At 36.9% G+C, this 57671-nt stretch carries 56 protein-coding genes and 1 other annotated feature (2 of these 57 cut by a window edge); of the genes, 53 read left to right on the top strand and 3 right to left on the bottom strand.

The features are described from left to right. The 30 genes from murD to pyrE all read left to right on the top strand — a co-directional run. Positions 1–423: the final stretch of a UDP-N-acetylmuramoyl-L-alanine--D-glutamate ligase gene (gene murD, locus KHA93_RS04260; protein WP_213109588.1), read on the top strand. The gene continues 939 nt to the left of window position 1, outside the view; the window shows 423 of its 1362 coding nt (coding positions 940–1362); its start codon lies off the left edge, out of view; the stop codon is at positions 421–423. Between the two features lie 82 nt (positions 424–505). Further along, positions 506–1606, top strand: a complete 1101-nt coding sequence (gene spoVE / locus KHA93_RS04265; protein WP_213109589.1) for a stage V sporulation protein E — start codon at positions 506–508, stop codon at positions 1604–1606. A gap of 227 nt (positions 1607–1833) precedes the next feature. Further along, positions 1834–2937 carry an undecaprenyldiphospho-muramoylpentapeptide beta-N-acetylglucosaminyltransferase gene (murG, locus tag KHA93_RS04270; protein ID WP_213109590.1) on the top strand — a complete coding sequence of 368 codons (1104 nt, stop codon included), beginning with the start codon at positions 1834–1836 and terminating at the stop codon, positions 2935–2937. A 28-nt stretch (positions 2938–2965) separates the two neighbouring features. Beyond that, positions 2966–3739 (top strand): cell division protein FtsQ/DivIB, encoded by a 774-nt coding sequence (locus KHA93_RS04275; RefSeq protein WP_213109591.1) that lies wholly within the window; start codon positions 2966–2968, stop codon positions 3737–3739. Continuing rightward, positions 3717–4424 carry a DUF881 domain-containing protein gene (locus KHA93_RS04280; RefSeq protein ID WP_349772258.1) on the top strand — a complete coding sequence of 236 codons (708 nt, stop codon included), beginning with the start codon at positions 3717–3719 and terminating at the stop codon, positions 4422–4424. The genes KHA93_RS04275 and KHA93_RS04280 overlap by 23 nt, the downstream gene beginning before the upstream one ends. Continuing rightward, complete coding sequence (locus KHA93_RS04285) at positions 4424–5149, top strand: DUF881 domain-containing protein (protein ID WP_213109593.1); 726 nt, start codon at positions 4424–4426, stop codon at positions 5147–5149. The genes KHA93_RS04280 and KHA93_RS04285 overlap by 1 nt, the downstream gene beginning before the upstream one ends. A 1-nt stretch (position 5150) precedes the next feature. Continuing rightward, a complete protein-coding gene (locus tag KHA93_RS04290; RefSeq protein ID WP_213109594.1) occupies positions 5151–5507 on the top strand; it encodes a small basic family protein in 357 nt (118 codons plus the stop codon). A 129-nt stretch (positions 5508–5636) separates the two neighbouring features. Further along, positions 5637–6926 (top strand): cell division protein FtsA, encoded by a 1290-nt coding sequence (gene ftsA / locus KHA93_RS04295; RefSeq protein ID WP_213109595.1) that lies wholly within the window; start codon positions 5637–5639, stop codon positions 6924–6926. Between the two features lie 37 nt (positions 6927–6963). Continuing rightward, positions 6964–8097 (top strand): cell division protein FtsZ, encoded by a 1134-nt coding sequence (ftsZ, locus tag KHA93_RS04300; RefSeq protein WP_213109596.1) that lies wholly within the window; start codon positions 6964–6966, stop codon positions 8095–8097. 638 nt (positions 8098–8735) lie between these two features. Further along, positions 8736–9662, top strand: coding sequence for a sigma-E processing peptidase SpoIIGA (spoIIGA, locus tag KHA93_RS04305; RefSeq protein ID WP_213109597.1), 927 nt, complete (start codon positions 8736–8738; stop codon positions 9660–9662). A gap of 37 nt (positions 9663–9699) precedes the next feature. Further along, on the top strand, positions 9700–10419 hold the full coding sequence (gene sigE, locus KHA93_RS04310; protein WP_213109598.1) for an RNA polymerase sporulation sigma factor SigE: 720 nt from the start codon (positions 9700–9702) through the stop codon (positions 10417–10419). A gap of 241 nt (positions 10420–10660) precedes the next feature. Beyond that, on the top strand, positions 10661–11479 hold the full coding sequence (gene sigG, locus KHA93_RS04315) for an RNA polymerase sporulation sigma factor SigG (RefSeq protein ID WP_432806341.1): 819 nt from the start codon (positions 10661–10663) through the stop codon (positions 11477–11479). A 314-nt stretch (positions 11480–11793) separates the two neighbouring features. After that, the gene (locus tag KHA93_RS04320) at positions 11794–12069 is read left to right on the top strand and encodes a YlmC/YmxH family sporulation protein (protein ID WP_213109600.1); all 276 of its coding nucleotides are present in this window, start codon (positions 11794–11796) and stop codon (positions 12067–12069) included. Between the two features lie 116 nt (positions 12070–12185). Then, positions 12186–12857, top strand: coding sequence for a YggS family pyridoxal phosphate-dependent enzyme (locus tag KHA93_RS04325; protein ID WP_213109601.1), 672 nt, complete (start codon positions 12186–12188; stop codon positions 12855–12857). 18 nt (positions 12858–12875) lie between these two features. Next, positions 12876–13325 carry a cell division protein SepF gene (locus KHA93_RS04330; protein ID WP_213109602.1) on the top strand — a complete coding sequence of 150 codons (450 nt, stop codon included), beginning with the start codon at positions 12876–12878 and terminating at the stop codon, positions 13323–13325. Positions 13326–13328: 3 nt separating this feature from the next. Further along, on the top strand, positions 13329–13589 hold the full coding sequence (locus KHA93_RS04335; RefSeq protein WP_213109603.1) for a YggT family protein: 261 nt from the start codon (positions 13329–13331) through the stop codon (positions 13587–13589). A gap of 18 nt (positions 13590–13607) precedes the next feature. Further along, on the top strand, positions 13608–14384 hold the full coding sequence (locus KHA93_RS04340) for a YlmH family RNA-binding protein (protein WP_213109604.1): 777 nt from the start codon (positions 13608–13610) through the stop codon (positions 14382–14384). Between the two features lie 95 nt (positions 14385–14479). After that, positions 14480–14989: a DivIVA domain-containing protein gene (locus tag KHA93_RS04345; RefSeq protein ID WP_213109605.1), complete on the top strand. Its 510-nt coding sequence runs from the start codon at positions 14480–14482 to the stop codon at positions 14987–14989. A 53-nt stretch (positions 14990–15042) separates the two neighbouring features. Continuing rightward, positions 15043–15276, top strand: a binding site (T-box leader). Between the two features lie 41 nt (positions 15277–15317). Continuing rightward, positions 15318–18077, top strand: coding sequence for an isoleucine--tRNA ligase (ileS, locus tag KHA93_RS04350; protein ID WP_213109606.1), 2760 nt, complete (start codon positions 15318–15320; stop codon positions 18075–18077). A 301-nt stretch (positions 18078–18378) separates the two neighbouring features. Then, positions 18379–18855 carry a signal peptidase II gene (gene lspA / locus KHA93_RS04355; protein ID WP_213109607.1) on the top strand — a complete coding sequence of 159 codons (477 nt, stop codon included), beginning with the start codon at positions 18379–18381 and terminating at the stop codon, positions 18853–18855. Continuing rightward, positions 18842–19753, top strand: coding sequence for an RluA family pseudouridine synthase (locus KHA93_RS04360; protein ID WP_213109608.1), 912 nt, complete (start codon positions 18842–18844; stop codon positions 19751–19753). The genes lspA and KHA93_RS04360 overlap by 14 nt, the downstream gene beginning before the upstream one ends. A gap of 194 nt (positions 19754–19947) precedes the next feature. After that, positions 19948–20493 carry a bifunctional pyr operon transcriptional regulator/uracil phosphoribosyltransferase PyrR gene (gene pyrR / locus KHA93_RS04365; RefSeq protein ID WP_213112767.1) on the top strand — a complete coding sequence of 182 codons (546 nt, stop codon included), beginning with the start codon at positions 19948–19950 and terminating at the stop codon, positions 20491–20493. A gap of 139 nt (positions 20494–20632) precedes the next feature. Next, positions 20633–21514: an aspartate carbamoyltransferase catalytic subunit gene (locus KHA93_RS04370; protein WP_213109609.1), complete on the top strand. Its 882-nt coding sequence runs from the start codon at positions 20633–20635 to the stop codon at positions 21512–21514. Between the two features lie 11 nt (positions 21515–21525). Next, positions 21526–22806: a dihydroorotase gene (gene pyrC / locus KHA93_RS04375; protein WP_213109610.1), complete on the top strand. Its 1281-nt coding sequence runs from the start codon at positions 21526–21528 to the stop codon at positions 22804–22806. Then, on the top strand, positions 22803–23903 hold the full coding sequence (locus KHA93_RS04380; RefSeq protein ID WP_213109611.1) for a carbamoyl phosphate synthase small subunit: 1101 nt from the start codon (positions 22803–22805) through the stop codon (positions 23901–23903). The genes pyrC and KHA93_RS04380 overlap by 4 nt, the downstream gene beginning before the upstream one ends. After that, positions 23887–27102 carry a carbamoyl-phosphate synthase large subunit gene (gene carB / locus KHA93_RS04385; RefSeq protein WP_213109612.1) on the top strand — a complete coding sequence of 1072 codons (3216 nt, stop codon included), beginning with the start codon at positions 23887–23889 and terminating at the stop codon, positions 27100–27102. Before KHA93_RS04380 ends, carB begins: the two co-directional genes overlap by 17 nt. After that, positions 27099–27881 carry a dihydroorotate dehydrogenase electron transfer subunit gene (locus tag KHA93_RS04390; protein ID WP_213109613.1) on the top strand — a complete coding sequence of 261 codons (783 nt, stop codon included), beginning with the start codon at positions 27099–27101 and terminating at the stop codon, positions 27879–27881. The genes carB and KHA93_RS04390 overlap by 4 nt, the downstream gene beginning before the upstream one ends. Further along, positions 27878–28819 carry a dihydroorotate dehydrogenase gene (locus KHA93_RS04395; protein WP_213109614.1) on the top strand — a complete coding sequence of 314 codons (942 nt, stop codon included), beginning with the start codon at positions 27878–27880 and terminating at the stop codon, positions 28817–28819. The genes KHA93_RS04390 and KHA93_RS04395 overlap by 4 nt, the downstream gene beginning before the upstream one ends. Next, complete coding sequence (gene pyrF, locus KHA93_RS04400) at positions 28791–29501, top strand: orotidine-5'-phosphate decarboxylase (RefSeq protein WP_213109615.1); 711 nt, start codon at positions 28791–28793, stop codon at positions 29499–29501. Before KHA93_RS04395 ends, pyrF begins: the two co-directional genes overlap by 29 nt. Next, entirely contained in the window at positions 29502–30131 is a 630-nt protein-coding gene (gene pyrE, locus KHA93_RS04405; RefSeq protein ID WP_213109616.1) for an orotate phosphoribosyltransferase, read from the top strand. A 228-nt stretch (positions 30132–30359) separates the two neighbouring features. Here pyrE and KHA93_RS04410 read toward each other — a convergent pair whose 3' ends face one another. Beyond that, positions 30360–31442, bottom strand: a complete 1083-nt coding sequence (locus KHA93_RS04410; protein ID WP_213109617.1) for a nitric oxide synthase oxygenase — start codon at positions 31440–31442, stop codon at positions 30360–30362. 435 nt (positions 31443–31877) lie between these two features. Here KHA93_RS04410 and KHA93_RS04415 point away from each other — a divergent pair, with 435 nt between their 5' ends. The 4 genes from KHA93_RS04415 (at position 31878) to KHA93_RS23075 (ending at position 35145) form a co-directional block, all read left to right on the top strand. Then, positions 31878–32813, top strand: coding sequence for a carbohydrate ABC transporter permease (locus tag KHA93_RS04415; protein ID WP_213109618.1), 936 nt, complete (start codon positions 31878–31880; stop codon positions 32811–32813). A 106-nt stretch (positions 32814–32919) separates the two neighbouring features. Continuing rightward, positions 32920–33687: a carbohydrate ABC transporter permease gene (locus KHA93_RS04420; RefSeq protein ID WP_233711040.1), complete on the top strand. Its 768-nt coding sequence runs from the start codon at positions 32920–32922 to the stop codon at positions 33685–33687. 92 nt (positions 33688–33779) lie between these two features. After that, positions 33780–34769 (top strand): ABC transporter substrate-binding protein, encoded by a 990-nt coding sequence (locus tag KHA93_RS04425; protein ID WP_233711041.1) that lies wholly within the window; start codon positions 33780–33782, stop codon positions 34767–34769. 40 nt (positions 34770–34809) lie between these two features. After that, positions 34810–35145 (top strand): type 2 periplasmic-binding domain-containing protein, encoded by a 336-nt coding sequence (locus KHA93_RS23075; protein WP_349772341.1) that lies wholly within the window; start codon positions 34810–34812, stop codon positions 35143–35145. Positions 35146–35656: 511 nt separating this feature from the next. Here KHA93_RS23075 and KHA93_RS04430 read toward each other — a convergent pair. After that, positions 35657–37369 carry an Rqc2 family fibronectin-binding protein gene (locus KHA93_RS04430; RefSeq protein WP_213109619.1) on the bottom strand — a complete coding sequence of 571 codons (1713 nt, stop codon included), beginning with the start codon at positions 37367–37369 and terminating at the stop codon, positions 35657–35659. 143 nt (positions 37370–37512) lie between these two features. On the opposite strand from KHA93_RS04430, the gene KHA93_RS04435 reads away from it, so the two are divergent. From KHA93_RS04435 to spoVM, 15 genes are all read left to right on the top strand, one after another. After that, complete coding sequence (locus KHA93_RS04435) at positions 37513–40191, top strand: cation-translocating P-type ATPase (protein ID WP_213109620.1); 2679 nt, start codon at positions 37513–37515, stop codon at positions 40189–40191. A 124-nt stretch (positions 40192–40315) separates the two neighbouring features. Continuing rightward, positions 40316–40576: an extracellular matrix/biofilm regulator RemA gene (remA, locus tag KHA93_RS04440; protein ID WP_213109621.1), complete on the top strand. Its 261-nt coding sequence runs from the start codon at positions 40316–40318 to the stop codon at positions 40574–40576. A gap of 12 nt (positions 40577–40588) precedes the next feature. After that, positions 40589–41203 (top strand): guanylate kinase, encoded by a 615-nt coding sequence (gene gmk / locus KHA93_RS04445; RefSeq protein WP_213109622.1) that lies wholly within the window; start codon positions 40589–40591, stop codon positions 41201–41203. Continuing rightward, complete coding sequence (rpoZ, locus tag KHA93_RS04450; RefSeq protein ID WP_213109623.1) at positions 41204–41413, top strand: DNA-directed RNA polymerase subunit omega; 210 nt, start codon at positions 41204–41206, stop codon at positions 41411–41413. Positions 41414–41509: 96 nt separating this feature from the next. Next, entirely contained in the window at positions 41510–42709 is a 1200-nt protein-coding gene (gene coaBC / locus KHA93_RS04455; RefSeq protein WP_213109624.1) for a bifunctional phosphopantothenoylcysteine decarboxylase/phosphopantothenate--cysteine ligase CoaBC, read from the top strand. A gap of 2 nt (positions 42710–42711) precedes the next feature. After that, positions 42712–45117: a primosomal protein N' gene (gene priA / locus KHA93_RS04460; RefSeq protein WP_213109625.1), complete on the top strand. Its 2406-nt coding sequence runs from the start codon at positions 42712–42714 to the stop codon at positions 45115–45117. 29 nt (positions 45118–45146) lie between these two features. Continuing rightward, entirely contained in the window at positions 45147–45626 is a 480-nt protein-coding gene (gene def / locus KHA93_RS04465) for a peptide deformylase (RefSeq protein WP_213112769.1), read from the top strand. Next, complete coding sequence (gene fmt / locus KHA93_RS04470) at positions 45623–46576, top strand: methionyl-tRNA formyltransferase (RefSeq protein WP_213109626.1); 954 nt, start codon at positions 45623–45625, stop codon at positions 46574–46576. The genes def and fmt overlap by 4 nt, the downstream gene beginning before the upstream one ends. Beyond that, positions 46569–47906 (top strand): 16S rRNA (cytosine(967)-C(5))-methyltransferase RsmB, encoded by a 1338-nt coding sequence (gene rsmB, locus KHA93_RS04475; protein WP_213109627.1) that lies wholly within the window; start codon positions 46569–46571, stop codon positions 47904–47906. The genes fmt and rsmB overlap by 8 nt, the downstream gene beginning before the upstream one ends. Positions 47907–47926: 20 nt before the next feature. After that, the gene (locus KHA93_RS04480) at positions 47927–48676 is read left to right on the top strand and encodes a Stp1/IreP family PP2C-type Ser/Thr phosphatase (RefSeq protein ID WP_213109628.1); all 750 of its coding nucleotides are present in this window, start codon (positions 47927–47929) and stop codon (positions 48674–48676) included. After that, positions 48676–50634, top strand: coding sequence for a Stk1 family PASTA domain-containing Ser/Thr kinase (pknB, locus tag KHA93_RS04485; protein ID WP_213109629.1), 1959 nt, complete (start codon positions 48676–48678; stop codon positions 50632–50634). Before KHA93_RS04480 ends, pknB begins: the two co-directional genes overlap by 1 nt. A 97-nt stretch (positions 50635–50731) precedes the next feature. Continuing rightward, positions 50732–51613: a ribosome small subunit-dependent GTPase A gene (gene rsgA / locus KHA93_RS04490; RefSeq protein ID WP_213109630.1), complete on the top strand. Its 882-nt coding sequence runs from the start codon at positions 50732–50734 to the stop codon at positions 51611–51613. A 2-nt stretch (positions 51614–51615) separates the two neighbouring features. After that, on the top strand, positions 51616–52278 hold the full coding sequence (rpe, locus tag KHA93_RS04495; RefSeq protein ID WP_213109631.1) for a ribulose-phosphate 3-epimerase: 663 nt from the start codon (positions 51616–51618) through the stop codon (positions 52276–52278). Then, the gene (locus tag KHA93_RS04500) at positions 52271–52930 is read left to right on the top strand and encodes a thiamine diphosphokinase (RefSeq protein WP_213109632.1); all 660 of its coding nucleotides are present in this window, start codon (positions 52271–52273) and stop codon (positions 52928–52930) included. The genes rpe and KHA93_RS04500 overlap by 8 nt, the downstream gene beginning before the upstream one ends. A gap of 100 nt (positions 52931–53030) precedes the next feature. Continuing rightward, entirely contained in the window at positions 53031–53111 is an 81-nt protein-coding gene (gene spoVM / locus KHA93_RS04505; protein WP_144920313.1) for a stage V sporulation protein SpoVM, read from the top strand. Positions 53112–53169: 58 nt separating this feature from the next. Here the strand turns inward: spoVM and rpmB are convergent, their stop codons facing one another. After that, positions 53170–53358 (bottom strand): 50S ribosomal protein L28, encoded by a 189-nt coding sequence (gene rpmB, locus KHA93_RS04510; RefSeq protein ID WP_213109633.1) that lies wholly within the window; start codon positions 53356–53358, stop codon positions 53170–53172. 444 nt (positions 53359–53802) lie between these two features. Here rpmB and KHA93_RS04515 point away from each other — a divergent pair, with 444 nt between their 5' ends. The 4 genes from KHA93_RS04515 to sdaAA form a co-directional block, all read left to right on the top strand. Next, on the top strand, positions 53803–54165 hold the full coding sequence (locus KHA93_RS04515) for an Asp23/Gls24 family envelope stress response protein (RefSeq protein WP_213109634.1): 363 nt from the start codon (positions 53803–53805) through the stop codon (positions 54163–54165). A gap of 17 nt (positions 54166–54182) precedes the next feature. Next, positions 54183–55862, top strand: coding sequence for a DAK2 domain-containing protein (locus KHA93_RS04520; protein ID WP_213109635.1), 1680 nt, complete (start codon positions 54183–54185; stop codon positions 55860–55862). A 205-nt stretch (positions 55863–56067) separates the two neighbouring features. Beyond that, positions 56068–56730 (top strand): L-serine ammonia-lyase, iron-sulfur-dependent subunit beta, encoded by a 663-nt coding sequence (sdaAB, locus tag KHA93_RS04525; RefSeq protein ID WP_213109636.1) that lies wholly within the window; start codon positions 56068–56070, stop codon positions 56728–56730. A gap of 228 nt (positions 56731–56958) precedes the next feature. After that, a protein-coding gene (gene sdaAA / locus KHA93_RS04530) for an L-serine ammonia-lyase, iron-sulfur-dependent, subunit alpha (protein ID WP_213109637.1) crosses the window boundary here: on the top strand, positions 56959–57671 show its 5' portion. Its footprint extends 175 nt past the window's final position; only the first 713 of its 888 coding nucleotides appear in the window; its start codon is at positions 56959–56961; the stop codon falls past the right edge of the window.

The following is a 57671-nucleotide window of genomic DNA, read 5'->3' on the forward strand; positions in this document are numbered from 1 at the left end:
AGAACCCAATTTGTAGAAGAAATTAATGAAAGAAAATTTTATAATGATTCGAAGGCAACGAATATACTTGCGGCATCAAGCGCCTTAAAGGCATTTGACGATCCAGTCATTCTTTTGGCGGGTGGACTTGACCGCGGTAATTCGTTTGACGAATTAATTCCTTCATTAAAAGGAGTGAAAGCTCTCGTCTTATTTGGAGAAACAGCTAAAAAAATTGAACAAGCAGGTCTTGAGGCAGGAATAGAAACGATTCTACATGTCAACAATGTGGAGGATGCAGTACCTGCCGCTTATGAAATATCAAATGCAGGAGATGTTATTTTACTTTCCCCTGCATGTGCAAGTTGGGATCAATATAGAACATTTGAAGTTCGCGGTGATATTTTTATCGAGGCAGTGCATAAACTTAAAAAGAGCAGTTAATTTGGGGAACATGCAACTTGGACAAAACTTCTATAAATGCTCAAAATAACGCTCAAAAATTGAGTATGCAGAGGTGTTCAAATTGCCCGTAAAAAAAACAGCTCCTGATTTTATATTAATATTTGCGACTCTATTATTATTAGCGATCGGTCTTATCATGGTTTATAGTGCAAGTGCCATATGGGCTAATTATAAATTCGCCGATTCCTTTTTCTTCGCTAAACGCCAGCTGCTATTTGCTTGCCTTGGTTTTATGGCAATGTTTTTGGTTATGAATATCGATTATTGGGTTATTAAAAAGTGGGCCAAGCCTTTGCTCATCGTTTGTTTTGTTTTGTTAGTTGCTGTACTTATTCCAGGTATCGGAGTTGAACGGAATGGGTCTAGGAGCTGGATTGGTGTAGGGGCTTTTTCTATTCAGCCTTCTGAATTTATTAAACTGGCGATTATTGCTTTTTTAGCAAAGTTTTTATCTGAGCAACAGCGTTATATTACAACTTTAAAAAAAGGATTATTTCCTTCATTAGGATTGGTCTTCTTAGCATTTGGAATGATCATGCTACAGCCAGATTTAGGAACTGGAACAGTAATGGTTGGGACATGCATTATTATGATATTTATTGCAGGAGCCCGAATATTCCATTTTGTAATGCTTGGTTTTCTAGGACTTGCTGGATTTGTTGCACTTGTCATTTCAGCGCCATATAGAATAGCAAGAATCACTGCATTTCTAGATCCGTGGCAAGATCCGCAAAATACGGGCTTTCAAATCATTCAGTCTTTATATGCGATTGGTCCAGGTGGACTGTTTGGGCTAGGGCTCGGGGAAAGTAGACAGAAGTTTTTCTATCTGCCAGAGCCTCAAACAGATTTTATTTTCGCAATTTTAGCCGAGGAACTTGGATTTATTGGTGGAAGTCTTGTCCTATTTTTATTTTCACTTCTGCTTTGGAGGGGAATAAAAATAGCACTCGGTGCACCTGACCTTTTTGGTAGTTTTTTAGCAATAGGAATTATATCGATGATTGCTATACAAGTAATGATTAATATTGGTGTTGTTACAGGACTTATGCCTGTCACCGGAATTACTTTGCCTTTTCTTAGCTATGGAGGATCTTCACTGACATTAATGCTGATGGCAGTTGGCATTCTCCTGAATATAAGTCGATATTCAAAAATGTGATAATAAAGAACAGTAGCATCAAGGGGCCTTTCGAACTACTATTGATCATTTTTAACTAGTCTGAAAGTACTTAATTATAAAAATGTCTACAAACTGTAAGAACCTTAATGACAAGGTTCTTTTTTTTTCATTACAATTACGTTAAGAACACTTTTTTCTTGTGAAAAATATAGTAAGATAATAAATAGATTGATTGTAATTATGTAACTAGTGATAGAGGTGGCAAAATGAAGATCGTTGTGAGTGGCGGTGGAACTGGAGGACATATTTATCCTGCCCTAGCCTTAATTAAAACGATTCAACAACAAGATCCTAATGTTGAATTTTTATATATTGGAACAGAAAAAGGACTTGAAGCAAAAATAATTGGACGTGAAGATATTGCTTTTAAAGCAATAAATATAACTGGATTTCGGAGATCTTTATCATTTGATAATGTTAAAACTGTTTTCCGATTCATTAAAGGCGTTCTGGATAGTAAAAAAATATTAAAACAATTTAAACCCGATGTTGTCATAGGTACAGGAGGGTATGTTTGTGGACCCGTTGTTTATGCTGCGGCTAGAAGAAAAATTCCAACCGTCATACATGAGCAAAATAGTGTTCCGGGGTTGACCAATCGATTTTTAAGCCGATATGTAAATAGAGTAGCTATTTGTTTTGAAGAAGTTCGGCCTTTTTTCCCGTCCGACAAAGTAGTACTGACTGGGAATCCACGTGCTTCCGAAGTGTTAGATTCCAAATCTAATGGAATCTTACAATCTTTTGGGTTAAAGGAAAATATCAAAACTGCCCTTGTCGTAGGTGGAAGTAGAGGGGCCAGACCTATTAATGAGGCAGTTATTAAATCCCTTTCTCAACTATCTAATAAACCCTATCAAATTATTTATGTCACGGGTGAAGTGCATTTTGAGGAAGTTTCAAAGGAAGCAAATTTACTTGGGACAAATGATAATGTGGCAATTGTGCCATTTATCCACAATATGGAGGAGCTTCTTGCTTCCATAGATGTTGTCGTGGGGCGTGCAGGAGCAACATCACTTGCAGAAATAACAGCATTAGGGATTCCTTCAATATTAATACCAAGTCCTTATGTAACAAATAACCATCAAGTGAAAAATGCAACAGCGCTAGTAAATAAAGATGCCGCAGTCATGCTGGAAGAACGTGAATTATCCAGTCAAAGACTTATTGACGCTCTTGATGCCATCTTACTTGACGATTCTAGAAGAATTACAATGGGAGAAGCAGCAAAAAAACTTGGCATTCGGGACGCTTCAGAAAGATTGTTTTCCTTATTGCTAGACCTCGTAAGCAAAAGTCAAAAATAAATATAAAGTCGTAAAAGGGGTAGTGTTTATGCAAAAAGGGAAAGTTCTATCCCTTGAAGACAGGATTCCCAAAATTAAAGAACATCGTCGGCGAAAGGCGAATAGGCGTCTAATTTTTTTACTCACTCTTTTCTTTCTCCTAATCGCATGCGTTGTTTATATTCAATCGCCGCTTAGCCAAATTAATCAAATTGTTGTTTACGGTAATGATTTAGTTACAACAAAAGATATCTTGAGTGTCTCATCTCTGAAAAAAGGTGAAAACATTTGGAAAATAAATAAAGAACAGGCTAAGAAAAACCTTATGGCCATTCCAGAAGTGAAAAAAGCCGAAGTACGTATGGAATTTCCTAATAACATCGTCATTAATATAAAGGAATACTCTCCTATTGCACAAATTGTTTCCGAAAAAGAGTTCCTTCCTGTATTAGAAAATGGAACAATTCTTAATAAAAGTACATTACTAGCTGACGCACCTTTATTAATAAATTTTAAGACGGGAACTTATCTAGAGGAGCTAGTGGCGCAGTTAAAGGAGTTTCCTTCGGAAATATTAAACGCTGTATCGGAAATTCATTATGATCCGAAAGAAACGGACAAGTATCATATATATTTATTTATGAACGACGGCTTTGAAATAAGTGCTACCATTCCTACCCTTGCCGCTAAAATGATCCACTATCCTTCAATTGCCAGTCAATTAGATTCGAAGGTTAAAGGTGTCATCAATTTGGAAGTTGGTTCTTTTTTCAAAGCATACGATGAAGAGGAGGAGAAAAGTGAAGGGGAGGAAGAAAGGTAAGTATGTTGTCTTTTCCCTAGTCTTCTTAGTTTTTGGTTTCATCATCGCCTTCTCATACAGTCAAACAAGTAAAGAAGATGCCAACACGCTAAAAATTACGGATAGACAATACTTAATGGCAAATAATTTGCGAAAACAAATTATCCTTATACAGGATAAAAATAGAGAGCTGCAGAAAGACTTATATGATAAACAAGAAGAAGTTCGACAAAACGAAAAAGAATTATCCGAGGAAGCGGATATGTATTCTAGCTTGGCTGAAGAAACTGAAAAATACCGATTGTTTCTTGGAAAGGTGAAAGTTAAAGGTCCAGGAATTGAAGTCACTCTTGAAGACGGGGAATATAGACAGAGCGAAGATGCGAATAATTATATTGTTCATGAACATCATGTCTTTAAAGTAGTAAATGAATTGTATATTGCTGGTGCTACTTCCATTTCAATAAATGGTCAGAGACTGAACCATAATTCCTATATTGTATGTAATGGACCTGTCATCACTGTAGATGGTAATCCATATCCTGCACCATTTAAAATAACTGCTATAGGAGATACCAATACTCTTATTTCGGCTTTAAATATACCTGGTGGTGTTCGTGATCAAATTGTAAATGATAATATTATCTTTTCAATTGAAAAGAAAAAGCAAATTATTTTGGATCCTGTACTGGGAGAATCTTCATAATGGGGAATCATGCGAAATTATACATATCGATTATTACTTTTGTTATTGGTTTTATGATTGCAGTACAATTTCAGACGGTTCATGAACCTACTAAAAGAGATACAAGGGATATATGGGAGCTTAGAGAAACTCTATCAAATGAAATGAAGCTTCAATCTAAATTACTTGAAGAAATTAGAGTTAACGATAAGAGGATAAACGATTATGCATCTGAAATTGAGGGAAGTAAAGAGCAGGCATTAAAACAAACGTTGGATCAATTGAAAAAAGAATCCGGACTTACTGAAGTAGAGGGGCCGGGAATAGTCCTTACAATAGATTCTATTGATAAAGCGTTGCTTTTAGGACAAAGGGTTAATTCGGTTTCTCCAATGAATCTAAAACGTCTGATCAATGAATTGAATATGTATGGTGCGAAGGATATTTCAATAGATGGTGAGAGATTAATCAATACAACGGTCATAAGAGACATTAACGGAGAAACAAAAATCGGTACCCACTCACTTAAAACACTTCCCTTTTATATTCATATCATTACAGAAAATATGGAAGTAGCTGAAAAAATGTATAATAGAATGCAAGTTTCTTCAACGAAGGATGATTTTTTTATTGACAATTTAAAGGTTGAAATTTCAAAACCAAATAGAACGATCGTTGTTCCTGCCTATGTCGATCCGATAAAAATACATGGTATGACTCCAGTCGAAGAAAAAGGGGATGGCTAAAATGTGGCTTCCCATTGTTGGATTACTAATAGGGCTACTATTAGGTTTAATGACAGATGTAAAAATTCCAGAAGAATATGCAAACTATTTATCAATAGCCGTACTAGCTGCATTAGATACATTATTTGGGGGAATAAGAGCTTATTTGCAAAATATATATGATAACCGAGTATTTGTCTCTGGCTTTTTCTTTAATATAATACTTGCGGCAAGTTTAGCTTTTCTAGGAGTTCATCTTGGTGTAGACTTATATTTAGCTGCAGTTTTTGCATTCGGTGTTAGATTATTTCAAAATATAGCGGTAATTCGCAGAATTTTAATTAATAAATGGGCAAATACTAGAGAAAATTCTAAATAAATATTATTATTAAACAGGAAAATAAAATTAGATGACGAATAAATCTTAATAAGTATATTCAAGGATGGTCTGAATGAAAATTTTTTTCAATGAGATAAGGAAGAGCAAGGTAAAAGGAGGTGCCAGAGAATGAACAACAACGAAGTATATGTCAGCTTAGATATAGGTACGTCCACTGTTAAGGTTATTATTGGTGAAATGTCCAATCAATCGCTGAATATAATTGGAGTTGGTACTGCCAAATCGGAAGGGATTAGAAAAGGAGCGATCGTCGATATTGACGAAACCGTTCATTCTATTAAAAAGGCAGTGGAACAGGCTGAGAGAATGATTGGAATGCAAATTAGACAATGTATAGTTGGAATTGCGGGAAATCATATAGGACTTCAGCCATGTCATGGTGTAGTAGCTGTTTCTAGCGAAAATAGGGAAATAAGTGATGACGATGTTGCTAGAGTCATTGATGCATCAGAAGTAATGTCCATTCCACCAGATAGGGAAATTATTAACGTTATCCCATTACAATTTATTGTGGATGGCCTCGAAGAAATTACCGATCCAAGAGGAATGATCGGTGTTCGACTGGAAATGGAAGGCATCCTTATTACTGGTTCTAAAACCATCTTACATAATACCCTTCGCTGTGTTGAACGCGCTGGTCTTGAAATCGTTGATATTGTTCTCCAACCATTAGCCTCTGCTTCATGTGCCCTATCTAAAGATGAACAAAATTTAGGTACTGCTTTAATTGATATGGGCGGTGGTTCTACTACTTTAACTGTTTTCGAACAAGGACATATACTAGATACAGTTGTGATTCCTGTAGGTGGAGATCATATTACTAAGGACTTGTCGATTGGTCTTAGAACTGCAACTGAAGATGCTGAAAAAATCAAAATTAAATATGGACATGCTTTTTATGACCAAGCCTCTGAGGATGAGGTTTTCAGCGTACCGATTATTGGAAGTGACCAACATCAACAGTTTAATCAGGTCGAATTATCTGATATCATTGAAGCTAGAATGGAAGAAATATTCGAACTCATTCAAAAAGAATTGAGAAAAATGGGAGTTTCCGATTTACCGGGTGGTTTAGTTTTAACTGGTGGAGTTTCTAATATGCATGGAGTCATGGAATTAGCACAAGTTGTATTCCAAAATAGGGTCCGCGTCGCGATTCCAGATTACATCGGGGTTAGGGAGCCACAATATACAACAGCTATTGGACTAATAAAACATGCATATAAGAGTGCTAGATTGCAAGGAAGAAAAGTAAGTGCAGAACCGTATCAGTATTCTGATGAACTAAATGAGAAGCGCCTAGTTAAGGCGTCTTCACAAAATCAAAGAAGAGAGAAACATCCTGAAGAAAAAATCTCTACAAAAGTAAAAAAATTTTTTGGATCCTTTTTCGAGTAAGGCATCCCGGTAATTAAACAAAATAGGAGGACTTGCCATGTTGGATTTTGATACAAATTTAGATTCATTAGCAACCATTAAAGTTATTGGCGTTGGTGGTGGCGGTAATAATGCTGTGAATAGAATGATTGAACATGATGTTCAAGGTGTTGAATTTATTGCCGTTAACACAGATGCACAAGCTCTTAATTTATCTAAAGCAGAAATTAAAATGCAAATTGGAGCAAAACTTACAAGAGGACTTGGTGCCGGAGCAAACCCTGAGGTTGGAAAGAAGGCTGCCGAAGAAAGTAAAGAGCAAATTGAAGAAGCTTTAAGAGGCGCAGATATGGTATTTGTAACAGCAGGAATGGGCGGGGGAACAGGAACTGGTGCTGCTCCAGTTATTGCTCAAATTGCTAAAGATCTAGGCGCTTTAACGGTTGGAATCGTTACAAGACCATTCACATTTGAAGGACCGAAACGTGCTAAACAAGCTAGTGGTGGAATAGGGGCTATGAAGGAAGCGGTTGATACACTTATTGTCATTCCGAATGATCGATTGCTTGAAATTGTCGATAAGAGCACTCCGATGCTTGAAGCTTTCCGTGAGGCAGATAATGTACTACGACAAGGTGTTCAAGGTATCTCCGAATTGATCGCCGTACCTGGGCTAATCAACCTTGATTTTGCCGATGTTAAAACGATTATGTCGAATAAAGGATCAGCATTGATGGGTATTGGTGTTGCTACAGGAGAAAACCGTGCTGCTGAAGCGGCCAAAAAAGCCATATCTTCTCCGTTGCTAGAAACATCCATTGATGGAGCCCAAGGTGTCTTGATGAATATTTCTGGAGGTACAAATATTAGCTTGTATGAAGTACAAGAAGCTGCAGATATTGTATCATCTGCTTCCGACGAAGAAGTAAACATGATTTTCGGTTCTGTTATTAATGAAAACTTGAAAGATGAAATTATTGTAACAGTTATTGCAACTGGTTTTAATGAGGCTACCCCTCAACCAGTTCAACAAAGACCAAGTTTTGGACAAGCAAAACCGAGTTCGCATTTACAAAGCGTTACTCGTGAACCAAGAAGGGAAGAAGTTCAAGAGCCAGTCAGATCGAATCAGTCTGTCGAAGATACTTTAGACATCCCAACTTTCCTTCGTAATAGAAACAGAAAAAGATAATATTAAATAAATTTGTACAAATAGCCTGTAAGCCAAAAAGCTTACGGGTTATTTGTTTATAGTAAAGAAAGTATAAGATTATTTATAAGTCTACTTAGTTAGACTATTGTTATTGCAGTCTAGCACTAGCAGCCATTGACTAGTGAACTTCTTGTCTTTCTACTTGGTGCTAATAGTATCAATAAAAGTCATAGTGTGACTTTATTTGCTTCAGAACATTTGCACGTCGGAAGCTCGCGGGATGCGAGTCAAGAAGGCGTTGCCTCGTTAGCATTCCGCTTCAGGCGTCGTCCGCTTTTAGTGGCTCATCGTTATTCCTTTATTACAAGTCTCCGGTCGAAAAGGAACCTCAACTAAAATCTCCACGTTCTCTGGCCATTTACTTCGATGGGGAAGGATACTTGCGCTTTTCTTTAGAGCAGATGTGCGCTTTACTTAGACAATCTTCGAATGAAATGGTGAAAACTTCTATTTTTTCCAATACAGAAACTGACACATTCTAAAAGACAACTAATTTATACTTTTTATGAAAGCACTTATCCTAACTTTATTATAAAAGTAAAAAAATACTTAATGAAAATGGTATCTATAATGCTATCGAATATTTGTAAATAGGTATTTTTTTGGGGGAGGTATGATTGGTTGTTTATTTAGATATTATCTGGATATTAAATTTGCTTATCGATAGCCTTTTACTATGGATTACATCAATTTTTTTAAAAAGATCGGCACATCCTATACGAATCATATTAGGAGGAGTATTAGGATCTCTTTTAATTTTAATGGCAATCACTCCATTCTCGACTTTTGCGGCCCATCCCATAGTTAAATTAACAGTATCAATAGTGATGATGTTAACAGTATTTGGTTATAAAAAGTTTTCAAGTTTCATTTCTTGCTTATTAACGTTTTATTTTGCGACGTTCTTAATGGGCGGCATTTTGATAGGAGTTCATTATTTTCTTACATTTAATTTGGATCTAAAATCAACCGTAGTCATTCAAAATTTACGGGGGTATGGAGATCCTGTAAGTTGGCTTTTTTTGATCTTGGTATTTCCAATTGCGTGGCATTTCTCTAGAAGAAGGGTAAATGCTTTAACAATTACTAACATCCAATATGATGTCCTCATTAATGTCACCATTACAATTAATGGAATTATTTTACACTTAAAAGGGTTAATCGATAGTGGAAATCAATTATATGATCCAATTACAAAGACTCCGGTGATGATCGTTTCAATACAATCTATTAGAAATATGTTACCTCCAGAAGTTATCACTATCGCAGATGATACAAATCAGCTTTATGATACTGTTTCTTTACTTCCGAAAGAATGGAGCAGTATTATGCGATTAATCCCAGCAAAATCCCTTGGTAAAAACAATCAGCTTCTTTGTGCTTTTAAGCCAGATAAAATAGATTTCAATAAAGAAAATGGAAGTACTTCTGTTAATAAAGCACTTATTGTTTTCACATCTCAAACACTATCAAAGGATGAAAGTTTCCAATGTATTATCCATCCATATATGACAGCAAGTGCTGTTGAACATCCGGCATCGTAAATTCTTATACTTCTAAGAGTGAAAGGAGGACAATTTTTTGAAATCATTGCGAATACGTATTCAGTACTATTGGTATCGCCTATTAAACAAACTTGGGTTAAAATCAGATGAAATTTACTATATAGGTGGAAGTGAAGCATTGCCTCCTCCACTATCAAAAGATGAAGAAGAAATTCTTATAAATAAGCTGCCTAATGGGGATAAAACGGCACGGTCTTTACTAATCGAAAGAAATTTACGATTAGTCGTATATATAGCTAGGAAATTTGAAAATACGGGAATTAATATTGAGGATTTAATTAGTATTGGAACAATTGGCTTAATAAAAGCTGTTAACACCTTTAATCCCGAGAAAAAAATTAAACTTGCAACATATGCATCTAGATGTATTGAAAACGAAATTCTTATGTATTTACGTAGAAATAATAAAACTCGATCTGAGGTTTCTTTTGATGAACCATTAAATATTGATTGGGATGGAAATGAATTATTATTATCCGATGTTTTAGGTACAGATGATGATATCATTACAAGAAATTTAGAAGCGAATGTGGACAAAAAGCTACTATTTACCGCTCTCCATAAGTTATCGGATCGTGAGAAGCAAATAATGGAATTAAGATTTGGCCTTACAGGCGGTGAAGAAAAAACACAAAAAGACGTGGCAGATATGCTCGGAATTTCTCAGTCTTATATTTCACGTCTTGAAAAAAGAATCATTAAAAGACTTCGAAAAGAGTTTAATAAAATGGTCTAAGAAAAGGGTATCTGTCTCTTCATCGAAGTTCTCTATTTGCCCAAGAATTGTGATAAGGGAAACACGAGGAATCGATGTTGACTTATGAAAGAAAGGGACATGAATTTTTGGAAGTTAAAAAGCACTGGAGCTAGACTAGAAAAAAATATTTCTACATGGAAAAGCCAATATTTATATTGGTTTTTTCTTTTTTTTGCCCTTCTTCTAAAAAAGCTAGTGCATAGATTTTCCTCCTACGGAAATACTTAATTTTGTACATCAGCTCCTGCAAGGAGGGAAAAAGTTGAAGCGAAATAAAGTTGAAATATGCGGTGTGGATACTTCTAAGCTCCCTGTCCTAAAAAATGAAGAAATGCGGGAACTTTTAAGGCAAATGCATCAAGGAGATCGATCGGCAAGAGAAAAATTAGTAAATGGAAATTTGAGACTTGTTTTAAGTGTAATACAACGGTTTAATAATCGAGGTGAATATGTAGACGATCTCTTCCAGGTTGGCTGTATAGGGTTAATGAAATCCATTGACAATTTTGACCTTAGCCAAAATGTTCGATTTTCAACATATGCCGTCCCAATGATTATTGGAGAAATTCGGCGTTATTTAAGAGATAATAACCCAATTAGAGTTTCCCGGTCATTAAGAGACATTGCCTATAAAGCATTGCATGTTAGGGAGCGGTTAATGGCTAAAACATCAAGAGAGCCAACATCTGAAGAAATTGCGAAAGAATTGGATATTCCTCATGAGGAAGTGGTCTTTGCATTAGATGCCATACAAGATCCAGTGTCATTATTTGAACCAATATATAATGACGGTGGGGATCCGATATTTGTAATGGATCAATTAAGTGACGAACGGAGCCGCGATAGTCAATGGATTGAGGAAATTGCACTCCACGATGGGTTACAAAGACTAAATGAAAGAGAAAAAATGATTATCCGCAAACGATTTTTCCAAGGTAAAACACAAATGGAAGTTGCAGAAGAAATCGGAATTTCACAAGCACAAGTATCCCGTCTAGAAAAAGCGGCTATTAAACAAATGAATAAAAACATACAATAAATAAGAAAAGTGTAAGCGCCTTGCTGATCGACGTACAGGCCCACAGGATGTGGGTCAGTCAACGAAGACATAAGGACGTGGCGGTTTTAGTCGACGATCCTATCTTGGCTTAAGTAAGCCTTGACTTATCGTAGGAAGAAGACAAGAATTTTTTCAAATTGATAAGTCCTAGAGCTGAACAATATATTCCCCACCTTATCCGGATAATGGAGCATGATTCCCTATTTTAGGGAGGCATGCTCCAATTTATTTTATTGTAAAAAGGTCATCCATCGCATACATATAGAGTAAATGGAAGAAGGCGAGGAATCGGAATGGTTAGAATATCTGAATTTCAAACGAAAGATGTTGTAAATATTTCAGATGGACGCAAGCTTGGAAATATCGGGGATATTGAGATTAACCTTGAGACTGGGAAAATTGAAACCATTATTATCGGATATTCAGGGAAACTACTTGGCTTTTTTGGTAAGGATGAGGAGATCATCATTCCTTGGAATCATATTGTCAAAATTGGGGAGGATGTGATTCTTGTTAGACATCAGAACCAACAATATGTTCAACAGCAACTAGAAGTGCCTAAAAATTGATTTTTATTATCCGACAGACATCTTTTGTGGTACACTAAAGAAAAATATCTTTTCGTGTAATTTTGACAAAGATCAATTCAATCGATCTTGAAACGAAAAAGTAGGAGCTATTGTACATGAAAGTGGAAACGAAGTTCGCTCTTATTAAAGAAAATATAGAATTAGCGTGTAAAAGGGCGAATAGACAACCAAATGATGTAACTGTCATTGCTGTTACAAAGTATGTGTCAAATGAAAGGGCAATGGAAGCATTAAATGCAGGCATAGTGCATTTTGGAGAAAATAGAGACGATGGCCTGACTTCCAAATGGGAGGTTCTGGGAGACAGGCCAGTATGGCATTTTATTGGAACGCTTCAAACACGTAAAGTAAAAAATATTATTGATAAAGTTACATATATCCACTCGTTGGACAGGCTATCATTAGCTACAGAAATTCAAAAACGTGCTAAAACCCACATAAAGTGCTTTGTACAGGTCAATGTTTCTGGGGAAGATTCAAAACACGGAATTAATCCAGAAAACGTCATTCCTTTTATACATGAATTATCATCATATTCTAATATTCAAATTGTAGGGCTCATGACGATGGCCCCCAATACTAATGATGAAGCTATTTTACGAAACTGTTTTCGCCGTTTGCGAGAAAAAAAGGAAGAAATAAAAAGATTAAATCTTGAATATGCTCCATGCAATGAATTGTCTATGGGGATGTCGAATGATTATATGATTGCAATAGAAGAAGGAGCTACTTTCGTTCGTATTGGTACTGCTCTAGTAGGAGAATAAAGAAGGAGGTCTATAATCGTGGGAATAAAGTCAAAATTTAAAAATTTTTTTCTGCTTGAAGATGAATATGATTATGTTGAAGAAGAAAAAATTGTAAAGGAGACTCCAAAAATGCCTGAGCAGGAACTGAGTACTCCAAAAACACGTAAACAAAATGTAGTAAGCCTTCAAAGTGTGCAAAATTCTTCCAAAATGATTTTAATAGAGCCAAGGGTTTATGCGGAAGCACAAGAAGTAGCTGATCATTTAGTAAATCGTCGTGCTGTAGTTGTTAACTTGCAGCGAATTCAACGTGATCAAGCTATTAGGATTGTTGATTTTCTTAGTGGTGCGGTTTACTCCATTGGTGGAGATATCCAAAGAGTAGGTAAAGATATATTTTTATGTACACCAGATAATGTTGAGGTTTCAGGGAATATATCTGATTTGATCGAGGACAATGATTATAATGATACGAGGTGGACTTAAAAAATGAATATGATTTTGAATATCATTGGCTCAGCTATTGGTATTTACTCATGGATTTTAATTATTTATATATTGATGAGCTGGTTTCCAAACTCACGTGAAACTTCTATTGGACAGTTATTTGCAAAAGTATGCGAACCTTATCTTGAACCCTTTCGAAGAATCGTTCCTCCAATCGGAATGATTGATATTTCGCCACTCGCGGCATTTTTTGTTTTGAAACTTGCCTCTGCAGGGTTAATTGAAATAGGTAGATGGTTTTAAAAAGATGGAGTGTGCTCTATGTCTGTTATTTACCAGCATTTTAGGCCAGAGGAAAAAGAATTTATTGACCAAGTTACAAGCTGGCAGCAATATGTAGAAAATACTTATTCTGAGAAACTGACTGACTTTCTTAATCCGCGAGAGCAATATATTCTTAGATCAATCATTGGCGAGAACAATGAAATTAAGTATATCTTCTTCGGTGGTACGGAAAATTGTGAAAGAAAAAGAGCGTTGATCTTTCCAGAATATTTGCAGCCAAGTAATGAAGACTTTCAAATTACTTTATATGAAATCGAGTATCCAAAAAAGTTTTTAAATCTTGATCACCGTATGGTTTTAGGTTCTCTTATGTCTATTGGTTTAAAAAGAGAGAAATATGGCGATATTATCATTAATGGTGATCGCATCCAGTTTTTTTTGGCAACAGAAGTTGAACAGTTCGTCACCATACAGTTGAATCAAATCGGTAAGGCTAAAGTCAGCGTGTCAAAACTAGACTTAAAAAATGCAATTATTTCTGATGAGGACTGGAAAGAAAAAGAGACAACAGCTAGTTCTTTGCGTCTTGACGTTATATTAGCCGCTGCTTTTAATATTTCAAGACAAAAAGCGCAACTTTTAATTCAACAAGGTCACGCTAAAGTAAATTGGGAAACAGTTGAGCGTACTGCCTTTGAATGCGATGAAGGGGACGTCCTTTCTGCCAGAGGACATGGTAGATGCTGTTTACTATCAATCCAAGGCAAAACCAAAAAAGACAAATTACGGATTAAATTAGGATTACTAAAATAAATATTTAAAAAATGAAAAGATTCTAGCAGGTTTAGTCGGAATTCTGTATAATATGTATAAATACACATTTGAAGGTCCTTTGTGGAGGTGGCATAATGTCGTTAACGCCAGTCGATATACATAATAAAGAGTTTAGTAGAGGTTTTCGCGGATATGATGAAGACGAAGTAAATGAATTTTTAGATCAAGTTATTAAAGAATTCGAATTGCTAATTCGCGAAAAAAAAGAATTAGAAGATAAATTAGCATCCATGAACGAACGATTAGGACATTTTAATACAATTGAAGACACTTTGCATAAGTCAATTGTAGTAGCTCAAGAAGCTGCTGAAGAAGTAAAAGGAAATGCCCAAAAAGAAGCGAAGCTAATTATTCGGGAAGCGGAAAAGAATGCTGATAGGATTGTGAATGAATCTCTATCAAAAGCTCGTAAAATTGCTTTGGAAATTGAAGATTTGAAAAAACAATCAAAAGTGTTCAGAACTAGGTTTAAATTATTGATTGAGGCTCAACTAGATCTTCTTGGTAGTGATGATTGGGAACATTTAATGGAATATGAAATCGATTCCTCAGAATTAAAGTCTCTTCAAGAAATAGAAGATTAAACATTGACGAAAGATATTAAGCTCACATATAATAATGAATACTATTTATTATATTTTAAACGATGACAGGGACAGTACGTTTCTTATACCCCTAAAAAGCGATTCAGGGATAGTGCGAGCCTGAAATAGGAGAGAAATGGAAAATCACCCTTGAGTTCTTAATTCGAAAGCTTAAAGTTAGTAGATGAAAGCGGTCATTCCACGATACGGAAACTAGAGTGGGCAAATCTATAATGATTTTGCTTATTTGGGTGGTACCGCGGGAAATATACCTTCTCGTCCCTTATTGGGATGGGAAGGTTTTTTATTTTTATGGAGGCGAATAAGAATGGATTACAAAGATACGCTACTGATGCCAAAAACGGAATTTCCGATGCGTGGAAATTTGCCGAAAAAAGAGCCGGAAATTCAAGCTCGTTGGGAAGAAATGAATATTTATAAAAAAGTTCAAGAACGTACGAAAGGCAAACCGCTTTTTGTGTTGCACGATGGTCCTCCTTATGCAAACGGGGATCTTCATATGGGGCATGCACTAAATAAAACGTTAAAAGATTTTATTGTTCGATATAAATCGATGAACGGTTATTGTGCACCTTATGTGCCGGGTTGGGATACTCACGGATTGCCAATTGAACAAGCATTAACAAATAAAGGCGTTAATCGCAAAGAAATGACAGTTGCGGAGTTTAGAGAGCTTTGTGCGAAATACGCTTATGAACAAATTGATAACCAAAGAACTGAATTTAAGCGACTTGGGGTAAGAGGGGATTGGGAAAATCCTTATATTACATTAAAACCGGAATATGAAGCTCAACAAATTCAAGTTTTCGGTGAAATGGCTAAAAAAGGTTATATTTATAAAGGGAAAAAACCTGTATATTGGTCTCCTTCCAGTGAATCGGCTCTTGCTGAAGCTGAAATCGAATATAAAGATAAGCGTTCTCCATCCATTTATGTTGCTTTTAATGTCGTAAATGGAAAAGGTGTAGTAGGAGAAGGTACTAAATTTATCATTTGGACGACGACTCCTTGGACTATTCCAGCAAATCTTGCCATTGCCGTTCACCCGGAGCTTGATTATGTTGTTGTTCAAGTAAACGATGAAAAATATATTGTTGCTAAAGATTTATTAGAGACGGTATCTTCCGTTTTAGAATGGGAAAACACGGAAACAGTTCAAACTATTAAAGGGTCGGAAATGGAAAAAGTGGTCGCGAAACATCCGTTTTACGATCGGGAATCTCTCGTCGTATTAGGTGAGCATGTTACTACAGATTCTGGTACTGGGTGTGTCCATACGGCACCAGGTCACGGGGAAGATGACTTTTATGTTAGTCAAAAATATAATTTGGACGTCCTTTGCCCAGTTGACGATAGAGGTCATATGACAGAAGAAGCTCCAGGATTTGCAGGATTATTTTACGATGCCGCTAATAAACCAATCACTGAAAAACTTGAAGAGGTTGGAGCATTACTGAAGATTGATTTTATTACTCACTCGTATCCACATGATTGGAGAACAAAAAAACCAGTTATTTTCAGAGCAACTCCTCAGTGGTTTGCGTCAATCAAAGATTTCCGACCAGAATTGCTAGAAGCCATTAAAGAAGTAAAATGGGTTCCAAATTGGGGCGAAACAAGACTATATAATATGGTTAGAGATCGTGGAGACTGGTGTATTTCAAGACAGCGTGTATGGGGAGTGCCAATTCCTGTTTTCTACGCTGAAAACGGAGAAATCATCATTACAGATGAAACCATTTCTCACGTTGCTAGCCTTTTTAAGGAAAATGGTTCGAATATTTGGTTTGAAAAAGAGGCTGTAGATTTATTACCAGAAGGATTTACTCATCCAGGAAGTCCAAATGGCATATTTACGAAAGAAACTGATATTATGGACGTCTGGTTTGATTCTGGTTCATCTCATCAAGGTGTATTAGTCGAGAGAGACGATCTACAGCGCCCAGCTGATCTATATTTAGAAGGATCAGACCAATACAGAGGGTGGTTTAACTCTTCACTTACAACATCTGTAGCTGTAACAGGCAAAGCTCCTTATAAAGGTGTTTTGAGCCATGGATTTGTTCTGGATGGCGAAGGAAGAAAGATGAGTAAATCTATAGGTAACGTCATTGTTCCTACAAAGGTAACAAATCAATTAGGAGCGGAAATTGTGAGACTATGGGTTTCATCAGTTGATTACCAAGCTGATGTTCGCATTTCTGATTCCATTTTAAAACAAGTAAGTGAAGTTTATAGAAAAATTCGCAATACTTTCCGGTTCTTACTAGGAAATCTTGCTGATTTCGATCCTGCAGTTGATGCAATCGAATATAGTAAGCTTAGAGAAGTAGACCAATTTATTATGGTAAGATTGAATAACTTAATTAAGGAAGTGCGGAATTCGTACGAAGAATATGAATTCATGAATATTTACCATGCTGTTAATAATTTCTGCACACTCGATTTAAGTTCTTTCTATATGGATTTTGCGAAAGATGTATTATATATCGAATCTAAAAATAATTATGAGCGCAGAGCTATGCAAACCGTTATGTATGAGAGTGTTGTAGCACTTACAAAATTACTTTCACCAATTTTATCTCATACAGCAGACGAAGTATGGATGTTTATCCCAGGTGTTCAAGAAGAAAGCGTTCAGCTGACTGATATGCCGGAATATCAAGACTTGCAAGGTGCTGAAGAGCTTGAGAAAAAATGGTCACAGTTCTTAAAGCTTCGTGATGATGTGTTAAAAGCACTTGAAGAAGCCCGAAATGAAAAAGTAATTGGAAAATCTCTAACGGCAAAAGTTATTTTATATGTTAATGATGATATTAAAGACTTATTGGATAGCCTTTCTGAAAGCATGAATCAATTATTCATAGTTTCCGGTTTTGAAGTAGCTGGTTCTATGGAAGAAGCTCCAAGCAATGCTTTAAAACTGAATCATGCTGCCATTATTGTTGAAAAAGCAGTTGGTGAGACATGTGAAAGATGTTGGGTCGTGACCCCTGATGTTGGCAAGGACAGCGATCATCCAACTCTCTGCCCTCGCTGTGCAGCAGTTGTAAAAGCAGATTATTAATAGAAAAGAACAATCGTCTTGAGTAGGAAAGAATTCTAAGGAATAAACTTCCTGTTCAACGCATTTCTAACGTGAATCCCGCAGGCCTTACAAGTAAATGTTCTGAGGAGATAAAGTCAGTTATTGACTATAATTTCCTTAAGATATTTGTCCTCGATAAGATAAACGCTGGAGCTAGTTATAAAAAAATAGAAAGCCTTCCGTTTTTTTCGCGGAAGGCTTTTAAAATCCTGTTTAAACTTAAACATTTATGCTAAAATGCACGAAGGATAACTTACTACGAATCGGGGGAAAAATAATAATGATATATTATGCCATTGCATTATTAGTGATCGCTTTCGATCAACTCACTAAATGGATTATCGTACATAATATGGATTTGGGACAAAGAATTACAGTCATTGACAATCTATTTTATATTACATCACATCGTAATCGAGGAGCTGCTTGGGGAATATTACAAGACCAAATGTGGTTATTTTATATAATTACAATTATTGTTATTGGGGCAGTTATTTATTATTTAGAAAAACATGCGAAAGGTAAGCCGTTATTTCAGTTAAGTTTGGCACTTATTTTAGGTGGAGCAATTGGGAACTTTATTGATCGCCTGTTTAGAAAAGAAGTAGTAGACTTTTTAGATACGTATATTTTTACGTATGATTTTCCGATTTTCAATATAGCAGATTCTGCATTAACGATTGGAGTAGCGCTAATTTTCATCCAAATGTTAAAAGAGGGGCGAGAAGAAAAGGTGAAACCTAATGGACAAAATTGAACATGTAACTTTAGAATCTGAAAAAGGTGAACGCCTTGATAAGCTGATTACTAGTCTGCATTCAGAGTGGTCTCGCTCACAGGTTCAGCAATGGATTCGTGATGGTCATGTCGAGGTTAATAAGAAAAAAGAAAAAGCAAATTATAAATGTAACGTAAATGATTTAATTGTGATTACCATTCCTACTCCAGAACCTTTAAATATCGAACCAGAACATATGGATTTAGAAATCTATTTTGAAGACGCAGATGTGCTAGTTGTCAACAAGCCTAAAGGGATGGTGGTCCACCCTGCACCAGGTCATTATACAGGAACACTTGTAAATGGGATTATGGCACATTGCGAAGATTTGTCCGGAATAAATGGAATTATGAGGCCAGGGATTGTTCATAGAATTGATAAAGATACGTCGGGGCTATTAATGGTTGCAAAAAATGATGTTGCCCACGTAAGCCTTGTGAACCAGCTTGTAGAAAAATCGGTTACGAGAAAATACTATGCTCTTGTCCACGGCGTGATTCCGCATGATCATGGAACGATAGATGCTCCAATAGGGAGAGATAAAGATGATCGGCAAAGTATGACAGTAATCGAAGGTGGTAAGCATGCTGTCACTCATTTTAGTGTTCTTGAAAGGTTTAATCATTATACATTCGTTGAATGTGTATTGGAGACAGGGAGGACGCATCAAATTCGTGTTCATATGAAATATATTGGTTATCCATTAGTAGGAGACCCGAAATATGGACCCCGAAAAACATTAGATACAGATGGGCAAGTTTTGCATGCTGGTATCCTTGGGTTTATCCATCCTAGGACAAATGAATATATGGAATTTTCGTCGCCAATTCCTGATTATTTCAGCAATCTTCTAGCAAATTTGCGTAATAGTAATTGACAAAAGCATAGGTAAGTATTATAGTGTTTATAGTTTCATAAGCACCTTTAACTTAGTCCAGAGAGGCTGAGAAGGATACTATTCAAAGCTGATGGTTTTATAAACTATGCAGCTATATCATTGTGATTAGTGTACCCTCCTGCCTTATGGCTGGAGGGTTTTTTAGTAAGGACCAATATAAAGAGGTGGAAGAAATGGTACAAAAAACGATTGTGTTGGACGAAAAATCAATTCAAAGAGCACTTACTCGTATAGCACATGAAATTATTGAACGAAATAAAGGGATAAGCGATTGCATTCTTGTCGGAATAAAAACGAGAGGAATTTATCTCGCCGATCGTTTAGCAAAGCGCATTGAAAAAATTGAAGGACAGCCAATATCAGTTGGGGAACTAGATATTACATTATATCGCGATGACCTAACACCAAAAACGAAGGATGCTGAACCAGAAGTAAGGGGTTCACATCTACCAACAGATATTAATAATAAAAAAGTGATATTAGTTGATGATGTCTTGTATACAGGAAGAACCGTCCGCGCTGCGATGGATGCACTTGTAGATAACGGAAGACCATCTGCCATTCAGCTTGCCGTTTTAGTTGACCGGGGACATAGGGAATTGCCAATTCGAGCAGATTTTATTGGAAAAAATATTCCTACCGCGAGTCTTGAAAGAGTGATCGTTGAACTTGTTGAATCAGATGGAAGCGATCAAGTAAGTATATATAAAAATGAATAATTCCCTTTTAAAAACAGTCCTGTGAGGCTGGCAAAGGGAGGTTACATGAAGCTACGCTTAGCTTCTTCTTTATGTACCCCTCTTTGTCTATATTGGACTAAGAGGGGTTTTTAATTTGTAAGAGATGGAGGCAGAATGCATGAAACAACATCTAGTGTCGATGAACGATTTGACCACTAAGGATATTATGGACCTATTAAAAATGGCTGAGTCATTTGAAAATGGCGATCATTGGTCTCCAAATAAGAAAACATTTGCAGCAAATTTATTTTTTGAACCAAGCACTAGAACGAAAACAAGTTTTGAAGTAGCAGAACGTAAGCTTGGATTAGATATCGTCCCTTTTGAATCAGGATCTTCTAGCTTATTAAAGGGTGAATCCTTATATGACACAGTAAAAACATTAGAATCAATTGGTATTGATATAGCGGTTATCAGACATGAACAAGATCATTTTTATGATGAGTTAATCAATAAGGTGAACGTTAAAATCATTAATGGCGGAGATGGCTGTGGCCAACACCCAACCCAATCCCTTTTAGACCTGTATACGATTAATCAGGAATTTGGATCTTTTGAAGGGTTGAAAGTTGCAATCGTCGGGGATTTGAGACATAGCAGAGTGGCTAAATCAAACCGAGATGCCTTAACTGCTCTTGGTGCTGAAGTGATATTTTCCGGACCTTCGGAATGGTTCATCGACTCAGATGCTAACTGTAACTTTAATATCGATGAAGTAGTGGAAACAGTAGACGTATTGATGCTTTTAAGAATCCAACACGAAAGGCACTTCAGCCTGACTGCCATCTCAGCTGATCAATATCATCAGAAATTCGGTCTTACGGTAGAAAGAGAGAAAAGGATGAAAAAATCAAGTATCATTATGCATCCTGCTCCTGTGAATAGAAATGTAGAAATCGCAGATAGTCTTGTAGAATGCGAACGTTCGAGAATCTTTAAGCAAATGGAGAATGGCGTGTACGTTCGAATGGCTGTGTTAAGAAAATTACTAGAACAATAGGGGGTTGCGTAATGAATTGGCTTATAAAAAATGCACGGACAATTAATGGAACATCAGAAACAACAGATCTTAGAATCGTAGATGGAAAAATCGCCGAAATTGGCGAAAATCTCGTTAATAAAGGTGAAGAAGAATTAGATGCAAAAGGATTAACAATAGCTCCTGGATTTGTCGATCTTCACATCCATTTACGTGAACCGGGTGGAGAACATAAAGAGACGATTGAAACAGGTACAATGGCAGCGGCAAAGGGTGGCTTTACGACAGTAGCGTCGATGCCAAATACAAAGCCTGTACCCGATAATGCCAATCAAATGAGCTGGCTTGTTAATGAGTGTAAACACCGTGGTTCTGTAAAAGTTTTACCATATGCTGCGATTACAAAAAATCAAGAAGGTAAAGAGCTTGTTGATTTTGCTGCGTTAAAAGAAGCTGGTGCCTTTGCTTTTACAGATGATGGAGTTGGTGTACAAACAGCAGGTATGATGTATGAAGCGATGCAAAAAGCAGCCGAACTCGATATGGCAATCGTTGCTCATTGTGAAGATAATTCATTAATTTATGGTGGAGCCATACATGAAGGTAGTTATTCTAAGCAATCAGGAATCCCGGGAATTCCATCAATATGTGAGTCAGTTCATATAGCCCGTGACGTTCTGCTTGCTGAGGCAGCAGGTTGCCATTACCACGTATGTCATATTAGTACAAAAGAATCCGTAAGAGCTGTGAGAGATGCCAAACGAGCTGGCATTCGTGTCACTGCTGAAGTATCACCACATCATTTACTTCTCTCAGAAGAAGATATTATCGGGGAAGATACAAACTTTAAAATGAACCCTCCATTAAGGGGAATGGATGATAGAAAAGCATTAATAGAAGGCTTACTAGATGGAACAATCGATTTTATTGCAACGGATCACGCACCCCATGCTGCTGAAGAAAAGGCTAGAGGAATGAAATTGGCGCCTTTTGGAATCGTTGGATTAGAATCAGCATTTCCTCTTTTATATACACATTTTGTTGAAAATGGTATTTGCACACTCGAACAGTTAGTAAATTGGTTAACTGTCATTCCGTCGAAAACATTTGGGCTCAAAAGTGGAACACTGGAAATCGGGAAAGATGCAGATATTGCTTTGCTTAATTTAAATCTAGAAAAAGAAATTAACCCTGTGAATTTTGCTTCAAAAGGAAAAAATACACCTTTTGGTGGTTGGAATTGTAAAGGATGGCCAGCAGCAACTTTTGTAAATGGCGAATTAATTTGGTCTGAAGGGAATGATGGACAATGAAACGGAAACTAATACTTGAAGATGGTACAGAATTTGTTGGAGAAGGGTTCGGCGGTGAATTAGATTCAATTGGTGAGGTTGTTTTCCATACAAGTATGGCTGGTTATCAAGAAGTAATTTCTGATCCTTCGAATTACGGACAGATTATAACGTTTACTTATCCATTAGTTGGTAATTACGGCATCAATCGAGATGATTTTGAAAGCATTCAACCTGTCATCAAAGGAATCGTCGTTAAAGAAGCGTGTGAATTCCCATCCAATTGGCGCAGCAATATGTCACTCGATGAGTTTTTAAAACTAAAGAATATTCCAGGTATTGCTGGGATTGATACGAGAATGTTAACTAGATTAATTAGGGATAAAGGCACATTAAAAGGTGCGATTTGTGGATATGAAGAAAATAAGGAATCAGTTCTTGCACAATTACAATCCGACTCACTTTCTCATGATGCTGTAAAAAAAGTTTCTGCCACAAAGCCTTTTCCTAGCCCAGGTCGTGGTAAAAGTGTCGTCGTAGTAGATTTCGGCGTCAAGCACGGAATTTTACGAGAGCTAACAGAGCGTGGCTGTGATATTAAAGTAGTTCCTTATCATACGTCTGCTGAAGAAATTATTTCGTTAAATCCTGATGGAGTATTGCTCTCTAATGGACCTGGTAATCCAGAACAAATTCAAGAAGTTTGTGAAATGATTCAAGAAGTTCAACGACATTTTCCATTATTCGGTATTGGTTTAGGACATCAATTATTTGCACTTGCTAATGGATGTAAGAGTGAGAAAATGACTTCCGGACATAGAGGGTCAAGTTATCCTGTCAAGGAATTAGAAACAGGTAAAATCATTTTCACTTCTCAAAATCATGGATATGAAGTAGTAGAATCATCTATCGATTCCACAGTCCTTACGATTACTCATAAAGCGTTAAATGGAGGTTCTATAGAAGGAATCAAACATAATCAATACCTAGCATTCTCACTCCAATATGAACCAGAAGCATCTCCTGGATCAGAAGATGGGAAAAAAGCATTTGATCATTTTTTAAATATCTTGAATGAACAAAATGGAAGGGTGGAGCATCATGCCAAAACGTACTGATATTGAAAGTATTTTAGTCATTGGGTCAGGACCAATCGTCATAGGACAAGCAGCAGAATTTGATTACGCCGGAACTCAGGCATGTCTTGCTTTAAAAGAAGAAGGATATCGAGTCATCTTAATTAACTCAAATCCAGCCACAATTATGACAGATACTGAAATTGCGGATGCGGTATATATTGAACCAATCACGCTTGAGTTTGTTTCAAGAATTATCCGTAAAGAAAGACCTGATGCCATCCTACCGACATTAGGGGGACAAACAGGATTAAATATGGCGATGCAACTTGCGAAAGCAGGCGTTTTAGAAGAATGTGAAGTAGAAATTCTCGGTACTAGACTATCTGCCATTGAGCAAGCCGAAGACCGTGACCAATTCAGGGAACTAATGAATACATTGAATGAGCCTGTGCCCGACAGTGAAATCGTTCATACGCTTGAAGAAGCGATTGCTTTTACTGAGAATGTAGGATTTCCAATTATTGTCCGTCCAGCGTATACACTAGGTGGAACAGGGGGCGGAATTTGTGAAAACCTTGATGAACTAAAAGAAATCGTTACAAGCGGATTAAAGTATAGCCCAGTAGGACAATGTTTAATTGAAAAAAGTATTGCAGGATGTAAAGAAATAGAATTTGAAGTAATGCGTGATAGCAATGATAATGCGATTGTTGTTTGTAATATGGAAAACGTTGATCCAGTCGGAATCCATACTGGTGATTCCATTGTTGTTGCTCCATGTCAAACATTAAGTGATAGAGAAGTTCAGATGATGAGAAACGCATCACTAAAAATCATTCGTGCGCTTGGAATTGAAGGTGGATGTAATGTTCAGCTCGCACTTGATCCCCATAGCTTTAATTACTATCTTATCGAAGTAAATCCGCGTGTGAGCCGTTCATCTGCACTTGCATCAAAAGCAACTGGATTTCCAATTGCTAAGCTAGCAGCAAAAATCGCAGTTGGTTATACATTAGATGAAATTATGAACCCTGTAACAGGTAAAACATATGCTTGCTTTGAACCGGGAATTGATTATGTAGTATCAAAAATTCCGAGATGGCCATTTGATAAATTTGAATCTGCAAATCGTAGACTTGGAACACAAATGAAGGCAACGGGCGAAGTTATGGCGATTGGACGCACTTTTGAGGAGTCATTATTAAAAGCTGTTAGATCTCTTGAAAGTAATGTCTTCCATTTGGCCCACCCAGACGGCATTCAGTATGATCGGGATTTTTTACAAACACAGATTGTAAAGGCAACAGATGAACGCTTGTTTTACATCGGAGATGCCTTACGACAAGGAATTACCATCGAAGAAATTCATGAATGGAGTAAAATTGATCTTTTCTTCTTATATAAAATGGAAAAGATTGTAAAACTAGAAAAGAATTTAAGAGAGCATTCCTTTAATATTGAAGTCGGAAGAAAAGCGAAAGAATTCGGTTTTTCAGATAAAACCGTCGCAAAATTATGGGAAACTGATGAAAAAACAGTGTATGAATGGCGTAAAACAAATGGAATTATTCCAGTCTATAAAAAAGTAGATACATGTGCCGGAGAATTTGAATCAGATACTCCATATTTTTACGGAACATATGAAACCGAAAACGAATCCATCAAAACAGATAAAAAGAGCGTTGTTGTAATTGGATCAGGTCCAATAAGAATTGGGCAAGGTATTGAGTTTGATTATGCGACTGTTCACAGTGTTTGGGCAATTCAAGAAGCTGGATATGAAGCGATAATTATTAATAGCAACCCTGAGACTGTATCTACAGACTTCAGCATCTCCGATAAACTATATTTCGAGCCACTTACGATTGAAGATGTCATGCATATCATCGATTTGGAACAACCAGAAGGGGTTGTCGTCCAGTTCGGTGGTCAAACAGCTATTAACTTAGCTGGAGCTCTAGAAGAAAGAGGAGTAAAAATACTTGGTACATCGCTTGAAAGCTTAGATCGTGCTGAAAATAGAAATAAGTTTGAACAGTCGTTATCAGAACTAGAAATACCTCAGCCAAAAGGAAAAACAGCTTTCTCCGTCGAAGAAGCAGTAAAAATAGCAACGGAAATTGGTTACCCAGTGTTAGTTAGACCTTCTTATGTACTCGGTGGTCGTGCTATGGAAATCGTATATGAAGAGCGTGAACTGCTTCATTATATGGATAACGCCGTAAAAGTGAATCCAGATCAACCAGTTCTCGTCGATCGCTATTTAGTTGGTAAAGAAATTGAAGTAGATGCGATTTCAGATGGAGAAAATGTACTTATCCCTGGGATTATGGAACATATTGAAAGAGCAGGGGTCCATTCAGGAGACTCGATCGCTGTCTACCCGCCTCAGAATATAAGTGAAGAAATGAAAGAAAAAATCGTCGACTATACGATTAGACTTGCAAGAGGTTTAGAAATTGTCGGACTATTAAACATTCAATATGTTATATCACAAAATGATTTATATGTCATAGAGGTAAACCCGCGTTCAAGTCGAACAGTACCATTTTTAAGTAAAATAACAGGGATTCCTATGGCAAATGTAGCATCAAAAGTTATTTTAGGTGAAACATTGCCTTCATTAGGCTATGAAACTGGAATTGCTCCGGAACAAAAAGGTGTATATGTGAAAGTACCTGTATTCTCCTTTGCTAAACTAAGAAGAGTAGATATCACACTCGGACCTGAAATGAAATCAACAGGTGAAGTAATGGGTAAAGATAAAACGATGGAAAAAGCACTTTATAAAGGGCTTGTTGCATCAGGTATGAGCATTAAAACATATGGCACAGTTTTAATAACAGTCGCAGATAAAGATAAAAATGAAGCGCTTGAGCTTGCGAAAAGATTTTCCGCTATCGGCTATCGTATTATCGCAACGAGCGGAACAGCTTCATCTATTGAAAAAGCAGGAATAAAAGTCGAAGTCGTTGATAAAATTGGCTCAACTGGTCCAACGCTCATCGACGTGATAAGACAAGGAAAAGCACAAATTGTCATTAATACATTAACAAAAGGAAAGCAACCAGAACGGGATGGTTTTAGAATTAGACGTGAGTCTGTTGAAAATGGTGTGGCATGTTTAACATCACTTGATACGGCAGAAGCGATCCTTGGAGTATTGGAATCAATGGTATTTTCTGCTGAGGCGATGGGAAAAGGGGAAGTCGAGCTGAAAGAGGCGATGTATAAATGATCCAGCAAGAAAAAATGCTAGTCATTTCCCAAAAACAAATTGCAAAGGATATTTTTGAACTAACTTTAGAAGGAAATCTCGTTAATGAAATGGATGAGCCAGGGCAATTTGTTCATATTAGAACAAACCCTGGGCTCGACCCGCTTTTACGTAGACCAATTAGTATCGCTTCGATTGAAAAAGAAAAGAATCAATTCACTATCATATATCGAGCGGAAGGAAAAGGAACGAGACTTCTTTCTCTAAATGTGGAAGGCAGCCAAGTGGATGTTTTAGGTCCGCTTGGTAATGGTTTTCCAATTGACGAAATTAACTCAGGTGAAACAGCCTTGCTGGTTGGAGGAGGCATTGGGGTTCCGCCATTATATGAACTTGCAAAACAGTTAAACAAACAAGGAACGAAAACAATCCATATACTCGGTTTTGAAACTGCTGAGAAGTCATTTTATGAAGATAAATTTTCTGAACTAGGTGAAACTTTTATTGCTACAGTTGATGGTTCTGTCGGTACGCGAGGCTTTGTAACGAATATCATTGATGAAAACGAGATCAAATTTGATGTTCTCTATTCATGTGGTCCAACGCCAATGTTAAAAGCATTGGAGGATCGATTTAATGGAAGAAAAGCCTATCTGTCGCTAGAACAGAGAATGGGCTGTGGAATCGGAGCTTGCTTTGCTTGTGTTTGTCATCTTGCAGATGATCCTACCCGGTCAAAATATGTAAAAATATGCAGTGATGGTCCTGTTTTTCCAATCGGGAAGGTGGTTTTATCATGAATCGACTACAAATAGACTTACCCGGCTTGTCACTGAAAAATCCAGTTATGCCAGCTTCAGGCTGCTTCGGCTTTGGAAAAGAATATAGTCAGTTTTACGATTTATCCATTCTTGGAGCGATAATGATAAAGGCTACAACATTAGAACCTAGGTACGGAAATCCGACACCGCGAGTAGCAGAAACGTCAGCAGGAATGTTGAATGCCATTGGTTTGCAAAACCCTGGATTAGAAGGAGTCTTGGCAAACGAGCTTCCATGGCTTGAACAATTTGACGTTCCGATTATCGCGAATGTCGCCGGATCAGAAGCCGAAGATTATGTGGAAGTAGCAGAAAAAATATCCGATGCGCCAAATGTGAAAGCTCTAGAATTAAACATCTCTTGCCCGAACGTAAAAAAAGGCGGAATTGCTTTTGGAACAATCCCTGAAGTGGCAGCAGAGTTAACAAAAAGAGTAAAAGAAGTTTCGTCTGTTCCTGTATATGTGAAATTGTCTCCAAATGTTGCAGACATTGTAGGGATGGCTCAGGCTGTAGAAGAAGCTGGGGCAGATGGCCTTACGATGATCAATACATTACTTGGCATGCGCCTTGATATTAAAACAGGGAAGCCTATTTTAGCCAATAAGAGTGGTGGTTTATCGGGTCCTGCTATTAAACCGGTTGCCATTAGAATGATTTATGAAGTAAGCCAAAAAGTAAACATCCCGATTATCGGGATGGGTGGAATAGAATCTGCTGATGACATAATTGAATATTTTTATGCTGGTGCAAGTGCGGTGGCTATTGGAACGATGAATTTTACAAATCCATTCATTTGTCCAAGACTTATCGAGGAACTTCCAAGAAAACTTGATGAGCTTCAAGTTACACATATTAGTGAATTAACCGGAAGGAGCTGGAAAAAGTATGGTGCAAATGCCAATCATTGCTCTTGATTTTCCGGATAGGGTCTATGCCGAACAATTTTTAAATAAATTTCAAGGTGAACAGTTATTTGTAAAGGTAGGCATGGAATTATTCTACAAAGAAGGCGCCTCTTTCATTAATTGGTTAAAATCACAAGGACATTATATCTTTCTAGATTTAAAATTACATGATATCCCAAATACTGTTTATAGTGCGATGAAAGTAATGGCATGTCTTGGTGTGGATATGGTTAATGTCCATGCTGCAGGTGGATCCAAAATGATGGAATATGCTCTAAAGGGACTGGAAGAAGGAACATCAGAAGGAGTAGATAGACCAAAATTAATAGCCGTTACTCAATTAACGAGTACGAGTGAAGAACAAATGCAGAGTGAACAAATGATTGATCATCCATTGAAAGATTCCGTTAAACACTACGCAAAACTTGCATTTGAAGTTGGCCTTGATGGAGTTGTCTGTTCTGCTCTTGAAGCAGGAGAAATTTCTGAAGCTACTAATAAAACTTTTTTAAAAGTTACCCCGGGAATCCGTATGGCAGGGGATAACTCTCATGATCAGTCACGGATTGTGACACCATCTGACGCTCGAAAACTAGGGTCTACTCATATTGTAGTAGGGCGTTCTATTACACAAGCTGACAATCCTTTACATGCATATGAACGGGTCAAATTTGAATGGGGGTTGAAATAAATGGTTTCAGAAAAAATAGCAGAAAATCTATTAGAAATAGAAGCAGTATTCTTACGTCCAAATAATCCTTTTACATGGTCTTCAGGATTAAAATCTCCAATTTACTGTGATAATCGTATGACTCTTTCTTATCCAGCTTTAAGAAAAGAAATTGCCCAGGGCCTTGTAGACATAATTAAGAACGAATTTCCGAATGTGGAGTTAATCGCTGGAACAGCAACAGCTGGAATTCCACATGCCGCATGGGTCAGCGACCTTCTAGAATTACCGATGTGCTACGTAAGATCCTCAGCTAAAAGCCATGGAAAAGGAAATCAAATTGAAGGAAAGATTTTAGAAGGCCAAAAAGCGGTTGTTATCGAGGATTTAATCTCAACGGGAGGAAGTGCCATTGCTGCAGCAGAAGCACTTCGTTCATCCGGCATTGAAGTTCTCGGTATTGTGTCCATTTTTACATATGAATTGGACAAAGGAAAACAGAGATTAGAAGAGGCAAAGATTAAGGCTGTTTCATTGACTGATTACAGCAATTTAATTAGAGCAGCATTGAAAAAGGGCATTATCGAAGAGAAAGATGTTGCTCTTTTAGCAAGCTTTAGGGAAAATCCTGAAGATTGGGCTGGAAATTAAAGAGAGTAAAATAGTATCAGATGTTTCAAATATAAAATAAACTGTCCTACTATTAATAGTTGGACAGTTTTTGTATTTTTAAAGAAACAAACTGTTGGGACGATGTGTATAACATATTAATGTGATATCACTTCTTACAATATTAGACAGTCGCCTACACCTCTTATTTGAAATGCAGCTTACTAGAATCCTATATTTGTTTTCTAACGATGAAAACCTCTTTAGTGTTCACGAATAGGGAGGTTTTTGATAAAAATAGTTAGGTTTATTAATTTCATTATTATATTGTTTATAAAAAATATGGGATGTTGCAGGAGCTAGTGGAGGAATGAGCCATGTCCAATTTCCTGTCAGAGGTCGTTCCATTTTTCTTTCATTCTCTTCAAACTGTTTAAATTGATGTGAAGCGGTATGATGATCAACGATACTAACTTTATTTTCCTTGTATGAGTGCAACACGGCAATATTTAATTCCACCAACGCCCTATCTTTCCAAAGAGAGCTGTTTTTACTCTGATCCAGTCCCATACACGAACTAATTTTTGGGAGTATATTATATCTATTTTCATCAGCTAAATTTCGTGCCCCTATTTCGGTACCCATATACCAACCATTAAATGGAGATGCAGTATAGACGATACCCCCAATTTCAAGCTTCATACTTGATATGATTGGGACTGAATACCATTTAATCCGCAAATCTTTAAACCAATCATATTCAGGATGATGAATGGGTACCTCAAGGATAAGATCATTTGGTATGTCAATCATATATGGTTTATTGTCATTAATTTGAACAACTAATGGAAGGACATCGAATTGGCTGCCTTTGCCTTTCCAGCCAAGCTTCTCACATTCTCTTGTAAACGCTAATGAATCAGGATCGCCTATTATTCCATTTTCAGTTTGATATCCTGCATAGCGAATTAATTGATGATTCCATATTTTAATTGATTGATCAGGTGTTTTTTGATGGAAAACAGTAATCGTGGAACGGATTCTCCCTTGGTTTGTAGCATATTTTATGTGTTCCAATAAAGCATGAGCAATCGACTCTTCTGTAGACAAATGCCTCATGTCAAAAACGTTAAGCTTTTCCCAAAATAGCCTCCCTATGCACCTATTGCTATTACGCCAAGCAAGCTTTGCACCATACTCCAGCTCTTCAAAAGTGTGTTTATAATAACCAAATCTATTAATCTCATCTTTAATTTCTAGTAATCTTGCTTTAATTTCTTGATCACTTTTCTTAAGCTCATGATAGCTTATGTTAATAAATTTTTCTGCTTCTTTTAATAAGTCTTGATGCAAGAAAACTTCCTCCTAAAATGAAAGTCGATAGTTTTATTATAACGAATAATTTAGTGGGCATATTTTCATAGCATGAAAATAAATGAAAATTTATTGACACTTTTTAACGAGATGGGAGCCAAGGCTTGCAGAGTAAATATCTATCTCAACTATGAATATCATTTGTTTACTGCTAACGAGTTAGTGAGTATTAAAATTATATATATATTTCTAGCAATACATTAAACATCTAAGTATAGACTGATATTTTACGTTCTGACCTAAATACTTCTATACGTTTATTTTACTTACTAAGAACAAAGACCTGGTATTAACGTATCGTTTTTTAAGATTTAATTTGAACGTGAAGGATTCCCTAACTATTTGTAGAAACATATAGAAACACTCAATGATGTATTGTTAAGCGCTTACAAAAAAGTGGGAAGGAGAAATAATATGGCTAATACACAATTTCCTCCAAATAAACAGACTATTACAAGGTTACAAGGCACCTTAGACTCACGGAAAAAACTAAAAAAATCTCAGTATATTTGGTATTTGTTCTTAGCGCCTACATTAATAGGGATATTGTTATTCATGGCTTACCCCATACTTGAATCTCTTCGACTAAGTTTTTTTAATTCTAACGGAACAATAGAATCCTTTACAGGGCTTAACAATTTTAAAAGGGTATTAACTTCCCAGAACTTTTGGAATGCTGTTTGGAATACTTTTTATATAGGTTTTTTTCAAATTTTAATCACTGTTCCGTTAGGCTTTGTTTTTGCATCTCTTATTAACAATGTATCTAGGGGACAAAATTTTCTAAAAGTGATTTTCTTTTTACCTAATGTCACATCAATTGTAGCTGCCTCCATGATTTTTGCGTTTGTACTTCATCCTGAAATGGGGATCATGAATTTTGCACTTGCAAAGTTGGGATTACCAACATCTACTTGGTTATCAGATCCTTCCACTGCAAAATGGGCAGTTATATTATTATCTATCTGGCATTGGATTGGCTTTGTCATCATCATCTGCTTAGCTAATTTACAGTCTATCTCAAGTGAAATGTACGAAGCTGCAAAAATTGATGGTGCGAGTGGGATTCAACAATGGCTTTTCATTACTATTCCAAACATGTCAGGAACTTTTGCCTTTTTATTAATAACAGGTTGGATAGGAGCTTTACAAAGATTTAACGAAGTCTACGTATTGGGAGGCCCAAATGGGAGTCCTGCCCGCTCAATACAAACAATGGGAGCCTTCATTTATGAAAGAGGCTTTACAGGATTTGAGTTCGGTATTGCTTCAGCAGCGACATATATAATGTTCATGATTATTTTAATCTTTACGTTTATCAATCTAAAGGTATCCGGAATGAAAATATAAAATAGAAAGGAACTATATGATGCAGAAATCATTAACAATGAAACAGTCTCATCATATCTCAAACACTTTCATTTTTTTAATTTTACTTTTCTTTGGATGTTTACTTATGGCTCCATTTATTTGGATGATAAGTGTAGGTTTCGACAGAACCGCAAATGTTACGATGCCATTCCCACCACAACTAATTCCAGATAATGTTTCAGCTTTCAATTACGGTATTATTTTTGAAAACGGAAGAGTTTTTAAAGCTTATATAAATTCTGCAATTGTTACGATCAGTTCGGTTTCATTATCAGTATCATCAGCGATGTTAGGAGGATACGCATTTTCTAAAGGGCATTTTAAAGCGAAAAAACTCCTTTTTCTAATTGTTTTGGCTACATTGATGATTCCAATTGAACCACGATTAATTCCACTATATAAATTATTAAATACAGTAGGTTTATTAAATACTTTTTGGCCATTGATACTTCCATCGTTAGTTAGCGGATTTTTGTTGTTCTTGTGTAAACAGTTTTTTGACCAACTACCTGATACTTTACGTGAAGCAGCACAAATTGATGGAGCTGGAGAATTTAAAATATTCTTTACTGTTTATTTGCCATTAGCTGGTCCCATTGCAGCAACAATGATTATTTTATCTTTTATTTGGAGTTGGAATGATTTTTTATGGCCGTTAGTTGTACTTAATGATCAAGAATTACATACAGTACCTCTCTTTTTAGCAAGTTTCTCACTTGAAAATGGAACAAGCTTAGGTGGACTGACTATGGCTCTAGCAACAGTCAGTATTTTACCGATCATAATCGTGTATTTATTTTTACAAAGATATATTATTCAAAGTATTGCACTAAGTGGCGTTAAAGGTGAATAGATTAATGCTTTTCTATGGTAATAGGAGGTGGGTGCTTATTATCCTTCGTGTTTATTATTAAAATTTATTTGATACTAAAAGGAGGAATAGTATTGACGGAAAACTCATTCTTTAAAAAAAATACCTTTCTAGCATTAGTATGTTTGATTGTCTTATTGTTTGGCCTTGTGAGTTGTAATAAAACCGAGTCAGGTGGTAAAAGTTCTGGAGATTGGAAAGGACAAACTTTGAAGGTACAAATGATTGGAAATTTCAGTATGGAGAGTGGAACGGATCCAATTACAGGAGATAAGGTACAAGGATTAGATGTGCTAAAAAAAGAATTTGAAAAAAATTATCCAGGAGCAAAAGTACAATTTATCATCATGCCTTGGGAAGGGTATGTTGAAAAAACACAAGCCATGCTTACTTCTGGAGAAGCTGATGTATACCAAATGCCTGGAATAGCTGATTTTGCCGCACAAGGTCTTATGGAGCCATTACAGCCTTTAATCGATGGTGATAATAAATTTGATCTAGATATCTTTATCGACAATCAAGTTGACGGATGGAAAGCTCTTGGACCAGATGATACTGATTTGCAAATTTTCGCTTTACCATTTCTTGGAGATGCGAGATTTATAGCATATGATAAGCTGCTTTTTGATCAGTGGGGGGTCGAATATCTTTCTGATAATCCCACTATGGAAGAAGTAATGGAAAAAGCTAAACGAATGACTGGGACTAACCCTAAAACCGGAGAACAGAACTATGGTGTATTCTATCGTGGGGATTGGTCTAGTGCTTTCACTCTTGTTAATTTAGTAGAAGGTCAAAATGGAAATTGGGGTAAAGGGTTTGCATGGAATGAAGTAGAATTTGCTTTTAACTCACCTGAGATGTTGACTGGTCTCAATTGGCTGCTCGAAATGAAGCAATATGCACCAGATGGGATTATGAGTAATCAAGGAAATGAAAAATGGTTAACAAAAGATAATAATATCGCAATCTTGCTAAATATGGGACCAGGTGATCTTGTTAAACAAACTTATGCCCAAGGATTGGAGGATCGTGTTGCAATAGCACAAGAATTTAAAAAATGATGAAGGTAGGGGAGGTCTCTTTGCAGGAAGCCCAATAGCCATAGCTAAAAATAGTAAAAATAAAGAGTTGGCATGGGAATGGATGAAATTTGCTACTAGTGAATTTACTCAAAAGTTTATATATGAAGAACAAGGATTAATGCCTTCTATAAAAGCAGCTTATGACTGGGAAAGTGTGAAAAAAGTAGATCATTTAATGAATCCAATATTTAAAGCGATGAGTACGCCATATACACCTCGATATCCTTGGGGATCTTCACAACCAAGATTTATTTTACAGTCGGAAATTGAAGCTGCTTTAACAGGTCAAAGAAGTACTGAGGATGCATTGAAACGAGCTCAAGCTGAGAGTACAGACTGGGTGAAAAACCGATAGTAATGTTTTATAAATAATATAGAAGAAAAGAAGGAATTTCAAAATAAGCTGTTCTGTATTCATTATACAGGATAGCTTATTTTAATTATGTTCATATTATTATGCATTTTCTTTACTAATAGTTGTTTCATTGATTGATACAGCAATCCAAAAAAAAAGCAGTATTGAAAAAAGACTGCATCGAAGAAAAGGATTTCGCTCAATTTAAAGGCACTGAGAAACCAAAAAAGGTATAATTCCCTCTGAATATGAGTTATTATACTTTTTTTTGCATTTGCTGTGTAAAAGTCCATTACTGACTTTTTAACACTGTTGATTGGAGCGGAAGGCGGGAGACTCATGCTGGAATACGGGGCAGGGGAGGATCCCCCAGGCGCTTTAAGCGCCGAGGAAGCTCCCCGTACCACCCGAGGAAAGCGAGCGCCTGGAGCGCAAATCAACAATAAAGTTTATATTGTATAAATTTAAAGGGGACTTTTCAGTGCCCTCAACTCTTTTGTTAAGCAAATAATTAACTTCTTTGCATTTCCTTCACTTTATCCTCATTAGGTGTCACATACACCGTCTGCTGATTGTCATAAATAACAAACCCTGGCTTTGATCCATTAGGTTTTTTCACATGTCTTATTTTAGTAAAATCGACTGGAACGGAAGCTGAGTTTTTAGCTTTGCTGAAATATGCAGCTAACATAGCGGCTTCAAGAATGATTTCTTCCGCTGGCTCTTTGCTGCGGACGACGACATGGGACCCAGGTATATCTTTCGTGTGGAACCAGATTTCGTCTCGCCCAGCTAGTTTATTCGTTAAATAATCATTTTGTTTATTATTTTTTCCAACGAGTATTTCAGTACCATCTGAAGCTTCATACCGATCTATGACGGGTTTGGCGTTCGGATTTTTCCTTGGCCCTTTTTTATGACGAAGTCTTAAATAGCCCTGTTCTGCCAGTTCTTCACGGATTTCTTCAATGTCTCTTGTCGATGCAGAAGTAAGTTGTTGCAGTAATCCGTCAAAATAGTTGATTTCATCTTCTGCTTTTTCAATTTGTTCCTTTACTACTTGAACAGAGTTTTTCGCTTTTTGGTATTTTGTATAATAGCTCTGTGCGTTTTCGGATGGACTCTTTCTCGGCTCTAGCTCGATTGTCATTTGTCCACCATTTTCATCATAATAATTGATAACGGAAATTTCATTCATCCCTTTTTTCACGAGATGCATATTTGCTGTTAATAATTCGCCTAGTAATTGGTATTCGTCAGCTTTTTCTGCTGCTTCTAATGTCGCTTGCAGCTTTTTAACCTTTGTTTCATTTTTGTTTTTTTCATTTTTCATTAATCTTTCAAGATCAAATGCTTGCTGCTTAACTCGATCTCGATCAGCTTTGCCGAAATAAAAACGGTCGAGCATCTCACTTAATGATGAAAACTTTTTAATTTCACCTTTTATATGAGATAACGGGAATAAATAAAACTGTTCTTTTTCATCCGTAATTGTAATAGATGGCTCATAATGATGATTTTTTAACTCCTCCATCATCAAAGCAAAAGTCTTGGGAACAGTATCCCTATTTGCAAGTCCAGCTTTAAATATCAGCTCTTTTGACAAAATAGGTGAAAACCCAGCAAATCTTTCAACTATTTGTTTATCAAGCTTTCCACTATTAAAATCAATTTCCTTAAGGATGTCCTCTTCTGTAGCAGTGAGAGGATTTACTTTATCCTGCTCTGGCGGATAAATATAAGCAGATCCTGGTAGTATCGTTCGGTAACTATTTAAAGCAGTAGGTATATGCTTAATACTATCGATGATTTTTTCCTTTTCTTTATCAACTAAAATAATATTGCTATGTCGTCCCATAATTTCAACGATTAATTGTTTATAAGATTCATCACCTAGTTCATCACGGCCACGAATATCAAAAATGACAATCCGATCCATATCAACTTGCTTTATATCTAGAATGATGGCGCCTTCTAAATACTTTCTTAATATCATGCAAAACATCGGCGGCTCAGTTGGATTGTCAAATGTGTCACCTGTTATTTGCACTCTTGCATAGCTTGGATGAGCAGATAGCAGGAGTTTATGATTTTGTCTTCCAGCTCTTACGACCATAACTATTTCATTTTTATAAGGTTGGTGAATTTTACTTATTCTTCCTCCCGAAAGTTCGGAATTCAATTCATTCACCATCGCCCGTGTAAAAAAACCATCAAACGGCATTTAAAACATCCTCTTCCTATGTAAATTCGTTCATTTATTTTCAATTAACGAAAATTATATCATGAAACACCTTAACACTGAATAAACTTCCTACTATAATAGGACAACTTCTGTTTGTCGAGGAGGAAGAGAGTGATGGCCGCGTGTTGTATCATGGGATGAAAGAATCCGAAGTGGAACAGTCATTAAATACAAATACTAAAAAAGGACTGTCAGGAAAAGCAGTAGAAGCGCGCAGAAAACGATTTGGATGGAATGAATTGTCAGAGGGTGAAAAACAATCGGCTCTCCTTCTTTTTTTTAGTCAGTTTAAAGATTTCATGGTCCTCGTTTTACTTGGAGCTACCCTTCTTTCTGGACTTCTTGGTGAATATGTTGACGCCATTGCCATTATGGCGATTGTCCTTATCAATGGGTTTTTAGGATTTTTTCAAGAAAGAAAAGCAGAAAAATCTTTGCAAGCATTAAAAAATTTATCTGCACCACAAGTGAATGTATTAAGAGACGGTAAATGGATGAAGATTAATTCACGAGAAGTTGTCCCAGGTGATATTTTGAAATTTTCAAGTGGAGACCGAATGGGGGCAGATATTAGAATCATCGTTGCCAATAACTTGGAGATTGAAGAGTCAGCTTTAACGGGAGAATCGATTCCAACAGTCAAAAATACGAATCCAATAGAAGATAAGTCTCCTAACTTAGGAGATATGAATAATATGGCTTTTATGGGCACACTTGTCACTCGGGGTAATGGAATTGGGATAGTCACTTCAACGGGAATGTCTACGGCAATGGGGAGAATTGCCGATATGATTCAAACAACAACTGCCATGATGACACCATTACAGAGAAGATTAGAGCAATTAGGGAAAATATTAATAACCGTTGCACTATTTCTTACATTGCTTGTTGTTGCAGCTGGTATCGTCCATGGCCATGATGTATATACGATGTTCCTTGCTGGAGTTTCGCTTGCAGTAGCTGCAATTCCAGAAGGATTGCCAGCTATCGTTACAGTTGCATTATCCCTTGGTGTGCAAAGAATGATCAAAAAAAAGGCAATCGTCCGCAAACTTCCTGCGGTTGAAACACTAGGCTGCGCTTCAGTCATTTGTTCAGATAAGACTGGAACGATGACACTAAATCAAATGACCGTCACACATTTGTGGAGTGGTGGAAAAACGTGGCTCGTAAAAGGTGGAGACCATGAGACCAAAGGGACATTTTATGAAAATGAAAAACTTATTGAACCGAAAAAAGAAAAATCCATTTCCCAACTCCTCACTTTTGGCGTCCTTTGTAATGATACGGAGCTAGTCATTCAAGATAATGCCATTGCAATCGATGGCGATCCTACAGAAGGTGCTCTTCTTTTTGCGGCGTTGAAAGCAGGTATGCATAAAGACGAAATGACAAAGCAATTTACAATAGAAAAAGAGTTTCCGTTTGATTCATCTAGAAAAATGATGAGTGTGATTGTAAAAGATGCAAATGGAAAAAAGTTTTCGATTACAAAAGGCGCTCCGGACGTATTAATCGAAAAATGTGAATCTATTTTATGGGAAGGAAAACAACGTTTATTAAATGTTCAGCTTGTAAAAGAAGCAAAAGGGGCAGTAGACAATCTTGCGGCTCAAGCTTTGCGTACTATAGCGATTGCTTATAAACCATTACACTCGAATTCAATTCCTCAAAAAGAAGAGGAAGTAGAAAAGGGATTAACGTTTATTGGATTGCAAGGTATGATCGATCCGCCTCGTCCTGAAGTAAAATTGGCTGTTGCAGAATGTAAAACAGCGGGAATCAAAACAGTTATGATTACAGGTGATCATAAAGCCACAGCTTGCGCGATTGCAGAGCAGCTCGGAATTCTTGAACACAAGGATCAAGTGATGGATGGACAGCTGTTAAATGAATTATCTGTTGAAGAATTAGAAAATGTCGTAGAAGATATCGCTGTTTTTGCCAGAGTCACTCCTGAACATAAATTGAAAATAGTAAAAGCTTTTCAAAATAGAGGACATGTTGTCGCAATGACGGGTGATGGTATTAATGATGCACCTGCCATTAAAGCGGCTGATATTGGGATTGCGATGGGGATTACTGGAACAGATGTCGCAAAAGAAGCATCATCTCTCATTTTACTTGATGATAATTTTGCAACGATTAAAGCGGCTATTAAAGAAGGGCGCAATATATATGAAAATATACGGAAATTTATACGTTATTTACTAGCATCAAATGTTGGTGAAATTTTAGTAATGCTATTTGCGATGCTTATGTCTTTGCCATTACCCCTCGTTCCTATCCAAATACTATGGGTGAACCTCGTAACAGATGGGTTGCCAGCCATGGCACTAGGTTTAGATCAACCTGAAGAGAATGTGATGAAACGAAAACCGCGTCATATTAAAGAAGGGGTTTTTGCGAGAAGATTAGGCTGGAAAATCATTTCTAGAGGCTTTCTCATTGGGTTTGCAACATTGGTTGCGTTTATTATCATCTATCATCGAAATCCAAACGATCTCCCTTATGCACAAACGGTTGCATTTGCTACACTAGTCATGGCTCAGCTTATCCATGTTTTTGATTGTAGAAGTGAAGTTTCCGTATTTTCAAGGAATCCATTTGAAAATAAATTTTTAGTTTGGTCTGTCATTTCCTCAGCTGCCCTTATGTTTGCGGTAATATATGTTCCTCTATTACAGCCGATTTTTCATACTGTATCAATAGCAGCAAATGATTGGCTTTTAATTATTGGTATGAGTGCTTTACCAACTTTTTTACTAGCGGGATCATTTTTTATAAGAAAAAAGAAATAACTTATGATATAATTCTAAAGGTGATAGAGGATTCTCTATTGCCTTTTCTATTGTGATAGGGAAAAATGATGAATAAGTGTATAGAAATAAGAAAAATAACCGATAGTTGGATTGGGGGAGCAATATGTCAATTAAGCTCTTAAACATAGGTTTTGGGAATATTGTTTCAGCGAATCGAATTATATCAATTGTACGACCTGAATCTGCACCTATCAAAAGGATCATACAAGAGGCACGGGATCGTGCGACTTTAATAGATGCTACTTATGGAAGACGGACGAGGGCAGTGATTATTATGGATAGTGAACATGTCATTCTTTCAGCCGTGCAGCCAGAAACGGTTGCTCAGCGTTTATTTGGGAAAGATGACAATGAGGAAGGGTAGGAACAACGTAAAATGAAAGAAAAAGGATTGCTGATTGTCCTTTCCGGACCTTCAGGTGTTGGAAAAGGAACAGTGAGGCATGCGATATTTTCTCGTCCAGGTGCCAAATTTGAGTACTCCATTTCAATGACGACGAGAAAACCACGAGAAGGTGAAGTTGACGGCGTTGATTATTTCTTTAGAAGCCGTGAAGAATTTGAACAATTAATGAATGAAGGTAGATTGTTGGAGTACGCAGAATACGTCGGAAATTATTATGGAACTCCTCTTGATTACGTAAACGAAACCCTTGGATCTGGTAAGGACGTTTTTCTTGAAATTGAAGTGCAAGGCGCTAAGCAAGTTCGTGAAAAGGTTCCAGAGGGGCTCTTTATTTTCCTCATGCCGCCAAATCTTAATGAGCTAGAAAGCAGAATTGTCGGTAGAGGAACGGAATCCGTAGAGTTAATTCGAAATCGTATGGAAGCTGCTAAAAGAGAAATTGAATTAATGAGCTTGTATGATTATATTGTTGAAAACGATCACGTTGATTTAGCAGTGGAACGCATTAACGCCATTGTCCTCGCTGAGCATTGTCGCAGTGAAAGGGCAGCTTCGAAATACATAAAAATGCTGGAGGGTAAATAAATGTTATATCCATCAATTGATAAGCTAATGACCGTCATTGACTCGAAGTACTCACTTGTAACAATTGCTTCACGTCGTGCCCGAAATTTACAGGATGAAGAAAATCCAAGGTTGAATCACTATCGGTCGCATAAATATGTCGGTAAAGCACTAGAAGAAATATATGGCGGTGTACTAAAGCTTCAAGCTTCAAATGAAGATAATGAATAACAAAATTCTCAACGGCAACCTACAAATGGTTGTCTTTTCTGTTTCTTTCAGACAATAATAATATAAATGATGATTTGATGATGGGAGATTAATAAAATGAGCGAAAAAAATATTTTATTATGCGTAAGCGGAGGAATCGCTGTGTACAAGGCTTGCGCACTAACAAGCAAGCTCGTACAAAATGGCTATAATGTGAAAGTGATCATGAGTGAATCGGCTACGAAATTTGTATCTCCTCTTACCTTCCAGGCATTATCAAGAAATGAAGTATATACAGATACATTTATAGAAAATAATCCTGAAGTGATTGCTCATATCGATGTTGCGGATTGGGCAGATCTTATTATTGTTGCGCCTGCCACTGCAAATATGATCGGGAAACTTGCAAATGGGATTGCAGATGATATGATTTCTACCACCTTGCTCGCTGCAACGGCTCCTGTTTGGGTTGCCCCCGCCATGAATGTACATATGTATAGTCATCCAGCAGTACAAAAAAATATTCAAACTCTTTATCAATATGGACATCGCTTTATTGAACCAGGGGAAGGATATTTAGCGTGCGGTTATATCGGAAAAGGAAGATTGGAAGAACCGGAGAAAATAGTGGAATTGATTCATTCTCATTTTAATTCGTTGCCACTGCCTTTAAATGGAAAGAAGGTTTTAATAACGGCAGGTCCTACTAAAGAAAAAATCGATCCTGTACGATACGTTACGAATCACTCCAGTGGAAAAATGGGATACGCTCTTGCTGAGGAAGCAGTAAAGATGGGTGCTGATGTTGTCTTAGTTTCAGGTGCTGACAATACGGAAGTTCCTGCTGGCGTCACATTTCTCAAAATAGAAAGTGCAGAAGATATGTATAACGAAGTAATGAAGTATTATCCTCAAGTGGATGTCGTAATTAAAAGTGCTGCAGTGGCAGATTACAAGCCAAGTCTTGTTTATGATAAGAAAGTGAAGAAACAGGATGGAAACTTAATGATAGAATTTGAAAGAACGAAAGACATCTTACAGGAATTAGGTAAAAATAAGGATCGTCAATTTCTTGTTGGGTTTGCAGCGGAAACAAATGATTTGGAAAAATACGCACTTCAAAAGTTAGAAAGAAAAAATTTAGATATGATTGTTGGAAACAATATTCTTGAAGCTGGAGCGGGTTTTTCAGGGGATACAAATATCGTTACGATTTTCCATAAAGATAAATCAGTTAAAAAACTTCCATTATTAAGTAAGCATGAAACGGCTAAAGAAATTTTAGGAGAAATCATCCTCAAAATGGGAGATGACTAATAATGAATATAGCTACAGTGATTGTAGATGTACCTGCTCTTGGAACAGATAAAGAATTTGATTACCTTATTCCTGAAAAATGGATTGGAATCATTGAAACTGGAATGAGAGTAGCAGTTCCTTTTGGACCAAGGACGATACAAGGGTTTGTCACTGGACTAAAAAATGATAGTTCTTTTTCAGAGAAATTAAAAGAATTAAAAGAGCCACTCGATTTAACACCTGTTCTGAACGAGGAATTGCTCAAACTTGGAGAATGGTTAGCTACAGATACACTTTCTTTTAAAATATCATGTTTTCAAGCGATGCTTCCTGCAGCAATGAAAGCAAAATACGAAAAACGTTTTCTACGAATTAACATGGACGATAACCCATTTCTTGATGATTTATTTGACGGGAAAACGGAGATTACATGGAAAAAGGCAGAAGAACAAAATATCCTTCCTGCCCTCCATGCTCAAATAAAATTAGGTAATGCCGAGGTTGTGTATAATGTAAAAAGTCTTGCTAATAAAAAGATGAGAAAAGTCTATCAAACTATGATGAATAATGAAGAAATTATATTATTGGTGAATTCTCTTCCACAAAATGCAATCAATCAAAAACGGATTCTTGAATACGTAATAAAGCGTCAAGCTATTCAATATACCGCAAAAGAGTTAGCAGAAACTGGCTCACCACAGTCTTCTATTCAAGCATTAGTAAAAAAGGGAGTCTTTACTGAAAAAAGCGAGGAAATATATCGTGATCCATTTGCTCATAAGCAATTTAATCGTTCTGCACCACTTCCATTAACGGAGGAGCAAAATAAAGTCATTGCACCAATATTAGAAACAATTGAATCTGAGAATTATGAAACTTTCCTTTTATATGGTGTTACAGGTAGTGGAAAAACGGAAATTTATTTACAGTCCATTCAAAGAGTATTAGACAAAGGACAGGAAGCCATCGTTCTTGTACCTGAAATCTCGCTTACACCGCAAATGGTTGATCGATTTAAAAGTAGGTTTGGCGATGATGTAGCGGTATTGCATAGTGGTCTTTCAATAGGTGAGAAATACGATGAATGGAGGAAGGTGCAAAGAAAAGAGGCAAAGGTTGTCGTTGGAGCTCGTTCTGCAGTATTTGCTCCTTTTGAAAATTTAGGAATTATCATTATTGATGAAGAGCATGAAACAAGCTATAAACAAGAGGAACTGCCACGGTATCACGCTAGAGATGTCGCTATTTATCGAGCGAAGCATCACCATTGCCCTGTTATTCTTGGTAGTGCAACACCATCTCTTGAAACATTTGCAAGAGCGCAAAAGAAGGTGTATCACCAACTTACTTTAGCAAAAAGGATGAATAATAAAGAACTTCCTCACGTTTCAATCATAGATATGCGTGAAGAAATGAGAGACGGAAATCGTTCGATGTTTTCTAGAGAATTGCATTCTAAACTTGAAGACCGTTTAGAGAAAAAAGAACAAACGATTTTATTTCTTAATAGAAGAGGACATTCCTCATTTATGATGTGTAGAGACTGTGGGTATGTAATGCAATGTCCTCATTGTGATATATCGCTAACCTATCATCAATATACGAACGAAATGAAATGTCATTACTGTGGGTATATTTCATTTGTACCAAGTACTTGTCCTGAATGTTCAAGCAACCACATTCGTTATTTTGGTACAGGTACCCAAAAAGTGGAAGAAGAATTGTATAAAATTTTCCCAGAAGCAAGAGTTGTTCGTATGGATGTCGATACAACGGGACGAAAGGGAGCCCATGAAAAGCTATTGGAGCATTTTCAATCGGGAAAAGCGGATATTTTACTCGGGACGCAAATGATTGCAAAAGGACTTGATTTTCCAAACATTACTCTTGTTGGAGTTCTAAGTGCTGATACGATGCTTCATTTACCTGATTTTAGAGCAAGTGAAAAAACATTTCAGCTTCTTACTCAAGTTAGCGGCAGAGCAGGTAGGCATGAGCTGAGTGGAGAGGTAGTTATTCAAACATATACTCCGGAGCATTACAGTGTTGAATATGCAGGAGATCAAGATTATAATCGCTTTTATCATCAAGAGATGGTTATGCGCAAGGTCGGTTCTTACCCACCTTTTTATTATTTAACTCTAATTACCATTAGCCACGAAGATTTAATGAAAACAGTTTCGACGACAGAAAAGATTACAAAATATGTGCAATCAAGAATTTCTAATGAAGCAATTATTTTAGGTCCGGTTGCGTCGCCGATCCCTCGTATCAATAATAGATATCGTTATCAATGTTTGATAAAATACAAACATGAACCAGAATTAAAACCGACGTTACACAAAGTATTGGAACATTATCAACAGCAGTATATTAAAGAAGGTCTGGCTATTTCGATAGATGTGAATCCTTATATGATGATGTAACTGAATAGAAGAGAGTGAAAATATTGGCAATCCTCAACATTGTACAACATCCATCAACTATATTAGAGAGAAAATGCGAGAGAGTTACCGAGTTTGGACACGAGTTGCATCAATTATTAGAAGATATGTATGAAACGATGATAGAAGCAGATGGAGTTGGCCTTGCTGCTCCACAAGTGGGTGTTAGCAAACAAATAGCACTCATCGAACTCGTTGAAGAGGAAGGAAGGCTGGAACTTATCAATCCTAAAATCATTGAACGTAGTGGAGAGCAGACGGATATTGAAGGATGTTTAAGTTTTCCCGGCCTTTATGGAACTGTTTCTAGGAATTATACTGTAACTATTCAAGCAATGGACCGTAATGGAAGTAATTTTACGTTGATTGCAGAGGATTACTTAGCTCGAGTGATCCAGCATGAACTGGATCACTTAGATGGAGTACTTTTTACTTCAAAAATAATAGAATATGTTGATGAAGAAGATTTAGAAAGTAGTGAAGATGAATGACGAAAATCGTATTTATGGGTACACCGGATTTTTCAGTACCAGTGCTAAAAACTTTAATCGAAAATGGATATGATATTTTAGCAGTAGTAACCCAGCCAGATCGCCCTGTAGGTCGGAAAAAAGTTCTGACCCCACCACCTGTAAAAGTCGAAGCAGAACGTCAAGGAATACGTGTACTTCAACCAGAAAAAATTCGTGATACGGAATCTGCAAATGAAATTCTTAATTTAGAACCAGATTTGATCGTCACCGCTGCATATGGACAAATATTGCCAACATCTATTCTTGAAGCCCCTAAATATGGTTGTATCAACGTCCATGCCTCACTACTACCTGAATTAAGGGGTGGCGCACCTATTCATTATGCAATATTACAAGGGAAAGAAAAAACAGGAATTACGATCATGTATATGGTAGATAAACTAGATGCCGGAGATATTATTAGCCAAGTCGAGGTTCCGATACATGAAGATGATAATGTTGGGACTTTACATGATAAGCTAAGTATGGCTGGTTCTGAGTTGCTTATTAATACGATTCCTATACTAATCTCAGGTGAAATTAAGGCTACGCCTCAAGATCACGAGAAAGCTACATTTGCTTCTAACATTAAACGTGAACAAGAAAAAATCAATTGGCATGATAATGGAGAGAAGATTTACAATCAAATAAGAGGCTTGTGTCCATGGCCAGTCGCTTACACTACATTTAATAGTCAAGTTTGGAAAGTGTGGAAAGCGGAGAAAATAAATGTAGTTGAAGAACATCACCCCGGAGAAGTCATATCAATGGAGCAGAATGGTTTCGTTATTTCTACTGGGAATAAAATAGGAATAAAAATAGTAGAACTTCAGCCAGCAGGTAAGAAAAAAATGTCTGCACAGCAATTTTTACACGGGGCTGGAAACGAAATCAGTCTTGGAACCAGATTGGATACTTACGATGAATAAACAGAAAAAAACAGTTAGAGAAGCAGCATTAGATGTTTTGATTGCCATTGATCAACATCAATCCTACAGTAATTTACTTTTAAACCAAGTCATAAAAAAATATCAAATTACTGGTCCAGATACGGGTTTGTTGACTGAAATCGTATACGGTACGATACAACGCAAGATGACTTTAGATTATTATTTGCAACCTTTCATAAAGAAGAAGTTGGAGCAATGGGTCCATATTTTACTTCGCCTTTCTCTTTATCAAATGATTTATTTAGATAAAGTTCCAGATCGAGCCATTATATTTGAAGCAGTGGAAATTGCAAAAAAGCGCGGACATAGAGGGATTGTTGGTCTTGTAAATGGGATTTTAAGATCGGTGCAAAGAGAAGGTCTCCGGTCACTTGATGCGATTACGGACCCTGTTGAAAAACTTTCGATAGAGACAAGCCATCCACTTTGGCTCGTGAGAAGATGGATCGATCAATACGGTTTCGAAAAAGCAAAAGCAATGTGTGAAGAGAATCTATTGGCACCCGTTCAAACTGTAAGAATTAATGAGACGAAGACTAATAGAGAAGAAGTGTGCAGCATGCTCGAAGTGGAAGGTTTTTCAGTCGAGGTAAGCCCGATCATTTCAGAATCAATCCGAATTTTAAAAGGGAATGCTGCAAATTCGGACTTATATAAAAAAGGATACTACAGTATTCAAGATGAAAGTTCGATGGCAGTTGCTTATGCCCTTGAAATTGCACCAAATATGGCAGTTCTAGATGCTTGTGCGGCACCAGGGGGGAAAACTGGACATATTGCCGAATTATTAAAGGGAACAGGAAAGGTCACTTCATTAGATCTTCATCCGCATAAAATTAAGCTGATTAAGGAAAATGCATCACGTCTAGGCCTTAATAATATCGATGCTTTAGTAATGGATAGCCGTCATTCAGGTGATTCATTTCAATCTGAGTCATTTGATCGAATACTAGTTGACGCACCGTGTTCAGGACTTGGTGTGTTAAGAAGAAAACCGGATATAAAATATTCAAAAACGGATGAAGATATCCAATCACTAAGGGAAGTCCAGCTTCGTATATTGGATGCAACAGCTTCATTATTAAAAAAGGGTGGACTTCTTGTCTACAGTACTTGTACAGTTGATCTAGAGGAAAACTTTGGAACAGCTGCTGCGTTTCTTGAACTGCATGAAGACTTTGAGTCTCATGCCCTTACTTTGCCAACAGCACTTTCTCATTTCATTAAAGAAGGCTCAAATACCATTCAAATTTTTCCGCAAGATTTTGGCGGTGATGGATTTTTTATTTCGTGTTTTAGAAAGAAGTAGCCTAAAGAGGGGACGAGAGTATGAAAGCTTTATTTAAAACGGACAAAGGCAAGGTCCGGCCACATAACGAAGACAATGGCGGAATTTTTTATAATAAAAAGGGGAACTGTTTAGCGATAGTTGCGGATGGAATGGGTGGCCATCAAGCCGGAGAAGTTGCAAGTCGCATTGCTGTCATGAAGCTTCAAGAATTATGGGCGGATGTTGATGATGAATTTACACCAGAATCAGCAGGAAAATGGTTCTTGGATAATGTGACCTTGGTGAATAAGGAAATATTCGACCATTCACAACAACATCAAGAATACAATGGTATGGGCACCACATTAGTCGCAACCATTTGTACTGATACTTTTGCGACGATTGTAAATATTGGAGATAGTCGCTGCTATCTGTTAAATGATAGTGGATTTAATCAGTTGACAGAAGATCATTCACTAGTCAATGAATTGATAAAAGCCGGACAAATTTCTCCTGAGGATGCTGAATTGCATCCGCGAAAAAATGTGTTATTAAATGCGATGGGGACGGAATCTAACATAGATATGGACATTTCTACTATTACCTTTGAAGAAGATAATAAGCTTCTTCTTTGTTCGGACGGTTTATCTAATAAAGTATCTAATTCTGAAATGGAAAAGATATTAATGGATGATACAAATTTAAATGAAAAAGCCGATGCTCTTATTCAACTTGCAAATCATTATGGTGGAGAAGATAATATTTCACTCGCCATTGTTTGTGCTTGCCCTGAAAGCGGGTGCGCGTAATGTTATTGGGAAAAAGAATTAGCGGCCGCTATAAATTGTTGCAAATGATAGGCGGAGGCGGTATGGCTAATGTTTATCTTGCACATGATATGATATTAGATCGTGATGTCGCGATTAAAATATTGCGGTTAGAGTTTGCCACCGAGGATGAGTTTATCCGCCGATTTCAAAGAGAGGCCCAATCAGCAACTAGTTTGACCCATGAAAATATCGTAAGTATATACGATGTTGGGGAAGAAGACGATATTTACTATATCGTTATGGAGTATGTCGATGGAATGACATTAAAGCAATACATACAATATTACCATCCAATTCCGCTTGAACAGACTCTAGATATAATGAAACAATTAACATCAGCTATTTCCCATGCCCATCAAAATCATATTGTTCATCGTGATATCAAGCCGCAAAATATATTGATCGATCACCACGGAAATGTAATGATTACCGATTTTGGCATTGCGATGGCTTTATCAGCCACTTCAATTACGCAAACGAATGCTGTACTCGGTTCAGTGCATTATTTGTCACCAGAACAAGCGCGGGGTGGGATGGCAACTAAAAAATCTGATATTTATTCTTTAGGAATAGTCATGTTCGAGCTTTTGACCGGTAGGCTCCCTTTTTCAGGAGAATCGGCTGTATCAATTGCATTAAAGCATTTGCAATCAGAAACACCATCACCTAGTCGGTGGAATCCTGATATTCCTCAGAGTGTTGAAAATATTGTTTTAAAAGCAACTGCTAAGGATCCATTTGTCCGTTATGCAAATACAGACGAAATGGCAAAGGATCTAGAAACGGCATTGGACATCGATAGAATAAACGAACCTAAGTTTACGATACCTGAAGATATCGAGGCGACAAAAGCAATTCCAGTCATAACTGCAGAAAACGACCCTAGCATAAATGACAAAACGATTCTTCACAAGAATAAGAAAGAAGAAGTAAAAAAATCGAATGATCCTAATAAAAAACCTAAGCGTAAGAAGAAATGGCCATGGGTCATTGGAATATTTTTAACTTTAGTGCTCTTATCACTTATTTTCGTGACATATGTATTTCCTGCTCTCCAAAATGCGAAAAATGTAGAAATTCCTGATGTCAGTGGGGAAGAATTAAATGATGCTGTCGTTCTTCTTGTCGGTGAAGGTCTAAAAATAGGAAACAAAATAGACACTCCAAGTGATGAGGTTCCAGAAGGTATTGTCATAAAGACAAGTCCTAAAGCTGGCATGACTGTTAAAAAGGGTTATTCAGTTGACTTATATATAAGCACTGGAAAAAACAAATTTATTTTAGATGACTACACGGGCAAAAGCATTGATGACGTAAAAAAACTTTTAGAGAATGAAGGATTTGAGAATTTTAATATCACTCAAAAGCATGATGAATCACAAGAAGGGACGATATTAGAGCAATCACCAAGTCCTGAAACACCTGTTATTCCTGAAGAAGCGGTTCTTTCTTTTGTTGTGAGCCTTGGAGAAGAGAAAATAACATTGAAAGATTTGCGTGGATATAACACTAAAGGCTTGGAAAACTATGGAGAATCTTCAGGATTATACATTGATATGTCGCATGAACAGTATTCTGATGATGTTACTGAAGGGCTTGTGATTTCTCAAGATCCAGCTCCAAATGCTCAGCTTTCAAAAGGAGATCAAGTTACTGTCGTAATTTCCAAAGGTCGAGAAGAGATCCCTCCAAAAAGTACAACTAAAAAAGTAACAATTCCATATGCTCCAACGGAGGAAGGGGAACCACAAGTAATCGTTATTCGAATTGAGGATTTCAATCATACAATGTCTGATCCGGTGGAAACCTTTGAGATTACTGAAACTGTAGAGAAAGAATTGCAATTCACGATTGAAAAAGGAAAAACTGCAAAATATCAAATTATTAGAGATAATTATGTTATAGATGAGGACGAGATTTCATATCCAGGTGATTAACAGTTACCTGGATATGAAATTTATCTTACATGAATGTTTAGAGAAACCGTAGAAGTATAAATTGTCTAATATCAAATGTTTTGAAAGGAACGGTGCTATGACTGAAGGGAAAATTATTAAAGCGCTTAGTGGTTTTTATTATGTTTTATCGGATGGTAAGATGGTTCAGTGTAGGGGCAGGGGGGTCTTTCGCAAAAACAAAATAACTCCTCTTGTTGGAGATAACGTTATTTTTCAAGCTGAAAATGATAGAGAAGGTTATATTATGGAAGTAAAGCCTCGCAAAAATGAGCTTGTAAGACCTCCTATTGCTAACATCGACCAAGCGATATTAATTTTTTCTTCTACAGAACCGGAATTTAGTCCATTATTACTCGACCGTTTCCTTGTAAATGTTGAATCAAATGAAATCCAGCCTATTATATGTATAACAAAAGCAGATTTATTAGCGGAAAATGAAAGAACGGAAGTAAATAGTTATTTAGAATATTATCGTTCAATTGGATATGAAGTAGTATTGTTATCAGCGAAAACAGAAGAAGGGATTAACGAGTTATACCCTTTATTGAAAAGTAAAACCAGTGTTTTTGCAGGGCAATCAGGTGTTGGGAAATCATCGCTAATCAATGCTTTGAATCCCGAACTACAGTTAAAAACAGATGAAATATCTAGCCATCTTGGTAGGGGTAAACATACAACCCGACATGTAGAGTTAATGGAAGTTCGTGAAGGACTTGTAGCAGATACACCGGGATTTAGTTCACTTGATTTTACTAATATTGAAGCTGAGGATTTAGCTTATGCATTTCCCGAAATCTCTGAAAAAAGTGAGGAATGTAAATTTCGGGGCTGTCTTCACGTAAATGAACCGAAATGCGCTGTAAAAACTGCAGTTGAAAAAAATGAGATTTCAAGAGAACGATATGATCATTACCTTCTATTTTTACAGGAAATAAAAGAGAGAAAGCCGAGGTATTGAGTATGATAAAAATCGCTCCATCCATATTGGCTGCCGACTTTTCAAAATTGGCTGAAGAGGTCAAAGACGTTGAAAAAGGGGGAGCGGATTATATCCATATTGATGTTATGGATGGTCACTTCGTCCCTAATATATCGATGGGGCCAGTTGTTGTAGAGGCAGTAAGAAAAGCAACTAATCTGCCACTTGATGTTCACCTCATGATTGAAAATCCTGATCGATATATAAAAGCATTTGCAGAAGCAGGAGCTGACATTATTACAGTACATGTTGAAGCAACTCGACATTTACATCGCACATTGCAAGAAATTAGAAAAAATGGTGTAAAATCTGGAGTTGTATTAAATCCAGCCACTCCGGCTTCTACGATCGCGCATGTGCTGGAAGAAATAGACATGGTTTTGTTAATGACAGTAAACCCAGGATTTGGAGGGCAAGCTTTTATTGATGCAGTTTTGCCTAAAATCAGTGAAGTAAGAAGAATGATTGAGAAAAGAGAATTATGTATTGATATTGAAGTGGATGGAGGCATCCATGAAGGTACAATTATTGCATGCCAAAAAGCAGGTGCAAATGTATTCGTTGCCGGGTCTGCCATTTTTAATAGAAAGGATCGGCATGCGGCCATTCGAGATATCCGCTCAAAACTAGTAAACAATGAATGAAGAGAAAAAGATCATTCATATTGTAGCAGGGGGACCTCTTGAATTAATCCCTGAGTTAACTCGATTTCCCAACAATATTATCTGGATGGGTGTCGATAGGGGAGTTTATTATTTATTGAAAAAAGGGATTACGCCAGATTACGCAGTTGGTGATTTTGATTCTGTTACCGATGAGGAATGGTCAATAATTGACAAGAACATCCGAGACATTAATAAATATAAACCGGAAAAAGATGAAACAGACATGGAGCTAGCCATGATGTGGGCAGTCCAGCAAAAGCCACATATGATTAAAATATATGGAGCAACTGGTGGAAGGTTGGACCATTTTATGGCAAATGCTCTTATGCTTTCACGATATCAAAATCAAAATCCTCTTATAAAAATTGAAATGATAGACAAACAAAATTCTTTATCCGTCTACTATCCAGGTCACTATCGAGTGGAAAATGACAATGTAAAAAAATATATTTCCTTTATCCCACTTACAAAGGAAGTTGTGCATCTCTCCTTAACCGGTTTTAAATACCCCTTAATCAACCGAACCGTAGAATTTGGATCGTCCTTATGTATTAGTAATGAACTTATCGAACAATATGGTAATTTTTCATTTGAAAAAGGCATATTAATGATGATAAGAAGTACTGATTAGCAACTGGCCCATTTTCTGTTCGGGGGCGTACTTATCCATACATGACGAATATAATACAATTGGGTGACTGGTGGGTATTTTAGATTAGGAGGGAATTTTAATGAGATTTTATACAATTAAACTCCCTAGATTTTTGGGAGGAATCGTTAGAGCGATGTTAGGGACATTTAAAAAAGGCTAATATGAAAATGGAAAAGGCACCTTTACAGGCGCCTTTTTGTTTGGATTATTATTCCATATTATACGCGTTCAACTTTTCCAGACTTAAGTGCTCTAGCGGATACCCATACGCGTTGTGGTTTACCATTAACGAGAATGCGTACTTTTTGAAGATTAGCTCCCCAAGTACGTTTGTTTGCGTTCATCGCGTGTGATCTTTTGTTGCCAGTACTTGTTTTGCGGCCTGTAATAACACATTGCTTAGCCATATTTAAATTCCCTCCCGTCGCTGAAGTAAGACTATGAGTTGGTTCATCACTTCAATGATTATTCCACTTAGTAAAAATATACTTTAATAATTTATCATACATACATATAGAATGCAATACTTCACCAACTCTCCGAATGATTAATACTCATGTAAAACTTTAAAAATAACGGTGATTATAGTAAAATAGGCTTATCTATGTTGTGAATGCGATAACATTTTTTAATGAAAAGCAAAGTATAAGTTTTTTAAAAGGTATATATATTTTTGAACTTAGGCTTTTGCTGTCTAGCTACAGACGCCATCGGCTTGAGGTCAAATAACCTTAGTCTAAAATACAAAGATCTGACTTTTGGCGTCTCAGAACATTTGCTTGTCGAAGTTAGAGGGCGCCTTGCGCTTTTCTATCGTTCATGGATTTTTCGACCAATAAGGAGGAAATTACATGTCTATCGAAATGAAAACAAAGTATGGCCAGATTGATATATCCAATGAAGTAATTGCAACGATTGCTGGAGGTGCAGCAGTCGATTGCTATGGAATCGTAGGAATGGCTTCCAAAAATCAAATAAGGGATGGTTTAACGGACATATTGCGTAAGGAGAACTTTACGCGAGGGATAATAATCCGGCAGGAAGAACAAGCATTACACATAGACATGTATATTATTGTGAGCTATGGAACGAAAATTTCAGAGGTTGCCCATAATGTGCAATCCAAGGTAAAATACACACTTGAACAAACTATAGGTATTTCAGCCGATACAGTAAATATTTTTGTTCAAGGGGTTCGAGTAACGAATCCGTAATGAGGAGGAAAAAGTACGTGTCTATTACATCATTAGATGGAAATCGGTTTGCCGAGATGATCATAATAGGATCCAATCATTTAGCTGCAAATGCTAAAATGGTTGACGCACTAAATGTGTTTCCAGTTCCTGACGGGGATACTGGAACAAATATGAATCTTTCGATGTCATCGGGCTCGAAAGAAGTACAAAATAATAGGCAAGCACATATTGGGAAAGTTGCCGCTTCATTATCGAAGGGCTTATTAATGGGTGCACGCGGAAATTCAGGAGTAATTTTATCTCAGCTTTTCCGTGGATTTGCAAAAGATATTGAATCAAAACCTTTTCTTTCAGCTTCAGAATTTGCACATGCACTTGAAGCTGGAGTAACTACAGCTTATAAAGCAGTAATGAAACCAGTAGAAGGTACGATATTGACTGTTGCAAAAGATGCTGCAAAAAAAGCCGTCGAAATAGCGAATGCTGAGTCGGATATTGTTATCATTATGGAAAAAACATTACAGGAGGCAAAAGCTTCCTTAGAAAGAACTCCTGATTTACTTCCGGTTTTAAAAGAGGTAGGAGTTGTTGATAGTGGAGGACAAGGTTTAGTTTGCGTGTATGAAGGTTTTTTAGCAGTATTAAAGGGGGAAAAGCTCCCCGATACGCCTGCACTTGCACCAACTTTGGAAGAACTTGTTAGTGCCCAGCACCATCAAAATGTACAAAGTTTCATGAATACAGAAGATATCGTATATGGATACTGCACCGAGTTTATGGTGAAATTTGAAAACGATAAAAAGAAATTCTCAGAAATTGATTTTCAACAGGATTTAAGTAAGTTTGGAGATTCTTTGCTCGTTATTTCTGACGATGATGTTGTTAAAGTCCATATACACTCTGAGCATCCAGGTGATGTATTATCGTACGGTCAACAATATGGAAGCTTAATTAATATGAAAATCGAAAATATGAGGGAACAGCATAGTTCTATTGTAAGTGATGACCGTCATCAACATGGCAATGTTGTTTCCACTCAAAATATTCCAAAAGAAAAACAGGAATACGCAATTATTGCCGTTTCAATGGGTTCAGGCATAGCCAATCTTTTTAAAAGCATTGGTGCAACTGAAGTGATCGAAGGCGGTCAAACGATGAATCCAAGTACGGAAGATATTATGAAATCTATAAAAACAGCAAACGCAAAAAAAATCATTATTCTTCCTAATAATAAAAATATCATCATGGCTGCTGAACAAGCAGCAGAAATGGCTCAGGAAGAAGTGGTTGTCGTTCCGACAAAAACGGTCCCTCAAGGCTTAGCTGCGGTATTGGCATTCAATCCTACTCAATCCCTAGAAAAAAATGGACAAGGTATGGAGGAAGCTATATCTGCCATTAAAACAGGACAAATCACTTTTGCAGTACGTGATACAAATATTGATGGTCTCCAAATTGCTAAAGGAGACTATATGGGAATAAATGATGGGAAAATTGTTGAGACAAATAAGGATTTAGTCAAGGCAGCTTATCATTTGTTAACGAATATGATAGACGAAGATTCGGAAATTCTTACTGTAATATATGGTGAAGATACAAAGCAGAGTGAACTAGATCAACTTTTAGAATTAATTAATGAAAATTACGAAGATATCGAAGTAGAAGTCCATAATGGAAATCAACCTTTATATCACTTTATTTTTTCAGTTGAATAATATAAAGTAGGCTTTGTTAAAGTCATTGTTAAGCTACTACATTGATTGTAGTGGAAGACTCGAGAATACTCCTGTGAGAAGAATAGTGCTGAGTTGCCTCGTCCTGTCTGCGGAAATTAACATAAAAAGTTACAGAGCTACAAACAAAATGAAAATAGAAGGGTCTATCCCTTCTATTTCCTTGTGAATAGAAAGGAAGATATCAATGAAATATAAGAGTGTCTTCGATATCATAGGGCCTGTGATGATAGGTCCTTCTAGTTCCCATACTGCAGGTGCAGCTAGAATTGGAAGAGTTGCTCGAAGCTTGTTTGGAAGGGAGCCTAAGTGGGCAAAAATTTCATTATATGAGTCTTTCGCTAAAACATATCGGGGACACGGAACAGATGTGGCGATCGTTGGTGGCCTTCTTGATTTTGATACAGATGATAAACGAATTATTAAAGCTTTGGAAATTGCCAAAGAACATAATATTCAATATGAGTTTATAGAGGAATCAGCTGTTGCTGAACATCCTAATACTGCTCGGATTATAATCGGTGATGAAAATGGTGAACTCGAGCTAGTAGGAATCTCAATCGGCGGAGGTAAAATTGAAATAACTGAGCTGAATGGTTTTCACTTAAAATTATCAGGTCATCATCCTGCTATTCTAGTCGTGCATAATGACCGTTTTGGGGTTATTGCATCGGTATCGAATATTCTCGGGTCCCACGAAATTAATATTGGTCATATGGAAGTTTCCAGAAAAGAAATAGGAAAAATGGCACTTATGACGATAGAAGTGGATCAGAATATTAATGAATCAATTATTGAAGAAATCAGCAAACTTCCAAATATTACACAAGTTGCTCGTGTTGTTGATTAAGGATGTTTTCATAAAGTTTGTTGTTTTTTGTAAAAGCGCAAAAGCCGGCTTTTACACTTATTCAATAAAATTTAGCTGTCCTGATAAGTTGGCAGCTCTTTTCTCGGCCGTATGATTCATTTTTGAAGTTTAAATCCATTTATTATAAACATTTATATGAAAAAGCAACACGTTTGAGAAAAGAGCCTTGATTAAATAGCACCTAAGAGTTAGGAAGGAGGATTAGGAATGTTTAAAAATGTTTCTGAATTAGTCCATCTCGCCGAAACACAAAATAAACAAATATCGGAAATTATGATTGAACAAGAAATGGAAGTTACGAATCGAAGCCGCAAGGAGATCATTGCGCAAATGGATAAAAATTTGACAGTAATGGAAGAAGCGGTCGAACGTGGCATAAGAGGTGTAACCTCACATTCGGGGCTTACTGGCGGGGATGCAGTTCTTTTGCAAAATTATATTAAAAAAGGTTCCTTTTTATCTGGAGAAACTATCTTGGACGCGGTTAGTAAAGCTGTTGCAACGAACGAAGTCAATGCTGCAATGGGGACGATCTGTGCAACTCCGACAGCTGGATCAGCGGGGGTAGTCCCAGGAACATTATTTGCTGTCCGCGATAAATTACAACCAACAAGAGAACAAATGGTGAAGTTTTTATTTACATCCGGTGCGTTTGGATTTGTAGTTGCAAATAATGCATCTATTTCGGGAGCTGCGGGTGGTTGCCAAGCTGAAGTTGGATCAGCAGCTGGAATGGCTGCAGCGGCTATTGTAGAAATGGCTGGAGGAACCCCTTCTCAATGTGCAGAAGCGATGGCTATTACATTAAAAAATATGCTGGGTCTCGTTTGTGACCCGGTTGCAGGATTAGTTGAAGTACCGTGCGTAAAAAGAAATGCTATGGGTGCGGCTAATGCAATGGTTGCAGCAGATATGGCACT

Origin of the sequence: Lederbergia citrisecunda (genome assembly GCF_018343695.1) — a bacterium.
In the GTDB taxonomy this organism is placed as follows: Bacteria; Bacillota; Bacilli; order Bacillales; family Bacillaceae_C; genus Lederbergia; species Lederbergia citrisecunda.

Bases quoted from the DNA above. Each gene is read 5' to 3' on its own strand.
- murG (WP_213109590.1), top strand. From the start codon at position 1,834: ATGAAGATCGTTGTGAGTGGCGGTGGAACTGGAGGACATATTTATCCT.
- KHA93_RS04275 (WP_213109591.1), top strand. From the start codon at position 2,966: ATGCAAAAAGGGAAAGTTCTATCCCTTGAAGACAGGATTCCCAAAATT.
- KHA93_RS04285 (WP_213109593.1), top strand. From the start codon at position 4,424: ATGGGGAATCATGCGAAATTATACATATCGATTATTACTTTTGTTATT.
- KHA93_RS04290 (WP_213109594.1), top strand. From the start codon at position 5,151: ATGTGGCTTCCCATTGTTGGATTACTAATAGGGCTACTATTAGGTTTA.
- ftsA (WP_213109595.1), top strand. From the start codon at position 5,637: ATGAACAACAACGAAGTATATGTCAGCTTAGATATAGGTACGTCCACT.
- ftsZ (WP_213109596.1), top strand. From the start codon at position 6,964: ATGTTGGATTTTGATACAAATTTAGATTCATTAGCAACCATTAAAGTT.
- KHA93_RS04320 (WP_213109600.1), top strand. From the start codon at position 11,794: ATGGTTAGAATATCTGAATTTCAAACGAAAGATGTTGTAAATATTTCA.
- KHA93_RS04325 (WP_213109601.1), top strand. From the start codon at position 12,186: ATGAAAGTGGAAACGAAGTTCGCTCTTATTAAAGAAAATATAGAATTA.
- KHA93_RS04335 (WP_213109603.1), top strand. From the start codon at position 13,329: ATGAATATGATTTTGAATATCATTGGCTCAGCTATTGGTATTTACTCA.
- KHA93_RS04340 (WP_213109604.1), top strand. From the start codon at position 13,608: ATGTCTGTTATTTACCAGCATTTTAGGCCAGAGGAAAAAGAATTTATT.
- KHA93_RS04345 (WP_213109605.1), top strand. From the start codon at position 14,480: ATGTCGTTAACGCCAGTCGATATACATAATAAAGAGTTTAGTAGAGGT.
- ileS (WP_213109606.1), top strand. From the start codon at position 15,318: ATGGATTACAAAGATACGCTACTGATGCCAAAAACGGAATTTCCGATG.
- lspA (WP_213109607.1), top strand. From the start codon at position 18,379: ATGATATATTATGCCATTGCATTATTAGTGATCGCTTTCGATCAACTC.
- KHA93_RS04360 (WP_213109608.1), top strand. From the start codon at position 18,842: ATGGACAAAATTGAACATGTAACTTTAGAATCTGAAAAAGGTGAACGC.
- pyrR (WP_213112767.1), top strand. From the start codon at position 19,948: ATGGTACAAAAAACGATTGTGTTGGACGAAAAATCAATTCAAAGAGCA.
- KHA93_RS04370 (WP_213109609.1), top strand. From the start codon at position 20,633: ATGAAACAACATCTAGTGTCGATGAACGATTTGACCACTAAGGATATT.
- pyrC (WP_213109610.1), top strand. From the start codon at position 21,526: ATGAATTGGCTTATAAAAAATGCACGGACAATTAATGGAACATCAGAA.
- KHA93_RS04380 (WP_213109611.1), top strand. From the start codon at position 22,803: ATGAAACGGAAACTAATACTTGAAGATGGTACAGAATTTGTTGGAGAA.
- carB (WP_213109612.1), top strand. From the start codon at position 23,887: ATGCCAAAACGTACTGATATTGAAAGTATTTTAGTCATTGGGTCAGGA.
- KHA93_RS04390 (WP_213109613.1), top strand. From the start codon at position 27,099: ATGATCCAGCAAGAAAAAATGCTAGTCATTTCCCAAAAACAAATTGCA.
- KHA93_RS04395 (WP_213109614.1), top strand. From the start codon at position 27,878: ATGAATCGACTACAAATAGACTTACCCGGCTTGTCACTGAAAAATCCA.
- pyrF (WP_213109615.1), top strand. From the start codon at position 28,791: ATGGTGCAAATGCCAATCATTGCTCTTGATTTTCCGGATAGGGTCTAT.
- pyrE (WP_213109616.1), top strand. From the start codon at position 29,502: ATGGTTTCAGAAAAAATAGCAGAAAATCTATTAGAAATAGAAGCAGTA.
- KHA93_RS04415 (WP_213109618.1), top strand. From the start codon at position 31,878: ATGGCTAATACACAATTTCCTCCAAATAAACAGACTATTACAAGGTTA.
- KHA93_RS04420 (WP_233711040.1), top strand. From the start codon at position 32,920: ATGGCTCCATTTATTTGGATGATAAGTGTAGGTTTCGACAGAACCGCA.
- KHA93_RS04430 (WP_213109619.1), bottom strand. From the start codon at position 37,369: ATGCCGTTTGATGGTTTTTTTACACGGGCGATGGTGAATGAATTGAAT.
- remA (WP_213109621.1), top strand. From the start codon at position 40,316: ATGTCAATTAAGCTCTTAAACATAGGTTTTGGGAATATTGTTTCAGCG.
- gmk (WP_213109622.1), top strand. From the start codon at position 40,589: ATGAAAGAAAAAGGATTGCTGATTGTCCTTTCCGGACCTTCAGGTGTT.
- rpoZ (WP_213109623.1), top strand. From the start codon at position 41,204: ATGTTATATCCATCAATTGATAAGCTAATGACCGTCATTGACTCGAAG.
- coaBC (WP_213109624.1), top strand. From the start codon at position 41,510: ATGAGCGAAAAAAATATTTTATTATGCGTAAGCGGAGGAATCGCTGTG.
- priA (WP_213109625.1), top strand. From the start codon at position 42,712: ATGAATATAGCTACAGTGATTGTAGATGTACCTGCTCTTGGAACAGAT.
- fmt (WP_213109626.1), top strand. From the start codon at position 45,623: ATGACGAAAATCGTATTTATGGGTACACCGGATTTTTCAGTACCAGTG.
- rsmB (WP_213109627.1), top strand. From the start codon at position 46,569: ATGAATAAACAGAAAAAAACAGTTAGAGAAGCAGCATTAGATGTTTTG.
- KHA93_RS04480 (WP_213109628.1), top strand. From the start codon at position 47,927: ATGAAAGCTTTATTTAAAACGGACAAAGGCAAGGTCCGGCCACATAAC.
- pknB (WP_213109629.1), top strand. From the start codon at position 48,676: ATGTTATTGGGAAAAAGAATTAGCGGCCGCTATAAATTGTTGCAAATG.
- rsgA (WP_213109630.1), top strand. From the start codon at position 50,732: ATGACTGAAGGGAAAATTATTAAAGCGCTTAGTGGTTTTTATTATGTT.
- rpe (WP_213109631.1), top strand. From the start codon at position 51,616: ATGATAAAAATCGCTCCATCCATATTGGCTGCCGACTTTTCAAAATTG.
- KHA93_RS04500 (WP_213109632.1), top strand. From the start codon at position 52,271: ATGAATGAAGAGAAAAAGATCATTCATATTGTAGCAGGGGGACCTCTT.
- spoVM (WP_144920313.1), top strand. From the start codon at position 53,031: ATGAGATTTTATACAATTAAACTCCCTAGATTTTTGGGAGGAATCGTT.
- rpmB (WP_213109633.1), bottom strand. From the start codon at position 53,358: ATGGCTAAGCAATGTGTTATTACAGGCCGCAAAACAAGTACTGGCAAC.
- KHA93_RS04515 (WP_213109634.1), top strand. From the start codon at position 53,803: ATGTCTATCGAAATGAAAACAAAGTATGGCCAGATTGATATATCCAAT.
- sdaAB (WP_213109636.1), top strand. From the start codon at position 56,068: ATGAAATATAAGAGTGTCTTCGATATCATAGGGCCTGTGATGATAGGT.